52 protein-coding genes (1 of these 52 running past the window's edge) are annotated in these 57,671 nt (G+C 45.9%); 32 read left to right on the top strand and 20 right to left on the bottom strand.

The window, feature by feature from the left end; all coding sequences use genetic code 11:
- Positions 1-746: the 3' portion of a hypothetical protein gene (locus E4T80_RS07315; RefSeq protein ID WP_135056732.1), read on the top strand. 292 nt of this gene lie to the left of the window's left edge; 746 of the gene's 1,038 nt are visible here — the last part of the coding sequence; its start codon lies beyond the left edge, outside the window; its stop codon occupies positions 744-746.
- Positions 747-814: 68 nt separating this feature from the next.
- Positions 815-1,501, top strand: a complete 687-nt coding sequence (locus E4T80_RS07310) for a hypothetical protein (RefSeq protein ID WP_135056730.1) — start codon at positions 815-817, stop codon at positions 1,499-1,501.
- A 79-nt stretch (positions 1,502-1,580) separates the two neighbouring features.
- On the opposite strand, the gene E4T80_RS07305 is transcribed toward E4T80_RS07310, so the two are convergent.
- On the bottom strand, positions 1,581-2,120 hold the full coding sequence (locus E4T80_RS07305) for a KdsC family phosphatase (protein ID WP_135056727.1): 540 nt from the start codon (positions 2,118-2,120) through the stop codon (positions 1,581-1,583).
- A 67-nt stretch (positions 2,121-2,187) separates the two neighbouring features.
- Between E4T80_RS07305 and E4T80_RS07300 the strand changes: the two genes are divergently transcribed.
- The 7 genes from E4T80_RS07300 to E4T80_RS07270 all read left to right on the top strand — a co-directional run bounded on the left by E4T80_RS07300 (position 2,188) and on the right by E4T80_RS07270 (position 12,147).
- A complete protein-coding gene (locus E4T80_RS07300) occupies positions 2,188-2,868 on the top strand; it encodes a YggS family pyridoxal phosphate-dependent enzyme (protein ID WP_135056724.1) in 681 nt (226 codons plus the stop codon).
- Between the two features lie 196 nt (positions 2,869-3,064).
- The gene (gene pepN, locus E4T80_RS07295) at positions 3,065-5,674 is read left to right on the top strand and encodes an aminopeptidase N (RefSeq protein ID WP_135056721.1); all 2,610 of its coding nucleotides are present in this window, start codon (positions 3,065-3,067) and stop codon (positions 5,672-5,674) included.
- A gap of 50 nt (positions 5,675-5,724) precedes the next feature.
- Positions 5,725-6,576 carry a hypothetical protein gene (locus tag E4T80_RS07290; RefSeq protein ID WP_135056718.1) on the top strand — a complete coding sequence of 284 codons (852 nt, stop codon included), beginning with the start codon at positions 5,725-5,727 and terminating at the stop codon, positions 6,574-6,576.
- A 2-nt stretch (positions 6,577-6,578) separates the two neighbouring features.
- Entirely contained in the window at positions 6,579-7,574 is a 996-nt protein-coding gene (locus tag E4T80_RS07285; RefSeq protein WP_135056715.1) for a DNA adenine methylase, read from the top strand.
- The gene (locus tag E4T80_RS07280) at positions 7,574-7,990 is read left to right on the top strand and encodes a DUF805 domain-containing protein (protein WP_135056712.1); all 417 of its coding nucleotides are present in this window, start codon (positions 7,574-7,576) and stop codon (positions 7,988-7,990) included. The genes E4T80_RS07285 and E4T80_RS07280 overlap by 1 nt, the downstream gene beginning before the upstream one ends.
- Before the next feature lie 6 nt (positions 7,991-7,996).
- The gene (gene yihA / locus E4T80_RS07275; RefSeq protein WP_135056709.1) at positions 7,997-8,614 is read left to right on the top strand and encodes a ribosome biogenesis GTP-binding protein YihA/YsxC; all 618 of its coding nucleotides are present in this window, start codon (positions 7,997-7,999) and stop codon (positions 8,612-8,614) included.
- Positions 8,615-8,694: 80 nt separating this feature from the next.
- Positions 8,695-12,147, top strand: coding sequence for an acyl-[ACP]--phospholipid O-acyltransferase (locus E4T80_RS07270; protein WP_135056706.1), 3,453 nt, complete (start codon positions 8,695-8,697; stop codon positions 12,145-12,147).
- Between the two features lie 53 nt (positions 12,148-12,200).
- Here the strand turns inward: E4T80_RS07270 and E4T80_RS07265 are convergent, their stop codons facing one another.
- Positions 12,201-13,115, bottom strand: coding sequence for a cupin domain-containing protein (locus E4T80_RS07265; RefSeq protein ID WP_135056703.1), 915 nt, complete (start codon positions 13,113-13,115; stop codon positions 12,201-12,203).
- A 101-nt stretch (positions 13,116-13,216) separates the two neighbouring features.
- On the opposite strand from E4T80_RS07265, the gene E4T80_RS07260 reads away from it, so the two are divergent.
- Together E4T80_RS07260 and tal are read left to right on the top strand one after the other, a co-directional pair.
- Positions 13,217-13,555, top strand: coding sequence for a carboxymuconolactone decarboxylase family protein (locus E4T80_RS07260; RefSeq protein ID WP_047975772.1), 339 nt, complete (start codon positions 13,217-13,219; stop codon positions 13,553-13,555).
- Between the two features lie 153 nt (positions 13,556-13,708).
- Complete coding sequence (gene tal / locus E4T80_RS07255) at positions 13,709-14,659, top strand: transaldolase (protein ID WP_135056700.1); 951 nt, start codon at positions 13,709-13,711, stop codon at positions 14,657-14,659.
- 154 nt (positions 14,660-14,813) lie between these two features.
- On the opposite strand, the gene lipA is transcribed toward tal, so the two are convergent.
- Together lipA and lipB are read right to left on the bottom strand one after the other, a co-directional pair.
- Positions 14,814-15,776: a lipoyl synthase gene (gene lipA, locus E4T80_RS07250; protein ID WP_135056697.1), complete on the bottom strand. Its 963-nt coding sequence runs from the start codon at positions 15,774-15,776 to the stop codon at positions 14,814-14,816.
- Between the two features lie 9 nt (positions 15,777-15,785).
- Complete coding sequence (gene lipB / locus E4T80_RS07245) at positions 15,786-16,439, bottom strand: lipoyl(octanoyl) transferase LipB (RefSeq protein WP_135056694.1); 654 nt, start codon at positions 16,437-16,439, stop codon at positions 15,786-15,788.
- 141 nt (positions 16,440-16,580) lie between these two features.
- Here lipB and menD point away from each other — a divergent pair, with 141 nt between their 5' ends.
- The 3 genes from menD to E4T80_RS07230 are packed head-to-tail and all read left to right on the top strand — an operon-like array spanning position 16,581 to position 19,293.
- Positions 16,581-18,290 (top strand): 2-succinyl-5-enolpyruvyl-6-hydroxy-3-cyclohexene-1-carboxylic-acid synthase, encoded by a 1,710-nt coding sequence (gene menD / locus E4T80_RS07240; RefSeq protein ID WP_135056691.1) that lies wholly within the window; start codon positions 16,581-16,583, stop codon positions 18,288-18,290.
- Positions 18,290-19,051 carry a 2-succinyl-6-hydroxy-2,4-cyclohexadiene-1-carboxylate synthase gene (menH, locus tag E4T80_RS07235; RefSeq protein ID WP_135056688.1) on the top strand — a complete coding sequence of 254 codons (762 nt, stop codon included), beginning with the start codon at positions 18,290-18,292 and terminating at the stop codon, positions 19,049-19,051. Before menD ends, menH begins: the two co-directional genes overlap by 1 nt.
- Positions 19,052-19,059: 8 nt before the next feature.
- On the top strand, positions 19,060-19,293 hold the full coding sequence (locus E4T80_RS07230) for a zinc ribbon domain-containing protein (protein WP_135056685.1): 234 nt from the start codon (positions 19,060-19,062) through the stop codon (positions 19,291-19,293).
- Here E4T80_RS07230 and E4T80_RS07225 read toward each other — a convergent pair.
- From E4T80_RS07225 to E4T80_RS07195, 7 genes are all read right to left on the bottom strand, one after another.
- Positions 19,287-20,078, bottom strand: coding sequence for a phosphodiester glycosidase family protein (locus E4T80_RS07225; protein WP_135056682.1), 792 nt, complete (start codon positions 20,076-20,078; stop codon positions 19,287-19,289). The two genes, E4T80_RS07230 and E4T80_RS07225, sit on opposite strands and share 7 nt — an antisense overlap.
- Before the next feature lie 55 nt (positions 20,079-20,133).
- Entirely contained in the window at positions 20,134-20,814 is a 681-nt protein-coding gene (locus E4T80_RS07220) for a ComEA family DNA-binding protein (protein ID WP_135056679.1), read from the bottom strand.
- A gap of 139 nt (positions 20,815-20,953) precedes the next feature.
- Positions 20,954-21,298 (bottom strand): fumarate reductase subunit FrdD, encoded by a 345-nt coding sequence (frdD, locus tag E4T80_RS07215; protein ID WP_047975764.1) that lies wholly within the window; start codon positions 21,296-21,298, stop codon positions 20,954-20,956.
- A gap of 10 nt (positions 21,299-21,308) precedes the next feature.
- Positions 21,309-21,701, bottom strand: a complete 393-nt coding sequence (frdC, locus tag E4T80_RS07210) for a fumarate reductase subunit FrdC (RefSeq protein ID WP_047975763.1) — start codon at positions 21,699-21,701, stop codon at positions 21,309-21,311.
- Positions 21,702-21,713: 12 nt separating this feature from the next.
- A complete protein-coding gene (locus tag E4T80_RS07205) occupies positions 21,714-22,484 on the bottom strand; it encodes a succinate dehydrogenase/fumarate reductase iron-sulfur subunit (protein WP_047975762.1) in 771 nt (256 codons plus the stop codon).
- A 6-nt stretch (positions 22,485-22,490) separates the two neighbouring features.
- Complete coding sequence (gene frdA, locus E4T80_RS07200; RefSeq protein WP_135056676.1) at positions 22,491-24,272, bottom strand: fumarate reductase (quinol) flavoprotein subunit; 1,782 nt, start codon at positions 24,270-24,272, stop codon at positions 22,491-22,493.
- Between the two features lie 441 nt (positions 24,273-24,713).
- Entirely contained in the window at positions 24,714-25,919 is a 1,206-nt protein-coding gene (locus tag E4T80_RS07195) for a ribosomal protein uL16 3-hydroxylase (RefSeq protein ID WP_135056672.1), read from the bottom strand.
- A 311-nt stretch (positions 25,920-26,230) separates the two neighbouring features.
- Here E4T80_RS07195 and E4T80_RS07190 point away from each other — a divergent pair, with 311 nt between their 5' ends.
- Positions 26,231-26,464, top strand: coding sequence for a PTS transporter subunit EIIB (locus E4T80_RS07190; protein WP_053067685.1), 234 nt, complete (start codon positions 26,231-26,233; stop codon positions 26,462-26,464).
- A 33-nt stretch (positions 26,465-26,497) separates the two neighbouring features.
- On the opposite strand, the gene E4T80_RS07185 is transcribed toward E4T80_RS07190, so the two are convergent.
- Together E4T80_RS07185 and E4T80_RS07180 are read right to left on the bottom strand one after the other, a co-directional pair.
- Positions 26,498-27,325 (bottom strand): MurR/RpiR family transcriptional regulator, encoded by an 828-nt coding sequence (locus E4T80_RS07185; protein ID WP_135056669.1) that lies wholly within the window; start codon positions 27,323-27,325, stop codon positions 26,498-26,500.
- 282 nt (positions 27,326-27,607) lie between these two features.
- A complete protein-coding gene (locus tag E4T80_RS07180; RefSeq protein WP_135056666.1) occupies positions 27,608-29,524 on the bottom strand; it encodes a bifunctional 5-dehydro-2-deoxygluconokinase/5-dehydro-2-deoxyphosphogluconate aldolase in 1,917 nt (638 codons plus the stop codon).
- A 263-nt stretch (positions 29,525-29,787) separates the two neighbouring features.
- Here E4T80_RS07180 and iolD point away from each other — a divergent pair, with 263 nt between their 5' ends.
- The 3 genes from iolD to iolG all read left to right on the top strand — a co-directional run bounded on the left by iolD (position 29,788) and on the right by iolG (position 33,779).
- The gene (iolD, locus tag E4T80_RS07175) at positions 29,788-31,722 is read left to right on the top strand and encodes a 3D-(3,5/4)-trihydroxycyclohexane-1,2-dione acylhydrolase (decyclizing) (protein ID WP_135056663.1); all 1,935 of its coding nucleotides are present in this window, start codon (positions 29,788-29,790) and stop codon (positions 31,720-31,722) included.
- A 148-nt stretch (positions 31,723-31,870) separates the two neighbouring features.
- Positions 31,871-32,767 (top strand): myo-inosose-2 dehydratase, encoded by an 897-nt coding sequence (gene iolE, locus E4T80_RS07170; RefSeq protein WP_135056659.1) that lies wholly within the window; start codon positions 31,871-31,873, stop codon positions 32,765-32,767.
- A 1-nt stretch (position 32,768) separates the two neighbouring features.
- Positions 32,769-33,779 (top strand): inositol 2-dehydrogenase, encoded by a 1,011-nt coding sequence (gene iolG / locus E4T80_RS07165; RefSeq protein WP_135056656.1) that lies wholly within the window; start codon positions 32,769-32,771, stop codon positions 33,777-33,779.
- A gap of 236 nt (positions 33,780-34,015) precedes the next feature.
- On the opposite strand, the gene E4T80_RS07160 is transcribed toward iolG, so the two are convergent.
- The 5 genes from E4T80_RS07160 to E4T80_RS07140 form a co-directional block, all read right to left on the bottom strand.
- The gene (locus E4T80_RS07160; protein ID WP_135056653.1) at positions 34,016-35,155 is read right to left on the bottom strand and encodes a Gfo/Idh/MocA family protein; all 1,140 of its coding nucleotides are present in this window, start codon (positions 35,153-35,155) and stop codon (positions 34,016-34,018) included.
- A 268-nt stretch (positions 35,156-35,423) separates the two neighbouring features.
- Positions 35,424-36,452 carry an ABC transporter permease gene (locus tag E4T80_RS07155; protein ID WP_135056650.1) on the bottom strand — a complete coding sequence of 343 codons (1,029 nt, stop codon included), beginning with the start codon at positions 36,450-36,452 and terminating at the stop codon, positions 35,424-35,426.
- An 11-nt stretch (positions 36,453-36,463) separates the two neighbouring features.
- Positions 36,464-38,008, bottom strand: a complete 1,545-nt coding sequence (locus tag E4T80_RS07150; RefSeq protein WP_135056647.1) for a sugar ABC transporter ATP-binding protein — start codon at positions 38,006-38,008, stop codon at positions 36,464-36,466.
- Between the two features lie 54 nt (positions 38,009-38,062).
- Positions 38,063-39,001 carry a sugar ABC transporter substrate-binding protein gene (locus tag E4T80_RS07145; RefSeq protein ID WP_047975750.1) on the bottom strand — a complete coding sequence of 313 codons (939 nt, stop codon included), beginning with the start codon at positions 38,999-39,001 and terminating at the stop codon, positions 38,063-38,065.
- A gap of 382 nt (positions 39,002-39,383) precedes the next feature.
- Positions 39,384-40,895 carry a CoA-acylating methylmalonate-semialdehyde dehydrogenase gene (locus tag E4T80_RS07140; protein ID WP_135056644.1) on the bottom strand — a complete coding sequence of 504 codons (1,512 nt, stop codon included), beginning with the start codon at positions 40,893-40,895 and terminating at the stop codon, positions 39,384-39,386.
- 207 nt (positions 40,896-41,102) lie between these two features.
- Here E4T80_RS07140 and iolB point away from each other — a divergent pair, with 207 nt between their 5' ends.
- The 10 genes from iolB to E4T80_RS07090 all read left to right on the top strand — a co-directional run bounded on the left by iolB (position 41,103) and on the right by E4T80_RS07090 (position 50,896).
- Positions 41,103-41,927 (top strand): 5-deoxy-glucuronate isomerase, encoded by an 825-nt coding sequence (gene iolB / locus E4T80_RS07135; RefSeq protein WP_135056641.1) that lies wholly within the window; start codon positions 41,103-41,105, stop codon positions 41,925-41,927.
- Positions 41,928-42,088: 161 nt separating this feature from the next.
- Positions 42,089-42,997, top strand: coding sequence for a glycine--tRNA ligase subunit alpha (glyQ, locus tag E4T80_RS07130; protein WP_135056637.1), 909 nt, complete (start codon positions 42,089-42,091; stop codon positions 42,995-42,997).
- A gap of 50 nt (positions 42,998-43,047) precedes the next feature.
- A complete protein-coding gene (locus tag E4T80_RS07125; protein ID WP_135056634.1) occupies positions 43,048-43,344 on the top strand; it encodes a hypothetical protein in 297 nt (98 codons plus the stop codon).
- Positions 43,286-44,539 carry a hypothetical protein gene (locus tag E4T80_RS07120; RefSeq protein WP_194186391.1) on the top strand — a complete coding sequence of 418 codons (1,254 nt, stop codon included), beginning with the start codon at positions 43,286-43,288 and terminating at the stop codon, positions 44,537-44,539. The genes E4T80_RS07125 and E4T80_RS07120 overlap by 59 nt, the downstream gene beginning before the upstream one ends.
- Positions 44,540-44,592: 53 nt before the next feature.
- Positions 44,593-46,659: a glycine--tRNA ligase subunit beta gene (gene glyS, locus E4T80_RS07115; protein ID WP_135056628.1), complete on the top strand. Its 2,067-nt coding sequence runs from the start codon at positions 44,593-44,595 to the stop codon at positions 46,657-46,659.
- 50 nt (positions 46,660-46,709) lie between these two features.
- Positions 46,710-47,402, top strand: coding sequence for a glycosyltransferase family 25 protein (locus tag E4T80_RS07110; RefSeq protein ID WP_135056624.1), 693 nt, complete (start codon positions 46,710-46,712; stop codon positions 47,400-47,402).
- Positions 47,403-47,411: 9 nt separating this feature from the next.
- The gene (locus E4T80_RS07105) at positions 47,412-47,702 is read left to right on the top strand and encodes a DUF5377 domain-containing protein (protein ID WP_135056621.1); all 291 of its coding nucleotides are present in this window, start codon (positions 47,412-47,414) and stop codon (positions 47,700-47,702) included.
- Between the two features lie 6 nt (positions 47,703-47,708).
- Positions 47,709-48,614 carry a tyrosine recombinase XerC gene (gene xerC, locus E4T80_RS07100; RefSeq protein ID WP_135056618.1) on the top strand — a complete coding sequence of 302 codons (906 nt, stop codon included), beginning with the start codon at positions 47,709-47,711 and terminating at the stop codon, positions 48,612-48,614.
- Positions 48,615-48,735: 121 nt separating this feature from the next.
- On the top strand, positions 48,736-50,370 hold the full coding sequence (yidC, locus tag E4T80_RS07095; protein ID WP_135056615.1) for a membrane protein insertase YidC: 1,635 nt from the start codon (positions 48,736-48,738) through the stop codon (positions 50,368-50,370).
- Positions 50,371-50,425: 55 nt separating this feature from the next.
- Positions 50,426-50,896 carry a YchJ family protein gene (locus E4T80_RS07090; protein ID WP_135056612.1) on the top strand — a complete coding sequence of 157 codons (471 nt, stop codon included), beginning with the start codon at positions 50,426-50,428 and terminating at the stop codon, positions 50,894-50,896.
- 102 nt (positions 50,897-50,998) lie between these two features.
- Here the strand turns inward: E4T80_RS07090 and E4T80_RS07085 are convergent, their stop codons facing one another.
- Positions 50,999-52,903: a site-specific recombinase gene (locus tag E4T80_RS07085; RefSeq protein ID WP_228064893.1), complete on the bottom strand. Its 1,905-nt coding sequence runs from the start codon at positions 52,901-52,903 to the stop codon at positions 50,999-51,001.
- Between the two features lie 259 nt (positions 52,904-53,162).
- Positions 53,163-54,122 (bottom strand): ferrochelatase, encoded by a 960-nt coding sequence (hemH, locus tag E4T80_RS07080; RefSeq protein WP_135056606.1) that lies wholly within the window; start codon positions 54,120-54,122, stop codon positions 53,163-53,165.
- A gap of 196 nt (positions 54,123-54,318) precedes the next feature.
- Here hemH and rpsL point away from each other — a divergent pair, with 196 nt between their 5' ends.
- From rpsL to E4T80_RS07060, 4 genes are all read left to right on the top strand, one after another.
- Complete coding sequence (gene rpsL / locus E4T80_RS07075) at positions 54,319-54,693, top strand: 30S ribosomal protein S12 (protein ID WP_005543325.1); 375 nt, start codon at positions 54,319-54,321, stop codon at positions 54,691-54,693.
- 126 nt (positions 54,694-54,819) lie between these two features.
- Entirely contained in the window at positions 54,820-55,290 is a 471-nt protein-coding gene (gene rpsG / locus E4T80_RS07070; RefSeq protein ID WP_047977446.1) for a 30S ribosomal protein S7, read from the top strand.
- 83 nt (positions 55,291-55,373) lie between these two features.
- Entirely contained in the window at positions 55,374-57,476 is a 2,103-nt protein-coding gene (gene fusA, locus E4T80_RS07065; protein WP_047977445.1) for an elongation factor G, read from the top strand.
- Between the two features lie 69 nt (positions 57,477-57,545).
- On the top strand, positions 57,546-57,671 hold a 126-nt coding region (locus E4T80_RS07060; RefSeq protein ID WP_228074258.1), incomplete at its 3' end, for a GTP-binding protein.

Below are 57,671 nucleotides of genomic sequence, written 5' to 3'. Positions count from 1 at the left end.
ACGCAAAACAAGCGGCAACCAATGCGAAAGACGCAGTAGCTGAAAAAGCCACTGAAATGAAAGATGCGGCAGCAGCAAAAGTTGAAGAAGTAAAACAAGCGGCAACTGATGCGAAAGATGCAGTAGCTGACAAAGCAACTGAAATGAAAGATGCGGCGGCAGCGAAAGTGGAAGACGCAAAACAAGCGGCAACCAATGCGAAAGACGCAGTAGCTGAAAAAGCCACTGAAATGAAAGATGCGGCAGCAGCAAAAGTTGAAGAAGTAAAACAAGCGGCAACTGATGCGAAAGATGCAGTAGCTGACAAAGCCACTGAAATGAAAGATGCGGCGGCAGCGAAAATGGAAGAAGTAAAACAAGCGGCAACCAATGCGAAAGACGCAGCGGCTGAAAAAGCTACTGAAATGAAAGAGGCGGCAGCAGCAAAAGTTGAAGAAGTAAAACAAGCGGCAACCAATGCGAAAGACGCAGTAGCTGACAAAGTAACTGAAATGAAAGAGGCGGCAGCAACGAAAGTAGAAGACGCAAAACAAGCGGCAACTAATGCGAAAGACGCAGTAGCTGAAAAAACCACTGAAATGAAAGATGCGGCAGCAGCGAAAATGGAAGACGCAAAACAAGTGGCAGCTGATGTCAAAAATGCGGTTGTTGAAAAAGCAACGGAAGCGAAAGATGCTGCTAAAGAAGCGATGAAAGCAATCGGTGATAAAGCAGAAGAAGCAAAATCAGCGATAGAAAATAAATAATTCTAAAATAAAAGAGAGGCACAGAGGAGACTGTGCCTCTTTTCAATATCAATTAAGTGGGGTATTAAATGAAAAAATCACTATTATCACTTATCATTTTGGCGGCATTTGGGGTGAGTGCTTGCGATAACGGTAAGGCAAAATTAGAAGCGGATCTGAAAGCGGCACAAGCGAAGATCGTGGAAGTACAAAAAGCGGCGGAGTTACAAGTCGCACAAGCGGAACAAAATGCCGATGCTAAAATCGCTGAAGTGAGCGCTTTTGCTGAAACGCAGATCCTTGAATTACAAAAAGCCAGTGAAGCGAAAATTACCGCGATTCAGAAAGCGTCAGATGAAAAAGTTGCTCAAGTTACGCAGGCTGCCGAGGCAAAAATTGCCGAAGTTGAAAAATCGTTAGAAAGCCGCATTGCGGAAGCGAAAAAAGTAAGTGAAGCAAAATGGAACGAAATGCGTCAGGCTTTGGAACAGAAATTAGCTGAGCCAAATGCGAAGAAAGAAGATGATAATAAAGCGGATTCGGTAGATAAAAAAGGCAAATTTGTCGAAACTTTAAAGGATGTAAAAGAGAGTATCGGGCATTCTGTAACCGAAGCAAAAGCGGTCATCGCCGAAAAAATGGGGGCGTTTGGTAAAGTGATTCAAGACGCTGCCGCAGATTTAAAAGCAGATGCAAAAGAGGCGGTTGAAGCCGTGAAAGAGACTGTTGCAGAAGGGAAAGATAAGGTCGCTGACGAAGCGAAAAAAGCGGAGTAATCAGCTTATTTCCCTTATAAAAATAGAATATTGCGTTAAAGCTGGAGAACCGGCTTTAACGCATTTTTTATAGGCCGCATCATTGCGCCATTTTATCAACGACTTCCAAAAACCCTTCCGCAGTGGCATAAACGGCTTCTTTGCCCTGTGCTTTTAAGATCTGATCCGATAATTCACGAAATGCCGCTTGCCCACCGGCTCGGTTTAACACTATATCCGCTTTGGCTTTAATATAATCAAAGGTATCGCCGACTGCGACGGCTAAGCCACAGGTTTCAAAGGCGGGGAGATCGAGGGTATCATCGCCGATGAAGACGGTTTGTTCGGCACTTACCCCCGCTTGTTGCATTAACTCAAGGCAGCCTTGCCGTTTAGACATTTTGCCCAGTTGAAAGAGGGTAATGCCCAAATGTTGAATGCGGCGGCGTAAAATCGGCGTGTCGCCGCCGGAGAGTACTGCCACTTGAATGCCGCACGCCAGTAGCATTTTTATGCCCAAGCCGTCTTTGACATTAAAATATTTCACGGCTTCGCCCTGCCCATCGTAATAGAGGCTGCCATCGGTCAGCACGCCGTCCACATCGGTAATCACTAATTTAATTTTTGCCAGTCTCTCCATTGGGTGTCCTTGATTTTCGAAAAGTTGGGTTTTATTATGCTGCCATTATAGCCTTTTGGAGTTCATTATGTCGATTTCTCAGCAATTAGCGACCATTTCACAACAAATTCAGCAATATAGCCGACAAGCGGACCGTCCGATTGAGGCGGTAAAATTATTGGCGGTCAGCAAAACCAAGCCGGTATCGGCAATTCAGGAGGCGATTGCCGCAGGGCAGCGCTGTTTTGGGGAGAACTATGTGCAGGAAGGGGTAGAGAAAATCCGGCATTTTGCCGATCCGAATTTAGAATGGCATTTTATCGGTTTGTTACAGTCCAATAAAACCCGTGTGGTCGCCGAGCATTTTGATTGGGTACAAACGGTGGATCGGGTGAAAATCGCACAGCGTTTGAATGAGCAACGCCCCGACCATTTGCCGCCGCTGAATGTGCTGATTCAAATCAACATCAGTGATGAAGCCTCAAAATCAGGGATTACGCCTGCGCAAATGTTTGAGCTAGCCGAGCAAATTCAGCAATGTCCCCGCCTGACATTACGCGGTTTAATGGCTATTCCGAAGCCGGAAAGCGAGCCGGCTCGTCAAAAGATCGCCTTAGCGGCAATGCAGGCGTTATTTACGCAGTTGCAGGCTCGCTATGTGGAAGTGGATACGCTATCGATGGGAATGTCGGACGATATGCAGGCGGCGATTGAGTGCGGCTCGACAATGGTGCGTATCGGCACGGCGATTTTCGGAGCGAGAAGTTAATCGCAAGCGGGCGGTTTATCGCCTTTTTCTGCAAACGTATCAACGGGTGAAAAATTCTCCGTTATGCTTAACAATGACTTTCCGTCTAAAGTGCAATATACTTATGCCTTATGGTCTAAGTGGTGAAAGTTTGTCGCATCGCGGCGAAATATTGTGAGAGCCATTGTGTTTCAATGCAAATACCTAAGGAATGTCTATGCAACCTAAAGCTAAATTTAGAAAAGATTACCGTCAGCCTGATTTTACCGTGAGCGAGATTTATCTTGATTTTCAGCTTGATCCTGAGCAAACGTTGGTTACTTCCACTTTGACGGTGGAGCGTCAAAATGCCGAAGCCACACAATTGCGTTTAGACGGGCATAGCTTTGAGTTTCAAGGGGTGAAATTCAACGGGCAGCCGTTTAGCCGCTATCAACAAGATGCGGAATCTTTGACCTTAGATTTAGCCGATTTGGCAGCAGATCGATTCCAACTGGAAATTCAAACTTTACTGCGCCCGTCGCAAAATACCTCGTTGCAGGGGCTGTATCAATCGGGTGAAGGCATTTGCACACAGTGCGAGGCGGAAGGGTTTCGCCAAATTACCTATATGCTGGATCGTCCCGATGTACTGGCAAAATATCGCACCAAACTGACCGCTTGCAAAACTAAATACCCTTATTTACTCTCCAACGGCAACCGCATTGCACAGGGCGAATTGGCGGACGGTCGCCACTGGGTCGAGTGGGACGATCCGTTTTTCAAACCAAGCTATCTGTTTGCGGTTGTGGCGGGGGATTTTGATCTGCTCAAAGATACGTTCACCACAATGAGCGGGCGGGTGGTTGATCTCGAAATTTATGTAGATAGAGGCAATTTAGCCCGTGCCGGCTGGGCGATGGAGAGCTTGAAGCGGGCGATGAAATGGGACGAGCAACGTTTCGGCTTGGAATACGATTTAGATATTTATATGATCGTTGCCGTCGATTTCTTCAATATGGGGGCAATGGAGAACAAGGGGCTGAATATCTTTAACGCCAAATTTGTGTTGGCAAATCCGCAAACGGCGACCGATGAAGATTATATGGGCGTGGAGAGTGTGATCGCTCACGAATATTTTCATAACTGGACGGGCAACCGCATTACCTGCCGAGATTGGTTTCAGCTCAGTTTGAAAGAAGGGCTGACGGTGTTCCGTGACCAAGAATTTACCTCGGATTTATGGTCGAGAGCGGCGAAGCGGATCGAAGATGTGCGTTTCTTGCGGGCTTTCCAATTTGCCGAAGATGCCGGCCCGATGGCGCACCCGATTCGTCCGGACAAAGTGATTGAAATGAATAATTTCTACACGGTTACTGTGTATGAGAAAGGGGCAGAAGTCATCAGAATGATCCACACTCTATTAGGCGAGGCGAAATTCCAAAAAGGTATGCAGCTTTATATTGCCGAAAATGACGGCAAAGCGGCAACGTGCGAGGATTTTGTCTCTGCGATGGAACGTGCGTCCGGTGTGGATTTAACCCAATTCCGCCGTTGGTATAGCCAGTCCGGCACGCCGGAATTGACCGTCAGCGATGAATATGATGAAAAACGTCAAGCCTACCGCTTAACGATTTCACAATTAACCCGCCCGACCGCCGACCAAGTGGAAAAAGTGAATTTGCATATTCCGCTCAAGGTGGCGTTGTACGGTCAAGACGGCAAAAAAATCAAACTTCAATATGAAATTGCCAGCGTCAGTGATGTGTTGGATATTACTAACGAGCATCAAACCTTTGAATTTCACAATGTGCCGCAACGCCCCGTGCCGGCGTTGTTGTGCGATTTCTCCGCACCGGTGCGTTTGGATTATAACTATACCACCGAGCAACTGATAACGTTATTAAGCTATGCGGAGAATGAATTTATCCGCTGGGACGCGGCACAGACCCTCTTTACCAATGAACTAAAAACGAACCTCAACCGTTATCAGCAGGGCGAAGAAATGCTGTTTTCGGACGGCTTGCTGTCCGCACTGACTATTGTGCTGGACAACGCTCATCAAGATCCCGAATTGGCGGCTTTAACCCTCACGCTGCCGAAAGAGACGGAATTTGCGGAGAGCTTCAACATTATTGATCCGCAGGGGATCGCCGTGGTGCGTCATTTTATGCAGACGGCGATTGCCGAGGCACTTAAGGACCGCTTAATTGTCGCCTATAACCAGCATAAGTTGCCGGAATATCGAGTTGTGGCGGACGATATGGCGAAACGGGCGTTCCGTAACGTGTGCTTGTCTTACCTCGCTTTCACCGATTTAGGCAATAATCTCGTCTATAAACATTATCATCAAGCGGATAATATGACTGATACATTGGCAGCGCTGAATGCAGCAACAAAAGCGCAGCTTGCTTGCCGAGACAGCCTGTTAGCCGATTTTGAACAAAAATGGCAACACGACGGCTTGGTAATGGACAAATGGTTCGCCCTGCAAGCGACCCGTCCGGATCAGAATGTGCTGGAGGTCGTAAAACACTTGCTCGGGCACCCAAGTTTTAACTTTAAAAATCCGAACCGTGTGCGTGCATTAGTGGGCGCATTTGCCGCTCAAAATCCAAGGGCATTCCACGCTATTGACGGCTCAGGCTACCGCTTCCTCGTGGATATTCTGATTCAGCTTAACAGCAGTAACCCGCAGGTCGCTTCCCGCTTGATTGAACCACTGATTAAACTTTCCCGTTATGATAATCAGCGTCAAACCCTAATGCGCCGTGGTTTAGAGCGTTTGAAAGGGCTGGATAATCTCGCACGGGATCTGTTTGAAAAAATTGAAAAGGCGTTGCAGTAATATATTGATCCCTAATTTATTACGCAATTGTTCAGATAAAAGGAGTAAAAATGAGTGCTATTGATATTAGAAAAAGAATTGATCAAGATCTTGTTAAGAAGATCTTTGGGAATCAAAGAAATGCAATTGATTTCTTAAGGTTATTGGGTATTAACGAAAAAGTAGAAAAAGCTAATGATGCTTATGAATTGATTGTTAAACATTGGGAATATAACAAAGCCTATAAAGTTATTCGTCAGATTTTTGAATCAACTCCTAAATATCAAAAAGGCAAATTAGGGGAGGATAATATAAAAGTTTTATTATCTGAATGGGTTAATTTAGGTTTTGGTAATGTGGAATGGCCTTTTTCTCAAGGGCAATTTGATAATTTTGTTCAACATATAAATTCATCTACTGACTCAAGAGACATAAAAGATAGTAAAGTAAAAACAGCAGCAGTAAGGTATAGAAGAATTAAAGAAATTAATACTGAAAGAAATGATTATTTAGAAACTATGATTTTTTTAAATAATGAAAATGTTATTCCAACATTGCATCATTCAAGAGGTTTAGATTTTTTTATTGATGGTGTTCGCTTTGACCAAAAAGTATCAAAAAGCCCTACAAATGAATTTAAGCGTGATTTTGGGGAGAATTGGAGAGATATAGCAATAAACCATCCTGAAAAGGTAGCAGAATACCTTTATACCTATCAGGATGAAGGAAGATTTGGGCAAGAGCCTAGATTATTTATTGTTTATTTAGATGAAGATGTTGAACCAATAAAAATTAAGAGTATTCTTGAAAAGAATAAATTGAAGACACCTTATTCAATTACATTTAAATATTCCCATAAAGTGTTAGGTAAAAAAACATATAAAACAGAAGCATTTGTTATCTTACTTGGAAATGATTTATAATAATGAATTATATTGGTTCTAAAAATAAACTATCGCAGTTTATTATTTCAACTATAAAAGATACTGTTGGCAATTTTGATAATAAGGTATTTTGTGAGTTATTTGCAGGAACAGGAATTATTGGTTCTAGTTTAAAAACTCAAGTAAAAAAAATTATTTCAAATGATATAGAATATTATAGCTATATATTAAATCGCAATTATATTGGAAATAATAAAATAATAGATTATTTTGATTTATTTGATTTTATTGAGAGTAATAAATCTAATTTAAATACTCATTTCATATTTAATCAGTATAGTGAAAATGGTATTGCAAAGAGATTGTATTTCTCAGAATCAAATGGAAGGAAAATAGATCAAATAAGATCGAATATTAAAATGCTTTATCTAAATAAAGATATTTCTGATGATATTTATTATTTTTGTTTGGCATCTTTATTAGAAAGTGCGGATAAACATGCAAATACTGCTTCAGTATATGGAGCTTATTTAAAAAGTTTGAAACATACAGCAAAAAAAGATCTTGTATTACAACCTGCAAAATTTGATGAATCATTATGTGAAACCGAAATATATAATCAGGATAGTAATCAGTTAATTAAGAGTATTGAAGGTGATATCCTGTATTTAGATCCCCCTTATAATACTAGGCAATATGGAGCTAATTACCATTTGCTAAATACTATTGCAAAATATGATTATTTTGAACCTATTGGTAAAACAGGTTTAAGGAATTATACTCGTTCAAGGTTTTGTCAAAAGAATGAAGCTTATTTAGCTTTTAAAGAGCTTATTGAAAATGCAAATTTTAAATATATTTTTATTAGTTATAATAATGAAGGTATACTTTCTTTGAATGAAATAAGAGAGATATGTTCCTTGTATGGAAGATATGATTTCGTTGAACAAGAATATCAACGTTTTAAGGCAGATAATACAAGAAAATATAAAGATGTTAAAACGGTTGAATACTTACATATTTTGGAAAAAAATTAATGATTTGGTACAGTGCGCTCTTTTCCTTCCGCGGTCGCCTAAATCGGCAAGGATTTTGGATTGGCTTCGGCATCAATTTTCTGTTTTTATTGCTATTTGCAAATTTTATGTTTGATCCGACCGCTTTCAGTGTGTTGAGTGCCGTGCCGTTGTTGCTTTCGGCATATAGCTTAGCGGCGGTGATCATCAAACGCTTACACGACCGTAACCGCTCCGCTAAAGCATTGCTGATGTTGGTTGTGCCGCTCGTTTGCTATGGGGTATCCCTTGCGGCACAAGGCACAATGGCGTGGCTACTGGGCGTATTGATGCCGGTGTTTATCGGCACGATGCTCTTGCTGGAATGGGGTGTTTTTGCCGGCGATCCAAACCCAAATCGCTACGGCGAGCGGGGACTCTCTTTTACGTTAAATTAAACCGTTATGTCAGAGATTAAATTAAATTATCACAAAACCCACTTTTTAACTTCCGCACCGGATATTCGGCATTTGCCCGAAGACAGCGGGGTGGAAATTGCCTTTGCCGGACGCTCAAACGCCGGCAAATCCACAGCGCTAAATGCGCTGACCAACCAAAAAAACTTGGCTCGTACTTCAAAAACACCGGGACGCACGCAGCTCATCAACCTGTTTGAAGTTGAACCGAACTGTAAATTGGTCGATTTGCCGGGGTACGGCTATGCCGCAGTGCCGGAGCAGATGAAATTACAGTGGCAACGTTCCCTCGGTGAATATTTGCAAAAACGCCAATGTTTACGAGGAGTGGTGATCTTAATGGATATTCGCCACCCGCTTAAAGATCTCGATCAGCAAATGATTGAATGGGCGGTTTCCGCTGAGTTGCCGGTCTTACTGCTGCTGACGAAAGCGGATAAGCTCAGCCAAAGCGGACGCAGCAAAACGGTTAAAATGGTGCGGGAGGCGATTTTGCCTTTCCAAGGTGATGTGCAGGTGGAAGCCTATTCCGCCCAAAATAAAATCGGTATTGATAAATTAGCCGCCAAACTGGACGGTTGGTTTGCCGAAATATTAAACTCATAGTTGAGTAAGCGGTCGGATTTGGCTGGTTTTGTGCAAAAATTTGCCCTCTGCCGACCGCTTGCAGCCAATACGGAGGCAAAATGCGTTTACTCAAAATTAAAGGGTTCTTGCCCTATCTCGCCATTGCATTTTTGAACGCCAGTGTGGATTTAGCCCACAAAATCACGATTCAAAATGTCTTGCTGAAAAGTTTTACCGGCGACACGCTCGTGATACTCACCGCACTGATTAATGCAATGATTCTCCTACCGTTTATCTTCCTCTTTTCCCCTTCCGGTTTCATTAACGACAAATACCCGCAGACCAAAGTGATCCGCACTGCCAGTGTAGCGGCGATTTTTATCAGCGGTGCGGTTTTAGTCAGCTATTTGGCGGGGGCGTTTGAAATGGCATTTTTGCTGACGCTGATTTTGGCGGCGCAGAGTGCGATTTATTCACCGGCGAAGTACAGTATTATTAAGCGAATTGTCGGCACAGAAAATTTAGGGCAGGCGAACGGGGTGATCCAAGCCTTGACGATTGTGGCGATTTTGCTGAGTTCTTTCGGCTTTTCATTTATCTTTGAATCCCTGTATGTGGCAGGGAGCGATCCGGCAACAATGCTTTCCGGTATGGCAGTGATCGGGGGTTTATTGGTGGTTTTCAGCAGCTTGGAAGCCATATGTGCCTTCAGATTGCCGAATTTTGCCCAACACGAACCGCCAGCTACCGCCAGATTTGAATGGCACACTTATCTCACCTTGGGTTATCTCAAACAAAACAGTGCCTTGTTACGCCAAAATAAAAATATTTGGTTGAGTATTTTGGGGTTGAGTGTGTTTTGGGGCATTTCGCAGGTGTTGGTGGCGGCATTTCCGGCACATTATAAGGCGATGTTTAATGATGATAATGCCTTGATTATTCAAGGTATTTTAGCAATGAGCGGTGTGGGGCTAATCATTGGCTCTTACCTTGCCGGTGTGATGTCGAAACACCATATTGAACACGGCATTGTGCCGATTGGGGCGTTAGGGATTTTCGGTTCGGTCTTGTTAATGGCGTCTTCTAGTAGCAGTTGGGTGATGACGCTCTGCTCTTTCGGCTTTGGGGTATTCGGCGGGTTGTTTATCGTCCCTCTGAATGCCACGATTCAATATTTCGCCCCAGAGCAAACCAGCGGCAAAATTATGGCGGGCAATAATTTTGCGCAAAACATCGCAATGGTCGGCTTTTTGTTATTGAGTATTGCCTTTGTCTATCTCAATATTTCGACCACCGGTCTGTTACTGTTTGCCGCTTTTGTCTGCTTGATCGGGTCATTTTATGCGATTGTCCAACTTCCGCATCTTTTCACCCGCTTGCTGCTCTTGCCGATTCTGAAAACCGGTTATCGCTTTAACGTTGAAGGGCTGAAAAATTTACCGCAGAGCGGCGGCGTATTGCTGTTGGGCAACCATATTAGCTGGATTGACTGGTTGGTTTTGCAGGCGGCAAGCCCACGAGCAATTAAATTTGTGATGTACCGTGGTATTTACAATAAATGGTATCTCAAATGGTTTTTAAAATGGTTTAAAGTGATTCCGATTGGCGCAGGGTCAAGCAAAGAATCCATTGAAAAAATCCGTGAAATGCTTGCTAACGGCGAAGTAGTGGCGCTTTTTCCGGAGGGACATATCAGTTACAACGGGCAAATCAATGAATTTAAACGTGGCTTTGAACTGGCGATTAAAGAGTTGGACGAAGTGTGCGTTGTGCCGTTTTACTTACGGGGATTATGGGGTTCAAGTTTTTCCCGTGCCGATCAATATTATAAAGCATTAACCAAGCGGCGTGGCAAACGGGATATTTTAGTGGCGTTCGGTAAGCCAATCCGTACCTTTATCGATCGTGTGGCGATGAAACAGAAAGTCGTGGAACTGTCTTTTTCATCGTGGGAGGCCTTTATCCGCCGCCAGCAACCATTGATGCACGGTTGGTTGGATACCGCTAAGGCAAATTTATTCCGCCCGTGTTGTGCAGACAGCCAAGGAATGAATTTAACGCACCTCAAATTTTTGACGGCGGTTTTACTGTTTAGTCGATTATTGCGTAAAACGTTGCCGACACAAAAAAATGTGGGGGTGTTGTTGCCGAGTTCATCCATCGGGGCGATCGTCAATATGGCGTTGTTTATTAACGGTAAAGTGCCGGTAAATCTCAATTATACCTTGAGCGAGCAAAGCCTCGCCCTTGCGTTGCAAAAAGCGGGGATTGAGCGGGTCATTACGTCAGAAAAATTTCTTGAGAAATTGTCAGCAAAAGGGTTTGATTATCACGCACTGTTGGCGGATAAAGCGGTAATGGCGGAGCAACTTGGTAAAAAAGTCGGTAAAACCGCCCGCTTGCACGCGCTGTTTACCGCCTTGCTTGCACCGCAATGGTGGATTAAAGCCCGTTATTTCAAATCGGTTTCGCTGAATGATACGGCAACCATTTTGTTTAGCAGTGGTAGTGAGGGCGAGCCGAAAGGGATTGAGCTAAGCCATAAAAACCTGCTGACAAATATTAAGCAAATCAGCGAGTTGTTGAATTTTAAACGCAATGACGTGATTTTAAATTCACTGCCGATTTTTCACTCGTTCGGCTTAACGGTTACGACATTATTACCGCTGTGTGAGGGGATCAAAATGGTGAGTGTGCCGGATCCGACAGACGGCGCATTAGTCGGCAAAATGGCGGCGCGTCATAGTGCAACGATTTTGTTTGGCACATCGACCTTTTTCAGGCTTTATACCAAAAACAAAAAGCTACACCCGTTAATGTTTCAAAGCGTCCGAATGGTTGTCGCCGGGGCGGAAAAACTCAAATCGGACGTGAAAGAGGCGTTCCGTGTTAAATTTGGTTTAGAGATTTACGAGGGTTACGGTACGACGGAAACTGCGCCGGTTGCTGCGGTGAATATGCCGAATGTTTTAGAAAAAGAGAGCCTGAAAGCGCTCACGTTCAACAAAGTCGGCTCGGTCGGTATGGCATTGCCGGGTACGATTATAAAAATTGTTGACCCCGACACTCTTGCGCCATTGGCGACAAATGAAGATGGGTTAATCGTGATTGGCGGCGGGCAGGTGATGAAAGGTTATCTCAATGATGACGAGAAAACCGCCGAAGCGATCGCCGAGATTGACGGTATCCGTTATTACAAAACCGGTGATAAGGGGCATATTGATGAAAATGGCTTTGTCAGCATTGTTGATCGCTATTCCCGCTTTGCCAAAATCGGTGGTGAGATGATCAGCTTGGGCAGTGTAGAGGAATTGCTAGGTGAGGTGCTTGCCGATCACGCTGCGTTTGTGGCAGTCAATGTGCCGGATGAGAAAAAAGGCGAAGCGGTTGTATTGCTTCTGAAAAGTGAGCACTCCCTTGATGAGCTGTCAGCGAAAATCAAAGCGGCAGATATTCCGCCGTTAATGCAGCCGTCCAAACTCTTTTTGGTAGAAGAAATCCCAACGCTTGCCAGTGGCAAGGTGGATTTTAAAGGCGCTAAAAATCAAGCAATATCACTACTCAATGAATAATATGAACAAGCGGTGGGTTACCACCGCTTTTTTGCAATGTGGTGCCGTGGGAATTACTTTGAGTTGTCGCTCACCGCTTGCTTCCGGTACTGACTGGGAGTAATGCCATAGTATTTTTTAAAGGCTTTACCAAAATGCGTTTCCGACTGAAAACCGGTTGCAAGCGCTATCGTTAGCACGGAATCGGCATTTTGTTTGAGCAACATTGCGGCTTTTTGCAGCCGGATACGGTGTAAAAATACGTGGGGACTGACCGACAAATGCTGCTTAAATAGCCGAATAAGCTGAGAGCGGGATAAGTGCGCAGTTTCTATCATATTGTCGATTAGCCACGGTTTTTCCGGCTCCGCCATAATGGCATTGAGTACGCCTTTCAAACGCTTATCCTGCCAGCCTTTCAGTAGCCCCGTCGGTTGATTGTCCGATTGCGCCAAATAGGTGCGTAAAATCAACGTCAGCAGCACGTTAGACAGGGCATTGACTACGGTGCTTGAACCAATCAATTCTCGCTCGGCTTCTTGATTGAGCAACTCGACAAAGCAGGTAAAATTCTGCGGTTCGAGCCGTAAAAAAATCACATCGGGCAGGCTTTTAATCAATTCAGCGTGCGGATCGTAGTAAAAATGGGCGCAAAATAGCCCGAAATCTGCCTGCTGCCCGATTTTTTTCACCTCAAACGCCCCTTGGGTGTAAGCGGTCGGATAAGTCTCACAATTTGCACAGTGGCTGGCATAGCTTAAAATATGTTCGCTAGAACGGGGGAAAAACAGGATATCCCCCTGCTTAACAAGGCGGCTCTGGGCTTGATTGGCGAGCCTGACATAGCCGCTGCCTTGCGTAACGATATGCACAATGCCTTGTCCGGCTCGAGCGGAATGTGCAACGGCCCACTGACCGCCAAACTCACATTTTACATTGACTTTGCCGGATAATTGGGCAAGCGAAATCAGTTTATCTAAAATATCCATAACAAATTGACGAAAAAATGAAACGATTTGGCGAGAAATATACTGAAAAAGTCGCAATAATAACAGCGTTTTTCAACAATCATTTCCATAGGAGCACGACAATGGCATTTACAAATTGGCCGGAACATACCGCACACGTTAAAAAATCGTTCGGCGAGTTAGGCAAAAAACACCCGAAAATGTTGGAAGCTTATAAAGCGTTAGGACAAGCGGCTGCCGCAGAAGCATTGGATTTAAAAACCCGTGAATTAATCGCCCTTGCGGTTGCGATTACCACCCGTTGTGAAAGCTGCATCAGCGTTCACGCAGAAGAAGCGGCAAAAGCCGGTGCAACGGAAAGCGAAATCGCCGGTGCATTAGCAACAGCGATTGCATTAAATGCAGGTGCGGCTTATACCTATGCACTACGCGCATTAGAAGCAGTAGATGCACAAAAATAGTACCATACCATTCAAGCGATAAAATCGCAGCAGGCAACCCTGCGGGCTAATTTCAAAAAATGTGATCTAGTTCACAAAATTCGTTCTATTTTATGACGCAAGTTGCTGTTATTATACGGGGACTTTTTACTTCATTTTAGTTAAGGAACGATTATGAACCAACTTGATGCTTTAAGAGAAATGACCGTTGTGGTTGCCGATACCGGTGATATTGATGCGATCAAAACCTACCTGCCGGAAGATGCTACCACCAACCCTTCTCTGATTTTGAGTGCATCGGCACTGCCACAATATGCCCCTTTAATTGATGAAGCGGTCGCATACGCCAAAGCTAAAAGCGATGATAAAGCCCAGAAACTGATTGATGCGGAAGATAAATTGGCAGTCAATATCGGTTTAGAAATTTTAAAAGTGGTGAAAGGGCGAATTTCCACAGAGGTTGATGCGCGTTACTCTTACGACACGGAAAAAACCATTGCAAAAGCACGGAAATTGATTGCGCTATATAATGAAGCGGGTATTAGTAACGACCGTATCTTAATTAAGATTGCGTCCACTTGGCAGGGGATCAAAGCGGCAGAGCAGCTTGAAAAAGAGGGGATTAACTGTAACCTCACCTTACTTTTCTCCCAAGCGCAAGCCCGTGCTTGTGCTGAAGCGGGCGTTTATCTGATTTCGCCGTTTGTCGGCCGTATTTTAGATTGGTATAAAGCCAACAGTGATCAAAAAGAGTACGCACCGGCAGAAGATCCGGGGGTGGTTTCCGTTACCTCCATCTATAACTATTACAAACAGTACGGTTATAATACTGTGGTAATGGGCGCAAGTTTCCGGAATGCCGGTGAAATCACCGAGCTGGCCGGTTGCGACCGTTTAACCATTGCGCCGGCATTATTAAAAGCCTTACAAGAAAGTGATGCTCCGCTTGTGCGTAAACTCGCCTTTAACGGCGAAGTGAAAGTTCGTCCGGCACCGATGACGGAAGCGGAATTTTATTGGGAACATAACCAAGATCCAATGGCGGTCGAAAAATTAGCGGAAGGTATTCGCAAATTTGCGATCGACCAAGAGAAATTGGAGGCGATGTTGGCAGCAAAACTCTAATTAAGTACTAAAACAAGCGGGCGGATAAGCGATAAAATCAGCAAATCCGCCCGTTTCTTTTACCAAATAGTGATTTTATTTGGTCGTTTGGTTTAATTATGGGCGTACGCAGTACGCCCCTGCATTTTTTAAATAGTCGATTTTATATGCAATATTATTTGACTAACCCACCGCTTGCTTGCAGATCGGCGTGGTAAGAGGAACGGACGAACGGGCCACAGGCGGCGTGTTCAAAGCCCATTTCGTTGGCTTTTTCACGGAACATATCAAATTCCGTCGGGTGAACATAGCGGGCGACCGGCAAGTGATGGCGGCTCGGCTGCAAATATTGCCCAAGGGTGAGCATTGTTACACCGTGATCCCGCAAATCTTGCATAACGGCGAGAATTTCTTCGTTGGTTTCGCCTAGACCGACCATAATGCCCGATTTTGTCGGAATGTCGGGGAAAACCGCTTTAAATTCTTTCAATAATTTCAACGACCATTGATAATCCGCACCCGGTCGGATTTCTTTATACAAGCGTGGCACGTTTTCCAAGTTGTGATTGAACACATCCGGCGGATTTTGTTTGAGAATGTCAATCGCTTGTTCAATTCTGCCACGGAAGTCCGGCACAAGGATTTCAATTTTGATCCCCGGATTGATCGCCCGAATTTCACGCACGCACGCGACAAAATGCCCTGCGCCCCGATCGGGTAAATCGTCCCGATCCACTGAGGTGATCACCACATATTTGAGCTTCATATCTTGAATGGTTTCCGCCAACTTGCGTGGTTCGTCTTGGTCGAGAGGTAACGGCTTGCCGTGCGCCACATCGCAGAACGGACAACGGCGGGTGCAAATCGCACCCATAATCATAAAGGTTGCCGTGCCGTGATTAAAACACTCGTGTAAGTTCGGGCAAGAGGCTTCTTCACACACCGAGTGTAAGCCGTGGCGGCGCATTCCGTTTTTAATACTTTGGATTTTTGCCGAATTTGCCGGCAATTTAATTTTCATCCATTCCGGTTTTTTAAGTAATTCTTGGTCAGGATCGATATTTTTAACGGGAATAATGGACGTTTTAGCGGCATCACGATATTTAACGCCACGTTCCATTTTAAAAGGTGTACCCATTTTGTATTCCTATTTGTTAATAATTTGTTGGGCATTATAACCGAGAATTTGGGTAAAGTAATGAACCAATTTCGGGGCGACTTGCTCACATCTCGCCTGTTCGTGAGGGATAAAGTCCGCTAATTGGCACATTTCCAAACCGGCATAACCGCAGGGGTTGATATGACTAAAGGGGCTGAGATCCATTTGAATATTCAGTGCCAAGCCGTGAAAAGAGCAACCTTTGCGGATTCTTAGCCCAAGCGAGCAGATTTTTTTACCGTCCACATAGACGCCGGGCGCATCGGGTTTAGGGTAAGCCTCGATGCCGTAATCTGCTAAGGTTTTCACCACCGATTGCTCTAGGGCAGTAACGAGCTGGCGCACATTCAGATCACTGCCGTTTGCCTTATGGCGTTTGATGTCGATCAACACATACATAATTTGCTGACCCAAACCGTGATAGGTGATCTGTCCGCCACGATCCGATTGAACTACGGGGATATTGGTCGGGTTGAGCAAATGTTCCGGCTTGCCCGCCGAACCTTGCGTGAACACCGGCGGGTGTTCGACCAACCAAATTTCATCGGGCGTATCCGCGGTGCGATGATCGGTAAACTCTTGCATTTGATGCCAAACGTGTTGGTAGTCCTGCACGCCAAGTTGGCGGATAATTAGCGTCATTTTTAGCTCTCTATGCCATTTTTAATGAAAAAATCAAGCTATTATAGGTAGAAATACGTTCATTACTAGGGGCTATTGCAAATATTTGCTACAATCTGACCGCTTGTAGATGAAAACAGAACAGAATATCGGACGTTTAGAATGAAGACTATCAGTACTTTTAATCGAACTTGGGCGAAAGTCGTGCTAACGGCATTGATTCGCTACGGTGTCAAACATTTTTGTATTGCTCCCGGTTCACGTTCCACCCCGCTCACCCTTGAGGCACTCCGCCTAAAAGCACAAGGCTTGGCAGAGTGTCATAGCCATTTTGACGAGCGGGGATTAGGCTTTTTTGCGCTCGGTTTAGCGCAATCCACTCACGATCCGGTGGCGATTATTGTAACGTCCGGCACAGCGGTGGCAAATCTTTTCCCGGCGGTGATTGAGGCGAGTTTAACCCATCAGAAATTAATTGTACTGTCCGCTGACCGTCCGCCCGAGCTGATTGGCTGCGGGGCAAACCAAGCGATAGATCAGCAACGCATATTCGGCAATTATCCGGTGGCACAGCTTAACTTACCGAAGCCGAGCAAGGATTTCAGTGCCAATTGGTTAATTGCGACACTGGGGCAAGCGTGCGGCGAACAAGCGGAAAAAGGCGGCGTTTTACACTTCAATGCCCCGTTTGCCGAGCCGTTATATGAGGCGGACGAAGCGGCAATCGACACGGATAGTTGGCTCAACCCGATCCAACGTTGGCTCAATCAGCCGCAAATGAAGTGGATTGACCGCCAGCCAACCCAAAAAGATGTGTTAATGCACGAAAATTGGGACTATTGGCGCACCAAACGGGGCGTTGTGGTGGTCGGTAAGTTGCCGTTAGAGCAGGGAATGGGGCTAAAAATGTGGGCGGAAACGCTCGGTTGGTGCTTAATCAGCGATGTGCAGTCGGGCATTGATGCCAGCCTGCCGTATGCGGACGTATGGTTATCGAATAAAACCGTCGAGCAGCGTTTATTGCAGGCGGATATTGTGATTCAGTTCGGCTCGCAAATTGTCAGCAAACGGGTAAATCAATTCCTTGAGGCGTTTAAAGGGGAGTTTTGGTTGGTGGAGCAATCCCAAGACTACCTCAATCCTTACGCTCACCCGCAAACCCGTTTTGTTGCTAAAGCGCACCATTTCACCCGTGTCCACCCGCCGCTTCGCCAAAAACCGTGGCTGCTTGAACCGCTTGCGCTGTCGCAATTCTGTGCCGGCTTTATTGAGCAGCAAGTGGGGGCAAATTTAAACGAAGCCTCCCTCGCTCACCATATCGAGCATATCCTGCCGGCAAACGGCAATCTCTTTTTGGGGAACAGTCTGTTTGTACGTTTAGTGGACGCATTGTGTAAATTGCCGGAGGGCTATCCCGTTTACACTAACCGTGGAGCGAGCGGTATCGACGGCTTGATTGCGACATTGGCGGGCGTGGCAAAAGGCTCAGGCGTGCCGACTGTGGGAATCATTGGCGATATTTCGGCGTTGCACGATCTCAACTCAATGGCGTTGCTACGCCAAATCAGCCAACCGACCCTTTTATTTGTGATTAATAATAACGGCGGGGCGATTTTCGATATGTTGCCGGTTGAGCCGAAAGTGAAGGATAAGTTCTACCGTCTTTCGCATAATCTAGAATTTTCACAAATAGCGACAATGTTCGGTATCGAGTATCTGCGTCCTTACACTTGGGCGGATTTAGGTACGAAATTGAAGCAAGCCTATATCCGCAAGGGCGTAACGATTGTAGAAATCAAGGTGAACGATCACGAAGGCAGCACCCTGTATAAATCGTTGCTTGAGCAGATCTCACGAGCTTCGATCGACTAATGTTAGCCTATCAGTGGCACGGTGAAAGCGGAATGCCCGTGGTTTTTTTGCACGGGCTGCTCGGCTCACAGCAGGATTGGGCGGCGATTATCACCCGTTTGCAAACTTTCCCGCATATCCGACCGCTTACCCTAGATCTCTGTTTTCACGGCAACAGCCGTTCGGTTGAGTGTCAGGATTTTTCGAGCCTACGAGCCGAGTTGGCGACAACCTTGAACCAACTCATCGGCGATCAGCCGTTTTGGTTGGTCGGTTACTCGTTAGGCGGGCGTGCCGCGTTGGATTTATGCCTGTCCCAATCTATGCCTCACTTGTGTGGAGTGATATTAGAAGGGACGAATATCGGCTTGGAAACCGAAACGGACAAGCAAGACCGTTGGCACAATGATTGCCGCTGGGCAGCCCGTTTTGAAACGGAAGCCCTTGAAAATGTGCTGAATGATTGGTATCAACAGCCGGTATTTACCGATTTATCCCCGTGCAAGCGGGTGGAAGTTATCAAAAAACGACAAATCAATCACGGCAGATCGATCGCCAAAATGTTGCGGGCGACCAGCTTGGCAAAGCAGCCATTCTATGCCGAACAACTACAAAGCGCCGAACGACCGATCTATTTTATCGTGGGCGAGCGGGATAGCAAATTTCGCCGACTTGCCCAAAAATACAGTCTATCCTATCAGCTCATTGACAACGCAGGGCATAACGCACACCTTGATAATCCGGCGCAGTTTGTCGAGCGGCTATTGTGTCTGATTAAATAGGGTAAGCTATGGCACTACATCATTGTCCCGAATGCCGCCGGAAAATCAGCCAAACGGCGAAACTATGCCCCCACTGTGGCTTTTCCTTTCACGAAACCGATTTAGCCCGTTATCGTCAATTATTAGAACAACGCCGCCTTGCCAACCAAGAGATTAACCGTAAAAGCGTTAAATTACACTTGGTTTGGCTGACTGTTTTCGCTGCGGTGATAGGGTTGGCAAGTTGGTGGCATCATTACTGATCCCGTTTTAGTTTTACCCCAAAATGATTGGACACGGCACGCTCTTGAGTTTGCAAAAAAGGCAGATCAGATAACCGCTTGCGATCGAGTACCATTGTACTGCTGCCACCGCCGTCTAAGTTGATCGCTGCTGTGAGCGTTAAACGTTCGGCTAACTGCGCTAACTCGTCAAGGGTCATTCCTCGAAATGCCAGTTGTCGCCCTTCGACCACCACTAAATAGAGCAGTTGCCGTTTTTCGTCTAACCCGAGCATTGTGCGGGGGTGTTTGTCGAAAAAGATAGACTGTGAGCAGCCGATTTTGTCGCTGGCGGCGCATTCAAACTTTCCTGTTTTGGTGTTGTAGTAATGCCAGCCTGAAATGGCGATACGCCATTTGGGATTTATTTTAGCGACCTGATTTTTCGGTTCAATCATACAATGGTTTTGGTCATCGCAGGCGAAAACCACCCGAGCACGCACATCGCCATATTTTGAGATTTTTTTGTAGTCGGTAATCACCAGTCCGATAGGGGTAAAATCTTTCCAATAAAAATTGGCATTGATTGCGATATTGGTTTGATATTTGGCGGCGAAAGCGGAAACGGTTGTGCCTTTATCCACCGATTGTGAGCCGATCAATTCAAGCTGCGGGCAGCGTAAATCGATTTTTGCAATGTGAATATAGCGGTCTTGGGTCGTCGTTTGGATACATTGTGTGTGGTTTTGCGCAGAAGCAGGCGGGTTAAAACTGCAATATACGCAAGCCGCGATGATGAAATGGCGTAGTATTCGGTTAAAAAACATTGTGTTTAAAATTAAAACGGCAACCTGAAGTTGCCGTCATTAAATGCAAGGGAGATTAGAAGCTGATAGAAGATTTAATTTTCTCTAATGTCGCTTCACCGATACCGGATACTTTTGAAAGTTCGGTTAAGTTTTTGATTTTACCGTGTTTAGCACGGTAATCAATAATCGCTTGTGCCTTTGTCTCGCCAATACCGGTTAAATTTTGTAAGGTTTTGGCATCGGCTTTGTTGATGTTAATTTTGCCTGTACGACCGATTGCCGACTTCGCTGCCTCCACTTTTTCCGTGGCGGTGTTTTTGGCGGAGCTGACTGCATTTTTTGCTTTCGCTTTGGCATCATTCGCTTTTTCAACAGTGGCTTTTTGAGCTGAAGCCATTGTTTTTTCCGCTTTTGCTTTCGTTGCGGACATTTTTTCGCTCAAACCGTTTTGGGTGTGATTGGCTTGTGTCATTGCATCGGATTTCATCTTTGTCGCTTTCTCTTTTGCAACATTTTTAACGGATTGTACCGCTTGCGTTGCGTCAGATTTAGCGGAGGCGGCTTTGTTCATCACCCCGCTTTTCATATCGGAAACGGTATCCGTCATCATTGTTTTCGCCGCCGCTTTTGTTTCGCTGACGGTATTCATCATACTGTCTTTCGCTTGCGTTAAAGGGGCAGCCGTTTCGGCAACCGCACTAAGCGATAAGGTAGTGGCAAGGCTAACGGCAAAGAGAGATTTAAGTAATTTCATTTTGAGATCCTCATAGAAAATATTGATAACATTGTTACCATTGGTTGCCTAATCTGACTGGCGATTAAATGATAAGTTCAGCATAAATGAAAAAAGGCTATTTTCCGCTGGAGAAAATAGCCTTTTGGTAAGCGGTTAATTATAGGTTAATGACCGCAAAAATCACTAATACGCTATAAAGAGCGGATAGTCCGTAGAAAATCCATCCTCCTGCCGGCACGTGAATTTTGAAATCGTGCAAACCTAAGTGTACACGGTGCATACCACACCACATAGGGAAAATAAGTAGAGCGAGGATAGCTAATTTGCCGATCCACGTTTGTGAAAAGGCAATAATGTTATCCGGTGTTACCAAGCCAAACGGCAGTAAAAAGCCCAAGATTAACACTAAAACAGGGAAAAATACGGCACTGATCGCACCGCCTGCGCCGAAGAGTAGCCAAACGGCAGGTTCGTTTGAACGGGCTGGGTTTTGTTTATCCATTGTTTGCTCCCTATACTAAAATTAATGCTAGCAGGCTGACGAATGCGGTGATGCCCCAAAAGATACGAGACACTAATTGAACATCAATACGTTCGTTTTTAACGATCACATTCATCATTTTAGGCGCCATACCAAAGAAGGTAAAACTGTTGAGTAACATCGCTCCTAAGGTGATAATGTTTAAGATGATCACTAACGGATTTTGTAAAAAGCCGACAAAGGTCGTGCCGAAATTGCCGTTACCCAAACAGACTAAACCGTAGAACAGTACCAGACAGAACCAGATAGTCGGTACGGCGGTACTCTCACGCAGCACATAGAACTTGTAAAAATCTAACTTTTTCCACCAAGTCGGTTTGACTTCACGCACATATTTTTTGCGTTTACTTGCTACTGTTGTCATTTTACTTTCTCCTTATTTCTGCAATTTGAGCATTGCAAAAACATAATCTTTTGCACTTTCGATCTTACCTTGGTTTACCGCAGAAGCCGGCCCAACGTGTTTCGGACAGACTTCGGAACAGTAGCCGACAAAGGTACAGCTCCATACGCCGTTTTTACCGTTGATGATCTTCATTCGCTCTGCTTTACCGTTATCACGGTTATCCAAATTGTAGCGGTGAGCAAGGGTAAGCGCAGCCGGGCCGACAAATTCCGGATTTAAGCCGAATTGCGGACAGGCAGCGTAGCACAAGCCGCAGTTGATACACATTGAGAAGGTACGGTATTTTTCCAACTGTGCAGGCGTTTGTTTGGTTCGACTTTTCGCCAGTTCGGCAGACGGATGCGGGTTGCCGTCAAGCTCAGGGGCTTTGTTATCAATAATATAAGGTTTGATGGACTCAAGGCTTTCGATAAAGTGGCTTAAGTCCACCACCAAATCCCGCTCAATCGGGAAGTTGGCAAGCGGTTCAATACGCATATAGCCACTGTAATCCCGCAAGAACGTTTTACACGCCAATTTCGGCTTACCGTTTACCATCATTCCGCAAGAGCCGCAGATCGCCATACGGCAAGACCAGCGATAAGACAGTTCGGGTTCTAATTCATCTTTAATATAGCCAAGGGCATCTAAGAGCGAGGTTTGGCTATCGTAAGGAACTTCATATTTGGTTAAGAACGGTTCGTTATCTTGTTCAGGATTATAACGAAGCACTTCCACCGTCATTTTATTTTGGTTTGTCATCGTCTGTTACTCCTTTGCTGCTTTTTCTTGTGCTTCGGCTTCCGCACCATATACCCGTTTTGCCGGTTGCGATTTGGTGATTTTCACATCGCTGTATTTAATGGTTGGCGCACCGTCCGCATTATAGTAAGCAAGGGTGTGTTTTAAATAGTTTACGTCATCACGTTCCACATAGTCTAAACGTTGGTGAGCCCCACGGGACTCCTTACGATCAAGGGCAGAGGACGAGATGGATTGTGCAACATCAAGGATATAGCCCAATTCAATTTTGTAGAGTAAATCGGTATTAAAGACGCTGGAACTGTCTTTCACACGGATACGTTTGTAACGCTCTTTTAACTCGGCAATTTTTGCCACGGTTTTTTCCATACTCTCTTGGGTACGGTAAATACCGCAACCTTCTTCCATTGAGTCGCCCATTTCGTTACGAATTTCAGACCAAGATTCTTCACCTTCCTGACGGGCTAACGCATAGACACGGTTTAACACATCTTGTGCTTGAGCATCAATCACCGCTTGGTTGCGAGGTGCGGCTTCTAAGGCACGCTGTGCCGCCATTTCACCGGCGACTTTACCGAATACCACTAATTCTGCTAATGAGTTAGATCCTAAACGGTTTGCACCGTGTAAACCTGAAGAAGCACATTCACCGACCGCAAACAGACCTTTGATATTGGTTTCCGCTTTTTGATCGACTTCAATCCCGCCCATTGTATAGTGAACGACCGGACGCACAGGAATTGGTGCTTTTGCCGGATCAACCCCTTCATACGCTTTGGCTAACTCGCAAATAAACGGTAAACGCTCGTGCAGATATTTTTCACCTAAATGACGCAGATCAAGATGCACAACATCCACACCTTTTGCGGTTTTTAGGGTATTGCCTTTACGCCACTCTTGCCAGAACGCTTGAGACACTTTATCACGAGGGCCTAATTCCATATATTTGTTTTCCGGCTTGCCGATTGGCGTTTCCGGTCCTAAACCGTAGTCTTGCAGGTAACGATAGCCGTCTTTGTTCACCAAAATACCACCTTCACCGCGACAACCTTCGGTCATCAAAATGCCCGTGTTTGGTAAGCCGGTCGGGTGGTATTGCACAAATTCCATATCACGCAGAGGCACACCGTGGCGATACGCCATTGATAAACCATCGCCGGTAACAATGCCGCCGTTAGTGTTGAAACGATAAGCACGGCAACCGCCGCCGGTTGCAATGACTACCGCATTGGCATTGATCTGCACGAAAGTACCTTCCATCATATTCATTGCCACACAACCACGAGCTTGACCTTCATCGACTAAAATATCGACCACGAAATGTTCGTCAAAACGGATAATTTGCGGGTATTTGATCGAGGTTTGGAAGAGCGTGTGCAATAAGTGGAAACCGGTTTTATCGGCGGCGAACCACGTCCGCTCAATCTTCATTCCTCCGAAACGGCGTACGTTCACATCACCGTCATCTTTACGGCTCCACGGGCAGCCCCAACGCTCAAGTTGCGTCATCTCAACCGGCGAATGCTCAACAAAATATTCCACCACATCTTGTTCGCACAGCCAGTCGCCGCCGCCAACGGTATCGTGGAAGTGTTTATCATAAGAATCCGTATCTTTGATGACTGCTGCTGCGCCGCCTTCTGCGGCAACCGTATGGCTACGCATCGGGTAAACTTTTGAAATTAAAGCAATTTTTAAATTAGGATTAGCTTCCGCTGCCGCAATCGCAGCCCGTAAACCGCCGCCACCGGCGCCCATAATTGCAACATCAACATTGACAGTTTGCACGATTTCCTCCTCGGGAAAGAAAAATGTATCACTTAAAAGTGCGACTATTTTGCCACTATTTCCGCCACTTTATAATCGTTTTTTACAAATTATTAACATAAAAAATTTCATTTTGTGATCTACCTCAAAAAATTTTTCGGCTAATACAAGGGTAGTGAGAATTAATCTTATTAAGTCAGTGATTTTTAAGTAAATTTCGAATACAAGCGGTGGGTTTTCAGGATTTTTTTGTAAAAAGGTATGGCGGATAATTAGACCGTTAGCTATGCTAGAGGAATACGCAAAAATTGGTACTGCCCAAGCATATCGGATATTAAAACACCATTCCCAAGAGCAGTATTTAAGCGGTTAAATCAGGCACTGCGACAGCGCCTGACGGTATATTATTGTTTTTTGCAGAATAAAGGGGGAAACAGACCGCTTGCGGATAGCAAGTCGGATTTATTCCGCTTCTTCTAAGATCAGCCAGCCGTTATCCAGCCAATCGCACAGGCTGTCGAGCAGTAGTTCGAGTTGATCCTGATTTTCCGCTTGGGCAGCCAATTTATTCCACGAAATCGCATCGCCATTGGCTATTCTAATCAATAATGTCGCTTCGGCTTCGTTAAGTTCGTCAATCCACTCGCCGTTGACATACACCCGCTGCGGATTGTCCGTATAGACAATTTTGACGTTGGCATCTTGCTGAATCCAGCCGCCCGCTTCCAGTATTTCTTGCACCTCGTCCGGATAGAACGCATTGTCCTCCGTTAGTTGTTCGTAGCGGCGGGCGCTGACGGCGGTGGCAACGCTGTGGGTAAAGAGCGCATCAAATTGTTCGGCGTGTTGTAATAACGCAATGAGTTGCTGTTTGAGGCGTGCAACCATTTGCGGATCGAGCAAGCCGTTCGACTGCTCGGCAGGTGAAAGCCGAAATGGTAGGGTGAATTGTGAGGTCGGTAAACTCTCGCTTTGATGCTCAAGGGTTTTACATAGGTTTTCCAGTAAGTCCGCGGCATTTGGAAAACGTAAGCCGAATGAGAAAGTGAGGCAGTCGTCCTGTGCCACGCCATAGTGCGACAGGCGGGACGGCACATACAGCACATCGCCTGGCGCAAGCACTTCATCAAAAATCAGCTCTCCCATATCGTCAAAAATACGGATTGGCTGGTTGGGCTTGAACTCGGTGCTGGGATCACACCACTTGCCTAATTGCCAGCGGCGATGACCGTAACCCTGCACTAAGAACACGTCATATTCATCATAATGGCGACCGACCGAACCGCCTTTCGGTGCATAAGACACCATAATATCGTCCCGTTGCCATTGCGGAATATAGCCGAAGGCTTGCCACAATGCCCCTAATTCCGGAGACCATTGTTCCAGATTTTGCACGAGAACAGACCATTGTGCCGGCAAGTTTTGGAAATCGCTGTCGCTTAGCGGGCTGCGTTTGAGCGACCATTTTTCGCCGTTTTCGCCTATATCGGTGCGGATCAGGCGGGCGGTAACGTCCTCTTGTTGTGCTAGCTCGATAATATCCGCCGGTTCAAATAAACCGACAATTTGCGGTAAGCCGTTGCGGATCACAAGCGGTTGTTTCTGCCAATAATCTTGCAAAAAAATTTCGGGGGTAATATTTTCGGGTAAGCAAAATGGAATGTTCATCGTGAGAGTCCTTTGCAATCAAAGAGAGTGGTTTATTTTAACAGTAACTTTTTCTTTTTACCAATGGGCGATTTATGGCTGAATGATTATTTTAAAAATAGAGGTAATTTAAGTACGCAATCAATTTATTTTTGCGGCGTCATTTATATCGGGAGATTTAAAACAAACGTTATTTTTCATCAGATTATGCTATAAATATCAAGTGTCTAATAGCTTGTTGCGGTGATTTGATTAGGTGTAAAATAGTGAGGTGAATTTGGGATAAATAGCGGTTATCGTCATTGTGATATTGGTGGAATAAAGGAGGCAAAATGGCTGTTATCAATAATATTTTAGCTGCATTAGGTCATATAGAGAATATTCAAAATGTGGAAGCCTGTTTGACCCGTTTAAGAGTGGTACTGCATAATGATCGCCTTTTAGATAAAGCCGCTTTGAAAAAATTGGGGGCGGTCGATGTCGTGAAAGTCGGCAATATGCAGCAAATTATTTTTGGGGTGAAATCGGCGCAATATTGCGATGAAATTCAAGCGTTAATGGCGTAATTAGAGAGACCTGCGTTTTGGCAGGTCTATTCATTATGCCTTTCTTAATGCAAGGGAAACGGCAATGGTTTGTACCAGCGTCATTGTCGCACATTGGGAGCGGAATCCGCTCAGTTGCGCTTCTTTAATGATAAAGGAGACATCGCTGAACGCCAGTAACGGGCTGAGTTGGCTGTCGGTAATGGCGATATGTTTAACGCCGGGTCTGGCGGTGGCGGTAACCACATTCACCGTTTCGTTAGCGTAGGGGGAAAAGCTGATGGCAATCAGCGCATCGCCTTCAGTAATGCGATTAAGTTGTTCATCAAACATACCGCCTGAACCGTCAATCATAAAGACATCATAATCTAAATGATGCAGGGCATAGTTGAGATAGTTGGCGATACTGAATGAGCGTTTTAAGCCGACAATAAAAATGCGTTTGGCATCATTTAAAATAGTTACCACTTGCTCCAGTTGCTCGTTGCTGACTTTTTTTGCCAGCTGTTGCAGGGCTTGCGTATTACCTTGTGCGAACACATTCAGAACCTGACTCAAATCACTGCTTTGCCCGTCAATATCAGGTTCAATTTGGCGGAACAGTTGTACCCGTTCGGTATAGCGTGATGTGCCTTCCATCATATCTTGACGGAAAAGCTGCTTCACTTCGTTAAAGCCGCTAAAGCCAAAGGCGTTGGCAAAACGAATAAGGGTGGAAGGCGGCACACCGGCACGTTCGGCAATGGTCGATACCGTATCAAATACCACGCTGTTACCGTTATCCAACACATATTGTGCCACCTGTTTTAATCGTTTGCTCAAACCGTCATATTGCTTACGAATTTCCTCCTGAAAATGAGCAAGTTGGGTAGGTTCATTCATTTCAATGTATTCTCTTGTTGAATTTTTGTTTCATTATACCTACTTTCGTTATTAAATAGGATTATTTTCGCTGATGATGAAATGAATATGAGCGAATATTTTATTGTTTCTATTTAGCCGATATTATCTTTTTTTATAGATATTTGGTGATTTCGTGTATTAACAAGCGGTCTGTTATACCTGATTTTTTGCAGAGCTATATAGCTGCTGTACAAATTGGACTGCGAGCAATGATAGAAGGACGCCACGCCGGCGTCCTTTTGATAATAGGTAAAGGGAGAATTAACGTTGCTGCCAAAATTCAATCAATGTGCGGTATTTTTGGGAGACGGCATTGATTAAGCCTTGATCGTCAAGTTGATTGGCAAGCCATTTTTCGGCAGGTTCGCCGAAAATAGTACGCCCGACCGCAAACCCTTTCACTTTGTGGCAGCCTTTGGCTTGTGCAAAGATCTCCTTAAAGCTATCAAGGGGGGCATCTAGCCCTAAAATCAGAATACCGCGACAGTCCGGATCGTTTGCTTCAATCGTGTCGGCAATCGCTTGCCATTGTGGTGTGGAAAGACTGGGCAGCTTCCACCATTCCGGTTTGATACCGAGCTGATAAAAATCGGAGATCGCTTTTTGGTAAAAGCCTTCATCTTGCGGCATATCTGCCGGGAGAATAATCTCAAGTAGCAATTCGTGTCCTGTACGGCAGCAGGCTTGGTAGATCTCTTTTAATTTACGATCCTGGTTTGCCTTTAACTCGGCATCATCGTGAGGGTGGTAGAATGCTAAGCATTTAATCACGTGATCCCGAGGGAATGTGGCTAACTGTGTGCCTAAATCGCCGTATTCTAATGAGAGTGGGCGTGAGGACGGCGCTTCAATCGGGCGGGCGATCCAGTAATCTTTACCGGTAATCGCATTTAGCGCATCTTGACCGAACGTCGTGTCGGCGAGAATACCCGCCTGATTGTGCGGTAAGCCCGCTTGCTCGGCAGCTTGTTCCATTGCTTTAAGCAACAGTTGTTTCAGTTTCGGTAAGCGAGCGGTGTCGGCACTGACTTTATCTGCCATATCAACTAACTGCTTGCGGTGATCAAAGGCAAAAATACAGAGATTTTCCCACTGTTTTTTGCGGGTGGTAACACGGTGAAGGTGATTGAGCCGCTCATCTAAATCAGGGCGAGGCACGGATTCCGCTCGGGTTAAATAGTCGTCCAGCTCCCGTTTGGTCGGCATTGCCGGCGAGCAACCGTGGCGGGAAACCACTAACGCCCCGCACGCATTGGCATAGCGACACGCTTGCGCCCAGCCTTCATTATTCAAATAGCCACGCATTAAGCCTGACATAAAGGCATCGCCAGCCCCCAGCACATTTAGCACTTCGACCTGTACGCCGTACACGTTTAAACCGCCGTCCAAATCCGCCGGCAATGCGCCCTCGAATACGGAGCAACCTAGTGCGCCCCGTTTACACACAAGCACGGCATCGGAGACGTTTCGCACATTTTTTAAGGCGGTGAGCGTATCCGTTGAGCCGCCGGCGATATGAAATTCTTCTTCTGTGCCGACAATCAGATCAAAATGGTGCAACACGGCTTGCAGGGATTTCGTTACTTCCGCATTGTCGATATAGCGGGTTTCGCCGTCTCCCAATGAGGTAAGCCCCCACAGTACCGGACGGTAATCAATATCCAACGCACGTTTTACCTCATTTCTGCCGGCATATTCCAGTGCCGTCAGCACAGCTTCACGGGTTTTCGGGTGGGAAAGATGCGTACCGGTAATGGCTAAAGCACGGCTGGAGGCAATGTAGGCTTCACTGAAATCATCTTTGGTGAGCGCCATATCGGCACAATTATCCCGATAGAAAATCAACGGAAAGGTTTCTTTGTCTTTAATGCCTAAGATGACGAGTGCGGTGAGATGATCTTTGTCAGTGATTAAATGGCTGGTATCAACGCCGACACTGTCCAACTCTTCCCGCAAAAAACGCCCCATATGTTCATCGCCTACCCGTGCCAACATTGAGGAACGCAGCCCTTGCACCGCCGCGCCGTAAGCGACATTGCCGGAAGAACCGCCCAAATATTTGGCAAAGGTCGTCATATCTTCCAAGCGTGATCCGATTTGTTGTCCATAGAGATCGACAGCTACCCGCCCCAAGCAGATCAAATCCAGCGGGCGATCTTGATGATTTACAGTCGCCATAGCGCACTCCTTTTAACGAAAATGTGTTGATGTAAGGCATTATACAAAGTGAAATATTTATTTCAAATTTATTCTATTTTAAATTATCATTTCTGTGATTAAGTTCTCATATTGCGGATAAAAGTGAGAATTTTGCCGAAATGTGAACTGGTTCACATCTTTTTTCCCTATTGCCTGCTATTATAAATGAAATAAAATTTTCATTTTGCAAAAATGGGTAGCAAACAGACCGCTTGTCTCGGCGGTGAACCCAAGGGGGCGTTATGCAGACAACACGTTTAACCGTGGCACAGGCACTGGTTCGTTTTTTGGATAATCAATATTTGGACGTTGACGGTCAAGAAATCAAATTTGTCCACGGTATCGCAGCGATTTTCGGACACGGCAACGTGCTGGGTATTGGGCAGGCGTTAGCGCAAGATGCGGGGGAGCTGACCCTTTATCAAGGGCGGAACGAACAGGGAATGGCGCATTTGGCGATAGGCTTTGCTAAGCAAAATTTGAGGCAAAAAATCATTGCCTGTACTTCATCAGTCGGACCGGGGGCGGCAAATATGGTTACTGCTGCGGCAACCGCCACGGCGAACCGTATTCCGCTATTACTGCTGCCCGGCGATGTGTTTGCCTCCCGCCAGCCGGATCCGGTATTACAACAGATTGAGCAACCCTATGATTTGAGCATCAGCACGAACGATGCGTTTCGAGCGGTAAGTAAATATTGGGACAGAGTGCAACGCCCCGAACAGTTAATGAGTGCCTGTATCAATGCGTTTCGGGTGCTGACCGATCCGGCGGAAACCGGTGCGGTAACGATTGCGTTGCCGCAAGACGTGCAGGCGGAAAGTTTTGACTTCCCAAACAGTTTCTTACAGAAAAGGGTGCATCGTTTAGAACGCACGCCGCCAACGGCGGCAGCCCTTGAGCAAGCGATAGCGTTGTTGATGAGCAAGCAGAAGCCGTTGATCATTTGCGGCGGGGGCGTGCGTTACTCGCAAGCGGGTCGAATGTTGCAACAATTTGCAACCCGGTTTGGGATTCCGTTTGCCGAAACTCAAGCGGGCAGAAGTGCGGTGATCTCTGACGATCCACTCAATGTCGGCGGCGTAGGGGAAACGGGTTGCTTGGCAGCCAACCGTTTGGCAAAAGAGGCGGATTTAATCATCGGGATTGGTACACGCTATACCGATTTCACCACCTCATCAAAATGGTTATTCCAGCAGCCCGACGTGCAATTTTTGAATATCAATATCGCCCGTTTTGATGCCTATAAACTTGATGGCGTACAACTGGTGGCGGATGCGAAAACCGCACTGGAGGCACTTCGCCTAGCTTTGCCGAGGGATTACAAAACGCAATGGGGCGATGCGATTAAGCACGCTAAAGCCGATTTTGCCGAAGAAATTCAGCGGTTGCGCAATGTGCGTTATCGCCCTGATTTTACCCCCGAAATCAACGATGAGCTGGATCATCAAGTGGTGCATCGGGAATTTATCGGCTTAACCGGCTCACAACTGACCCAGTCGCAAGTGCTGGGGATTGTGAACGAGACGATTGATCACGATGCGATTATTGTTGCCGCTGCCGGCAGTTTACCCGGCGATTTACAGCGTAGTTGGCTCTGCAAAGGCGAAGGGACTTACCACCTTGAGTACGGCTATTCCTGTATGGGCTATGAGGTCAGCGCAGCGGTGGGGGTGAAAATTGCCGAACCGGCGCGGGAAGTATATGCGCTGCTCGGCGACGGCTCTTATCTGATGGCACACTCCGAATTGGTAACTTCAATCCAAGAAGGCAAGAAAATCAATGTGGTGCTGTTTGATAATATGGCGAACGGTTGCATTAATAACCTGCAAATCGGCAACGGAATGGACAGTTTCGGCACGGAGTTTCGTTTCCGCAACCACGATACAAATCGGTTGAACGGTGGCTTAGTGCCGATCGATTTTGCCAAAAATGCGCAAGCCTACGGTTGCAAAACTTACCGTGTTACGAATGAAGCCGAGTTGCGAGCTGCCCTTGTTGATGCGAAGCGGCAAAGGGTTTCGACCTTGATCGATGTGAAAGTGCTGCCGAAAACAATGGCGCACGGCTATGGTTGCTGGTGGCACGTTGGGGTGGCGGAAGTTGCCGACAGTGAGCGGGTTCAACAGGCGAGAGCAAGATCCGTTGCACAGTTAGCGAAAGCGAGAAAATATTGATCCGATGATGCTCCCTTGATTGAAGGATCGATACAAGCGGTTGTTTGCGGGCGTTAATTTGCAAAGCACCAAGCTGATGTTGCAAATATTGTGCAACATCTTGCCGCTTGTTTATTCAGTTTATCTCTAAACCAAACGAGGTTTTTCTATGAAAGCAGAAAATATTCAACTCGGCATTGCGCCGATTGGCTGGACGAATGATGATTTGCCCGACTTGGGGGCGGAAAACAGCTTCGAGCAATGTATCAGCGAGATGGCGTTAGCGGGCTATACGGGCTGCGAGGTGGGAAATAAGTATCCACGCGATGTGGCGGTGCTGAAGCACAAGCTAAACCTGCGGGGAATGCAAATCTGTAATGCGTGGTTCAGCACCTTTTTTGTGGACGGCAAGCGGGAAGAAACCCTCGCCGCCTTTATCAAACACCGTGATTTTCTGCACGCAATGGGGGCAAAAGTGATCGGTTGTTCCGAGCAAAGCCGCAGCATTCAAGGCACAACCAAAGCCGTTTTCAAAGACAAGCCGATTTTTAACGATGAAGATTGGGCGAAAATGGCACAAGGCTATAACGAACTGGCAAAGCTGGCGGCGGAAAAGGGAATGAAAGTGTGTCTGCATCATCATATGGGGACGGGGATTCAAACCCCTGAAGAAGTGGATCGCTATATGGCAGCGGTGAATGATGACGTCTATTTGCTGTTTGATTCAGGGCATTTGTACTATTCCGAAGGAAGCCAACAAGCAATGTTGGGCGTGTTGGAAAAGTATATTGATCGCATTATCCACGTGCATTTAAAAGATGTGCGTGATGAAGTGGTGGCACAGGTAAAAGCCAACGACTTGAGTTTCTTGGAAGGGGTCAAAAAAGGCACTTTTACCGTACCGGGTGATGGCGTGATCGATTTCAAACCGATTTTCGATATTCTCGACCAACACAATTATCAAGGTTGGATGGTGGTAGAAGCCGAACAAGATCCGGCAATTGCCAACCCATTTGAATATGCCCTCAAAGGCAGACAGTATATTCGTGATGTTGCAGGAGTTTAATATGTTAAAAATAGGCATTATCGGCGCAGGGCGTATCGGGCGGGTACACGCCGAGAGTATCGGCAAATATGTGAAAGGGGTGGACATTAAAGCGATTTCCGATGTAAAAATCAGTGATGAACTGACCGCTTGGGCAGCATCAATGGGTATTCCGAACGTTTATAGCGATTATAAAAACATCTTGCAAGATCCTGAGATCGATGCTGTTCTGGTGTGTTCTTCGACTAACACCCACGCCCCGATTTCGATTGAAGCCGCCCAAGCGGGTAAACACGTTTTCTGTGAAAAACCGGTGGACGCCGATCCGGCAAATATTCGGGCGGTATTGGCAGCGGTAGATAAAGCCGGCGTGAAATTTCAAGTCGGGTTTAACCGCCGCTTTGATCATAATTTTAAAGCGATTAAAGATCGGATTGTGGCAGGGGATATCGGTGAACCGCATATTATTCGAGTAACATCTCGTGATCCGGAAGCCCCGCCGATTGAGTATGTGAAAGTCTCCGGCGGTATGTTTTTTGATATGACCATTCACGATTTCGATATGATCCGCTACCTCTCAGGCAGCGAAGTGGAGGAGGTGTTTGCGGTTGGTACGGTTTTGGTTGATGCGGCAATCGGCGCGGCGGGAGATATTGACACGGCGGTCATCACCTTAAAATTGGCAAACGGCGCAATCGGGGTGATTGATAACAGCCGTAAAGCCGCCTATGGCTACGATCAGCGTGCGGAAGTGTTTGGCTCAAAAGGGGCGGTTCACATCACCAACGATACCGGCTCAACGGCAGTGTTTTCCGGAGAAAACGGCGTGATCGCCGAAAAACCGAAATATTTCTTCTTGGAGCGTTATATGCAATCTTTCGCCGATGAAATCCGTTGTTTTGTGGATTCGGTCGTGAATGACAAACCGACCCTCGTCAATGGTAATGACGGCTTACAGCCCGTGTTAATCGCATTGGCAGCCCAAAAATCCCTTGCGGAAAACCGTCCGGTGAAATTGAGTGAAATCGCATAATCTATTGCGATGACAAGCGGTCGGGTTAGTCGGTTTTTTTGCGATATCCGACCAACACATCAGACGGAGAGTGTAATATCCACTGACATTCATTGAAGTTAAATCGTGTTAATGTGTGATAAAACGGACGCCAGCGTGGCGCACCGATATGATGAGCGAAGTTTCGATTGCGCCATAAATGACGATAAAATCACAACGCTGTGTCTTTATTGACACGGCGTTTTTCTTTCTCGGTTTTAGGTGGAAATCTCGCTGACGTCCACCCAGCGTTTTTCCTGTGCCGATTTTGCGATCGCTTCTAACACACACGAAACGCGGTAGCCCTCTTCAAAATCGGGAAACATCGGATCACCGGCGGCAATGCCGTTGATCAAATCACGGATTTCTACGCTTTTTTGGTCATTAAAGCCGATGCCGTGTCCGGCACTGACGCAGAACGCGGCATAATCGGGGTGTTCGGGGCCGACCAAAATGGTTTTGAAACCTTGGCGGGAAATTGCGTCATCGTGGCGGTAGAGTTTCAGTTCTGCCATTCGTTCTTGGGTGTAGCTGAGTGTGCCTTTGGTGCCGGTTACGACATAGGTCAGCCCCATTTTACGTCCGCAGGCAATGCGTGAGCTTTCAATCGTCCCCATTACGCCATTGGCAAAGCGCACTAAAGCACTTGCCTGATCTTCATTTTCCACGTTGATTTTTTCCGCTAAATTGTACGGATTCGGGCGTTCGCTAATCACCGTTTGCATATCGCCAATCACGCTCACAATCTGCTTGCCGACCAAATAGTGCGCCATATTGACGATGTGTGCGGCTAAATCGCCGAGCGTGCCTAGCCCTGCTTTATCTTTATAGCAGTGCCAGTCGATCGGGGTAGCGGGATTTGCGAGATAGTCTTCGTGATGAGTGCCGTAAAAATGGACGACCTCGCCGATTTCGCCGTTTTGGATAATTTGACGGGCAAGCTGTGTGGTCGGGTTTTTAATGTAGTTAAAGCCGACTAAGGTTTTGACGCCGGCTTGGCGGGCGGCTTCGACCATCTCTTTCGCATCGGCTGCCGTGAGCGCCAGCGGTTTTTCCGAGTAAACGTGCTTGCCGTGTTTGATCGCTTCTAATGCAATCTCTTTATGCAGGAAATTCGGTGTGCAAATATCCACGACATCGACATTCGGATCGGCAACTAATTTTCGCCAATCGTCAGTCGCACGGGCAAAGCCAAATTCTTGCGCCTTTTGTTCGGCGAGTGCTTGGTTGATTTCAGCCAAATAGGCGAGTCGGATTTTGCCTTTCAGCGGAAAGAGTGTCGGGGTTTGTGCATAAGCAATGGCGTGGCAACGTCCGATATAGCCGGTGCCGACCAAGCCGATATTTACGGTTTTCATAATCTGATCCTTGTTGAAACAAGCGGTGAGTTTTGGGGTGTTTTTTGCAACATTACAATATTATGTCGCAGTTGCACAAAGTTGTTTTTTGTTCCCTTGTAGGGACACACTGCGTGTGTCCGGGTTTTAACTATTGAAATAATTTAATTTTTACAAAGGACACACGCAGTGTGTCCCTACAATAAGATTGAAATCATTATGTTGTGCGTTGGCGGCATAATGCCGATTTAGCTCAAAAGAGAGCGAACAAGGGTTCGCTCTTTGAGGGTTAGATTGCGCCGCGTCTGCTCTTGGCGTAGGTGTCGAAAGCCACGGCAAGAATAATGATAACGCCCATAATAATTTGCTGGTAATAGGCGGACACATCCATTAGCACTAAGCCGTTGATTAGCACGCCCATAATGATAGATCCGATAATTGTGCCGGTAATGCGTCCGTAGCCGCCCATTAGTGAGGTGCCGCCGATGACGACCGAGGCAATCACCCGTAGCTCAAAGGAGACGCCGGCAACTGATTCGGCACTGCCAAGCCGAGCGGAGAGGATAAAGCCCGCTAATCCGGCTAATGCACCGATCACCACATAGACGCTCACTAAGGTGCGGTTGATATTAACACCGGCAAGGCGGGCGGCTTCGGGATTGCCGCCGACAGAATATACATAACGTCCCCAGCGGGTTTTGTGTAAGGCGAAATAGCCGATAATGGCAACGACGGCAAAGATGATGACCGGTACGGGGACACCGAGCAGATCGCCACGTCCCCACCAGCGATAGCCTTCATCAAAACCGGCGATTGGCGAGCCGTTGTTCAGCACAAGGGTTAAGCCCCGCCAAATTGTCATTCCGCCGAGGGTGATGATAAACGGCGGCAGTTTGAGTTTGGTCACGCCCAAGCCGTGTAGCCAGCCGATGAGCGTGCCTAATCCTAAACAGACGGATAAGCCGATCAGCCAGCTCATTCCGCCCCACGCACCGGCTTCCACTGTTACGGTATTTTCTCCCTTAATAATGTACGCAGCGAACATTGCCGTAACGGCAAGAATTGAGCCGACCGAGAGATCGATGCCGGCAGTTAAGATCACAAAGGTCATTCCAACCGCCATAATGCCGAAAATGGAGACTTCGGTTAAGACGTTATAAATATTGCGTTGTGAGAGAAAGGCACTGTTTTGTGATGTGAAGAAGATGATAAGTAAGATTAGGAAAATGAGGACGCCGAAGCGTTCAAAGAATGCAATAAAATCAATGTTGCCCTGATCGTCAATCATTCCCAGATTTTTTAAAAATTGTGTTGTCATATAAACCTCTCTTAAGCGGCTTGGTCTCGCTGAACACCGATAGCCATCATTGACATAAGTTTTTCTTCCGTTGCCTCATCGCCGTGAATTTCACCGGTTACCCGCCCTTCGGAAAGGGTGATGATGCGGTCTGAAATCGCCATAATTTCCGGCAGATCCGAGGAAATAACCAATACCGCCACCCCTTGTTTTGCCATATCGAACAAGACTTGATGCACTTCGGATTTTGCACCGACATCAATGCCTCTGGTCGGCTCATCAACAATCAGCACTTTGGGATTGAGCGCCATACAACGTGCCAAAATCACTTTTTGCTGGTTGCCGCCGGAGAGCTTGCGGGCTTCCAACGTGCTGCTTGCCATTTTGATGCGTAAGGCTTGGCGGTAGGTTTCAATCAGATCATCTTCTTTTTTATTATCGACAAAGAGGTTGCCTTTGAGTAATTTGTCTAAAATCGGCAAGGTCATATTGGTTTTAATCGGTAGACCTAACACTAACCCCTCTTTTTTGCGATCTTCCGGCACTAATGCCACGCCTTTTTCTAACGCATCTAACGGGGAGGCGGCAGTGTAGGGGCTACCGTCTAAGCTAATTTCATCGGCGGTATAACTTTCTACGCCGAATAAACAGCGTGCAATTTCGGTACGACCTGCGCCGACAAGCCCTGCAATGCCCAGTATCTCGCCTTCGTGAATATTGAACGAGACGCCGTGTAAAGCGATACCGTGCGGATCGAGTACCGGTTTTTCTCGACAGAGATTTTTGACCGCCAAACGCACGGGGCGGTGGGTGTGGTGAGTGTCGGACGCAGGTCTGCGGGTGAAAGAGACTTCCCGCCCGACCATCATTTTGATGATCTGATCGACATTTACGTTTTGGACATTGCCCTCGCCAGAATAACGCCCATCTTGAAAGACGGTGAAGCGGTCGCACAGGGCAAATACTTCGTTTAAGCGGTGGGTAACATAAATAACGCTGATGCCGCGGCGTTTAAGATCCCGCACGATTTGGTGGAGTGTTTCGACCTCTTTGTCGCTGAGGGCGGCGGACGGCTCATCCATAATAATCAGTTTGGCATTTAAGGTCATCGCACGGGCGATTTCCACCATTTGTTGTTGGGCAACACTTAAACGGGATACTTGTGTGTCGGGTTTGATATGCAGGCCGAGATTATCCAGTACAATCTGAGCTTCCGCATTGACCGCTTTTTCATTGACAAACAGCCCGTTTACCGGCTCTCTGCCGAGAAAGAAATTTTCTGCTACCGTCATATTAGGCAATAAGTTAAATTCTTGGTAAATGGTAACAATGCCTTTAAGCTGGCGGTCGAAGGGGGAATCGTTCGGGCTTAATGTTTCACCGTTAAAGATGATATCGCCGCTGGTTTGCGGTTGTGCGCCAGAAAGCGCCTTTAAAAGTGTCGATTTACCCGCACCGTTTTCGCCCAGTAAAGCGTGAACTTCGCCTTTGGCAACGCTGAGTTTGACCCCGTCCAATGCCATAATGCCGGAAAAACTTTTGGTGAGGTGTTTAACTTCGAGTAAAGGAGTGGACATATAGCCTCCGTAAGAAAATGCCTTTCTGCAAGGGAGAGCAGAAAGGCTGATAAATTATTCGCTGACTTCTGCAAAACGTTCGGCTTCTTGCAGGTTATCTTTGAGAATAATTTTCGGCGGGTAGTTTGTGCCGGTTACAGGCTTTTTATCACGAATATTGCCGACAATTTGTTCTAACGCACTGCTGACGGCAAAACCCGGGCGTTGATCGGCGGTTAAGAATAGCCAGCCGTCTTTAACACGGGCGAGTGCTTCCGGCGTGGCATCAAAGCCGGTTACTAGGATCTCGCCGGCTTTTAAGCCTTGGCTGCGTAACGCCTCGATAGCCCCTAATGCCATATCATCGTTAGCGGAAATAATCACATCCGGCTTGTCTTTTAAGGTTGGCAATACACTTTCGATAATACGCAGCCCTTCGGAACGCAGCCAGTTACCCGTTTGGTTAATCACGATTTGGTATTGGCTACCACCGGCTGCCAGCTCATCACGAATACCTTGGGTTCGCTCAATATTAGACGTTGAACCGGGCTGACCGGTTAAGAGGATAATTTTGGCACCGTTAGGGTATTTCGCTTTGACCGCCTTCGCCACCGCTTGCCCGCCAGTGTAGTTGTTTGCACCAAAGTGCGGTACAGGCTTGCTGCTTTCGACCTTGCGATCTAAGGTTGCCGCCGGAATATTTTCTTGGGTGATCTCCTCGACCGCCGCTGAAATCGCATTCACATCATTGGGTGAGATGATGATCCCTTTCGCACCTCGTGTAATGGCATTTTCTAGATCGGAAGCCTGCTTGGTGGAAGAGCTTTGACCGTCCAAAACCTGTAACTTCACCTCCAGTTTTTTCCCCGTTTCAACAGCCACTTTTTGAAGTTGAACTTCAAACGGGCTAGATAAGTTCGGCAAACTGAATACGACTAATTCATCCTTAGCAAAACTGTTCATTGCTAAACCGAGTGTTAATGCACTCAATACAAACTTAACACGCATTTTCATTACAAACTCCTCTTTTTAAGGTGGGAATGGGCGGCAAACTTGCCGGCAGTCTTTCCATAACCTCATATTTCTAGGAAATGGAATTTATTTCAAAAATAAATCAAATGAAATAATTTTTTCAAAGTGAAATATAACATTCTAAAAATTTCAAACCAAATGCTTTGTTTAAAATATGTTAAACAGATCACATTTTTTGTACGGCAAGGGTTGCACATTGTTTTGCAAAAAATAGCGGAGAACAGACCGCTTGTTGTGTTTCGATTTGCATAATCGAACCTTTAAAGTGATCTTTTAGCGATTGAGGTGAACAATTTCCAGGAAAGGCGATAAAAAAAGCGGTGAGACTTCACCGCTGAATAGGTCGAAAATAGGCTGGGCGATTTTATAAGGTCGGGAAGTTAAACGCCGCTTGAGTGCGTACGGTACTGTCCGGCCAACGTGTTGTGATGGTTTTCATTCGAGTATAGAAGCGTACGCCATCGCTGCCATAGACGTTGAGCGGCCCGAAAATAGAGGCTTTCCAACCGCCGAAGCAGTGGAATGCCATCGGCACTGGAATCGGAATATTGATGCCGACCATTCCGGCTTGCACATCTTGGCTGAATTGGCGGGCGGCATCGCCATCACGGGTGAAAATGGCGCTGCCGTTTCCGTATTGGTGGCTGTTGATGACAGCCATTCCTTCCGTATAATCTTTCACCCGTACGATGGAAAGTACCGGCCCAAAAATTTCGTCTTGCCAAATGGTCATTTCAGGGGTAACGCGATCAAACAGTGTACCGCCGACAAAATAACCGCTCTCAAAGCCTGCTACGGTATAGTTACGCCCGTCCACGCAGAGGGTTGCTCCTTGTACGACTCCTTGTGCAATATAGTCCTCAATTTTCGCTTTATGCGCTTGGGAAATGACCGGTCCCATATCGTTTTCAGCCACACCTTCCGGCAGTAGCCCCGCACCGACTTTCAGTGCTTTTACTTTTGGAATAAGATTTTCGATGATTTTATCTGCCAGTTCATCGCCGACAATCACCGCAACGGATAATGCCATACAACGCTCGCCGGCCGCACCAAATGCCGCACCGAGCAAGGCATTGACCGTTGCCGGAATATCCGCATCGGGCATTATGAGGGCGTGGTTTTTCGCACCGCCTAGGGCTTGCACCCGTTTGCCGTGTGCCGAGCCTGTTTCATAGATATATTGGGCGATTGCAGTCGAACCGACAAAACTGACCGCTTGAATACGCGGGTCGGTTAATAGAATATCGACCGCCTCTTTATCGCCTTGTACAACGTTAAATACGCCGTCCGGTAAGCCGGCTTCTTTAAGCAGTTCCGCTAAACGAATCGAAACGGACGGATCTTTTTCAGACGGTTTTAGGACAAAGGTATTGCCGCAGGCAAGGGCTATTGGGAACATCCACATTGGCACCATTGCCGGAAAATTAAACGGAGTAATGCCGGCAACCACGCCGAGCGGTTGTTGTATAGAGTGAATATCGATACCACGTCCCGCATTGGCGGAGAACTCGCCTTTTTGTAGGTGCGGAATACCCGTTGCAAACTCGACGACTTCTAAGCCTCGGGTCAGCTCGCCCACTGCATCGGAGTAGATTTTACCGTGCTCGGTACTGATTAAGCGGGCTAATTCATCGAAATGGGCTTCAAGTAATGCTTTGAAATTAAATAGAATTCTGGCTCGGCGTAGGGGGGATTGCTGCGACCAGCTTTTAAAGGCTTGGTCTGCGGCGGCAATGGCGGCATCGACTTCGTCCGCTGTGCTTAATTTCACTTTTTTGATCTCTTCACCCGTGGCAGGGTTAAAGACAGGAAGCATACGTTGGCTTTGACTTTCTAACGCAACGCCGTTAATAAAATTAGGGACAAATTGGGTCATTTAGGCACTCCTTATCAGGTCGTTAAAGGGCAAAATATAGACAATAAGCTACCGCTAAAAATGGAAAATATCAATATATATCATTTAAAAATGAAAAATTTATTTCATTTTTGTGATCTGGTTAGCAAGTTTGCACATTGCTGGTATTCAATTTGAGAAAGCCGGCGTATAGTTTTCCTACCTGACTATTTAGATAAAGAGGTTGTTATGTCTAGTCCACTTCTCTCGAAACCGAATGTGCAGCAAGCCGACGGTTTAATTCAACAGATCACGCCCGAAAATGCGGCTTGGGAGTATGTTGGGTTTGAGGTTTATCAGCTCAAGCAACAGCAAATCACCCTTGAAAGTGATCACAATGAATTATGCTTGGTGTTTGTTACCGGCTTTGGCTCGGTGTATGTCGATGATTATGCGTTTGAAAATATCGGTAATCGCATTACACCGTTTGAGAAAATCCCTCCCTACGCTGTTTATATTCCGCCGCATAAACAGGTGCAGGTAACTACGGAGCTGACGTTAGAATTAGCCGTATGCAAAGCACCTGCTAAAGGTAACTATCCGGTTCGGCTGATTAGCCCGAACCATATCGGCATAGAGAAACGGGGCTTTGGGCGTAATCAACGTCTGGTGCACAATATTTTGCCGGAAACCGAACCCGCAGACAGTTTATTAGTGGTCGAAGTGTTTACCGATGAAGGCAATACCAGCTCTTATCCGAGCCATAAACACGATGATAAAAATGCGGATAATGAAACCTATCTGGAAGAAACCTATTATCATCGGTTCGATCCGCCACAAGGCTTTGCAATGCAGCGGGTTTATACCGAGGATAGAACATTAGATGAATGTATGGCGGTATATGATAAAGATGTGGTTAAAGTGCCGAGAGGCTATCACCCCGTTGCAACCATTGCCGGCTACAATAATTATTATCTCAATGTGATGGCAGGGCCGATACGGAAATGGCAATTTAGCTGGGAGCAAGATCATCTTTGGGTGAACGGCGAGTGTTATCAAGATAAGCATAAATAGTGAAAACGGTCAGCAAATTGCTGACCGTTCTGTTTTCAATCAAGGCGAAATCAACATTTGATATTTTTACGACTTGATGGGCGATCTTACTATCAATACTGGGATCGGGGTCGGTTTTTGAGTATAATGCTCAATTATTTTGCATATTGAAAAGAGTATTTATGAATCCGAAATTTAACGTCAAAACGTTTCAAGGTATGATTCTTGCCCTGCAAGACTATTGGGCAAGCCAAGGGTGTACCGTTGTGCAGCCGTTTGATATGGAAGTTGGCGCAGGGACATCTCACCCGATGACCTGCTTGCGTGCTTTAGGCCCTGAACCAATGGCATTTGCTTATGTTCAACCTTCCCGCCGTCCGACAGACGGTCGCTACGGTGAAAACCCGAACCGCTTACAGCACTATTACCAATTCCAAGTGGTGATTAAACCCTCACCCGACAACATTCAAGAACTTTACCTCGACAGCCTCAAAATGCTCGGCTTCGACCCAACTCAAAATGATATTCGCTTTGTCGAAGATAACTGGGAAAACCCGACGTTAGGAGCGTGGGGCTTAGGCTGGGAAGTATGGCTTAACGGAATGGAAGTTACCCAATTCACCTACTTCCAACAAGTTGGCGGCTTGGAGTGTAAACCTGTTACGGGCGAAATTACCTACGGCTTAGAACGTTTGGCGATGTATATTCAAGGCGTGGACAGCGTGTATGATCTGGTGTGGTCGGACGGTCCGCTCGGTAAAACCACCTACGGCGATGTGTTCCACCAAAATGAAGTGGAACAATCCACCTACAATTTTGAATATGCTGATGTAGATTTCTTATTCCAATGCTTTGAACAGTACGAAAAAGAAGCGCAAGCATTGCTTGGCTTAGAAAAACCGCTCCCATTACCGGCGTACGAACGTATTTTAAAAGCGGCACACAGTTTTAACTTACTTGATGCCCGCAAAGCGATTTCGGTAACCGAACGCCAACGCTATATTCTGCGTATCCGTGCTTTAACCAAAGGCGTTGCCGAAGCCTACTACGCCAGCCGTGAAGCCTTGGGATTTCCGGGGTGTAAAAAATAATATTTCCCTAGCCCCTCTTTTCCAAAGAGGGGAAGTTGAACGAGGTCAAAATGACAAAACCGATTTTATATTTTGCCCATTGGTGTCCGGATACTGCGCCGTTTATTGCTGAGCTTAATCGTTTAGGAATTGATTACGAACCCTGCGACATTACCGAAAGCGGTGCAAACTTTAAACCGTTTTTAAGACTGCGGGATCGTCATTCTGCCTTTAATAATGCAAAAGAAAATGGCTATATCGGTATTCCGGCGTTAGTGTTGGAGAATGGCGAGGTGGTTTTGGATTTGAATGCGTTACTGGGGATATTATGGCAGAGAGCTAGAGATAATAAAAATGAAGAAAATTAGCGATGAGCTAATCGAAAGCGCTTTACAAAGCAAAATTTTACAGGCGGACGGGTGTTGGCTATGGAATGGTAGCTTCTCTCGTGGTTCACCAATGCACACATTCCGTATTGATGGTGAGCGGGTATCTATCTCGCCACGCCGTTATTATGCTGAACAAGTTGGGTTAATGAATAACAAAGAGATTTATACTACTTGCGGTAACGAACACTGTGTGAACCCGTTGCATTTAAAAGCAGGGCATCATATTAACAACCGTAAGACAGTGAAAATCGCACGGGTTATTCACGCATACAAGAAAGCAAAGTCTGATAAAGCTGATTATGGCACGCAACTTGTAAATCATATAGCAACTGAACACGGTATAGCGGTTTCTACGCTGTATGGGTACATTAAGTTATATAAAGACAATCCTAAATTTTGGGAGGAGATATGGCAGAAATTGTCTTTGCCGACGACGGGATTAGAAGGTTTAGCTACCTCTCGTCCAGAAATTGAAAAAAGAATAATTATCGAAAAGCAGAAAAGAGAAATTGCTGAATTGCAAAGACAGTTAATAGAAAAGCAGCGAGCGATTGAAGCAGAACAACGTTGCCGTCAGGAAGAATGGGAAGCTGAACAAAGAAGACAAAAGGAAGCAGAGAAGAAAAGGCTTGCAGAAGAACAAGAAATTCAAAGAAAAAGGCAACAAGCAATACTGGATAGACAGGCATATGAAAAAAGGCTAATTATCGAAAAAAAACAAAAAGAGGAAGCGGAAAAAGAGAGAATAAGATTACAGGAACAAGAAATTCAAAGAAAAAGACAAGAAGCTATACTAGCTAGACAAGAAAGAGAAAGAGTCGAAAAAGAAAGAATTAGATTACAAGAGTTAGAAAAAGTGAAACAACAGGAAATTGCTGAGTTAGAAAGATTGAAGAAAATTGAAATAGATAATATATATAAAATACGTAATACACCTAAATTTATATTTGGAACGATACTTGAAGCGATTATTTTAATGATAATACTCGTTAGCGGTTTTGGTGTTATTACTTCTCGAGGAGATGAGAATATTTTATTGGGATTATTTCTTATTATATTTTCAACATGGTGGTTTTTTTATTCTAAGAATAGGATAAAGCAAGAAGAAAAATATCTGATAGATAACATTAATCGTGAATTTAATATGAAAATTAGTAAAGTAAAAGAGAAATAATCTATTTAAAACCCATTTATATAGAAAATTTACATTTTTTAGAGAAAACAAAAATGACAACCAAAACCTTCCTTGCCGAGATCGGCACAGAGGAGCTGCCGCCGAAGGCACTCAAAAAATTAGGGACTGCGTTTGCAGAGAATGTAGAACAGGCGTTAAACCAAGCTGGTTTGGCGTTTGACAAGGTGGAATGGTTTGCCAGCCCACGCCGTTTAGCCGTGAAAGTGCTGGGCTTGGCGGAAAGCCAGCCGAGCAAGCAGGTGGAAAAACGCGGGCCGGCGGTGTCGGCGGCGTTTGATGCCGAAGGTAAACCGACCAAAGCGGCGGAAGGCTGGGCGAGAGGCTGTGGTATCAGCGTTGAGCAGGCGGAACGTATTGCCACCGATAAAGGCGAATGGCTGGTTCACCGTGCCACCGTTGAGGGTCAGCCGACCAAAAATTTGATGGCGGAGATAATCAGCCAGTCCCTCGCTAAGTTGCCGATTCCGAAAACAATGCGTTGGGGCGATAAAACCGAACAATTCGTCCGCCCGGTGCATACCGCCACATTGTTATTTGGCGATGAGTTGATCGAAGGTGAAATTCTTGGCGTAGCCATTGGTCGCACTCTTCGTGGACACCGTTTCCTCGGCGAACGCCAATTTGAGATTGAGAATGCCGACCAATACCCACAGCTTTTGAAAGAAAAAGGCTCGGTGATTGCCGATTTCAACGAACGCCGTGCGCTGATTTTTGCAAAATCCCAAGAGAAAGCGACCGCTTTAGGCGGTGTGGCGGACATTGAGGACGACTTGCTTGACGAAGTTACCTCGCTGGTCGAGTACCCGAATGTGTTAGCGGCAACCTTTGAGGAGCGTTTCCTCGCTGTGCCGGCGGAAGCCTTAGTTTACACAATGAAAGGCGACCAAAAATACTTCCCGATTTATGATAAAGACGGCAAATTGTTACCGCACTTTATCTTCGTATCTAATATCAATCCTGATGATCCGACAGCGATTATTGAAGGGAATGAAAAAGTGGTACGCCCACGTTTGACCGATGCGGAATTTTTCTTCAAAACTGACTTGAAACAACGTTTGGAAGATTTACTTCCTCGCCTTGAAACCGTGTTGTTCCAACAGCAGCTTGGCACACTGCGGGATAAAACGGCTCGCATTGAGCAGTTGGCGGGTGAAATTGCGAAACAAATTGGCGCAGACGAGACGAAAGCCAAGCGTGCAGGCTTGTTGTCTAAATGCGATTTAATGACCAATATGGTGTTTGAATTTACCGATACCCAAGGGGTAATGGGAATGCACTACGCCCGCCACGACGGTGAAGACGAAGAGGTTGCCGTCGCGTTGAACGAGCAGTATATGCCGCGTTTTGCCGGCGATGCATTGCCGAACTCATTGGTGGCGTGTGCGGTGGCATTGGCGGACAAACTCGACACGCTCACCGGTATTTTCGGCATTGGTCAGCACCCGAAAGGCGATAAAGATCCGTTTGCGCTGCGCCGTGCCGCCCTTGGCGTGTTACGCATTATCGTTGAGAAAAAATTACCGCTGGATTTGGCGGATTTGGTCGAAAAATCGGCGGTACTGTTCGGCGATAAACTCACCAATAGCAATGTGGTTGCCGATGTGGTGGACTTTATGCTCGGGCGTTTCCGTGCGTGGTATCAAGACGAGGGTATTGCCGTTGATGTGATTCAAGCGGTGCTAGCTCGCCGCCCGACCAAACCGGCGGATTTTGATGCCCGTGTGCGTGCCGTGTCTCATTTCCGCACCCTTGAGAGTGCTGAAGCCTTAGCGGCAGCGAATAAGCGTGTGAGCAATATTTTGGCGAAGGCGGACGTTGCAATTAAAGCGATTGATCTGACCGCTTGTGTTGAAGCGACGGAGAAAACCCTTGCCGAAGCGGTGTTAGCGTTACAACAAGAGGTACAGCCGTTGATTGAACAAGGCGATTATACGGCGGTGTTAGATAAGCTGGCAGGCTTGCGTCAGCCGGTGGATAATTTCTTCGACAGCGTAATGGTGAATGCCGATGATCCGGCACTCCGCCAAAACCGCTTGGCGATTTTAAACACCCTTCAGCAGTTATTCTTGCAGGTGGCGGATATTTCGCTTTTGCAATAATTTAGGCTTAACAGACCGCTTGCAAGCGGTCTCTTTTTTGAGAGAATCGAATGTTTCAGGGCTATGTCATCAATTTGGATCGCCGCACGGATCGGCTCAGTCAATTCTATCAGCAGCAAGAAGCTCACAGCTTTCAGCGGGTGGCGGCGGTCGATAAGGAGTTTTTAGCTTTGATTGGCGATGGGCGCGAGGTGTTTAATACGGCGTTTTTCTGTCAATCTATTCAGCGACCGATCACATTGGGCGAAATTGGGTGTACACTTTCGCATATTAAAACGTGGCGATTGATTGCCGAAAATAATCAATTAGCCGATGATGATTTTGCGATTGTGGCGGAAGATGATGTGAAATTGATTGCAAATTTTTCGCAATATCTCACCGCTTGTTTAGCACATTTTAAGTCCACTCAAGCCGATATAGTTCTGTTGCAAAAATTAGAATTGGCGAAAGGCGGTAATGTCGCACTTTTTAGCGGCGGGGATCTGAATTATTTTGTGCCGAAAAGTGCGGTCGAATGCGATAATTACGGATCTTCTCTCTATTTAATCCGTAAATCTAAGGCGGTTTCATTGCTCAAACGATTAGAAGCGGAAAAGCCGGCTTGGCTTGCCGATCAATTTAGTCTGTTTTGTGAATTAGATAAGATGATTATCTTATCGCAACTGTTTGGTTATGTGCCGCCGGAAACAGAATCCGATTTAGAAAATGAGCGAAATCTTGCTCGTCAACAACCCCATAAATAAGAGGATATTATGCAAACTAAAACTGAAATTTTATTTAGTAATCAATGGGATGTACGCATTAGCGATCCCGGTTTGGAAGGGGCGATGAGCCACTATTTTGAAACGGTTTATCTCAATTTGGTTGCCCATATTGACGGTGAAAAAGTCTCTTACGAATTTACCCGTAAGGTTGAAAAAGAGGTGCAAACGCACTGTATTTTCCACCAAATTGATGAACTGTTTAAGTTTTTAGCCGATTATCTTGGGCCGGTGGCACTCGGTAATATCGGGGTAAAAATCGGTAAATTAGGCTTGGCGTAATTGGTGATGACCTTCCTTTACGCCGCTACGCAGCCCTACTGGGATTTTCTGCGGATTGAACGCCAAGCCAGCCCGCATACGTTGGCAAATTATCAGCGTCAGTTGAAAGCTGTGTGCGAACTGCTTACTCAAGCTGGCGTTGAGCAGTGGCAGGCTGTCGAGCCGACCACGGTGCGTTGGCTGCTGACGCAAAGTCATAAGCAGGGGTTGGGGGCGAAAAGCATCGGCTTACGCTTAGTCGCCTTGCGCCAATTTCTCGCTTTTTTAGTGCGGCGGGGCGAATTGGCGGTGAATGCGGCGGTGGGGATTAAATCACCAAAGGTGAGCAAACATTTGCCGAAGAATATGGAGGCGGAGCAAGTCGCACAACTGCTGAATGTGGATAGCGATCAGCCTCGGGATTTACGGGATTTGGCAATGATGGAGCTGACATACAGTGCCGGCTTGCGTTTATCGGAGCTGCAAGGTTTGGATCTTGCCGATTTGGATTTGAACGAGCGGGAAGTGAAAGTGCTGGGCAAGGGCAGTAAAGAGCGGATTGTGCCGATCGGCTCAAAAGCGGTACTGGCGGTGCAAAAGTGGCTGGCTGTTCGGTCGCAGTTCAAACCTTGTGAGAATGCGTTATTTCTTAACCAACGGGGCAAACGTTTATCGCAACGCAGTATTCAGCTTATAATGCAAAAGTGGGGTAAAAAGCAGGCGCTGGACAGCCACCTTCATCCCCATAAGCTACGCCACTCTTTTGCTACCCATATGTTGGAAGCCAGCCAAGATCTGCGGGCGGTGCAAGAATTGTTGGGGCATAGTAACTTGGCAACCACGCAAATTTATACTCATTTGGATTTTCAGCACCTTGCCAAAATTTATGATGCGGCGCATCCAAGGGCAAGGCGTAAGAAGGAAGAATTGTGATAACACGCAAGGTTTTGCTAAATTTCCCGACAAATAAATTGTTCAACCCTGTTGCCTATATTAGAATATGGGCTTTTCTATTTGGGATTTTCCCTTTCACTTTAACCACAGAGAACCTAAAATGAACTCAAACCGTAGTTTACTGATTATGGGTTTGCTACTTGTGTCATTCCTGATTTTTACGCAATGGCAACAAGATTTTGACCCTGAAATTCAGGCGCAAAAGCAAGCGGCAGCGCAAACGCAAGTTGCAAATCAATCGGGTGATGTACCCGCTTCCTCAAATCAATCTTCGCCTATTCTCGAACAATCCGCAAAGGGCAAAACGATTACCCTTGAAACCGATGTATTACGTTTAACAGTGGATACCCTCGGCGGTGATGTAATTGACTCTGATTTGTTAAAACACAATGCCGAGTTGAATTCGGATACCCCGTTTGAATTATTGCAGGATAACGGTAAAGTCTTATACGTTGCCCAAAGCGGTTTGGTGGGGAAAAACGGGATCGATACTAACGCCGGTCGCCCGCAATATCAGACAACAGCGGAGCGTTTTAGCTTAGCTGACGGGCAAGACGAGCTAGTTGTGCCGCTCGTATTTGAAAAAGAGGGCGTAACCTACACCAAAACATTCACCCTCAAACGCGGCAGCTATAATGTGGCGGTGGATTTTCACATTGATAACCGCACGGTAGACACCATCGAAGTGCAACCTTACGGTCAGCTAAAACACTCATTGGTGGAAAGCTCCGGTAATTTCGCAATGCCGACCTATACCGGTGGTGCTTATTCTTCTGCTGAAACCAACTACAAAAAATATAGCTTCGACGATATGGCGAAAGCCAATCTTTCCGTTGATACCAAAGCCGGCTGGGCAGCAATCTTGCAACACTATTTTGTGTCGGCGTGGATTCCCAACCAAGATGCCGAGAATAATCTCTACACCCGTACGGCAAACGGCGTAGGCACAATCGGTTATCGTGGGCCAATCACCCAAGTGGCAGCGAACAGCCAAGCAACAATCACCAGCCATTTATGGACAGGCCCGAAAGATCAGGCGGCAATGGCTGACGCGGCGAATAACTTTGATTTAACCGTCGATTACGGCTGGGCGTGGTTTATTGCAAAACCGTTATTCTGGTTGCTGACGCAAATCCAAAAATTAGTGGTGAACTGGGGCTTAGCGATTATCTGCGTAACGATTGTGGTCAAAACCATTCTATACCCGCTTACCAAAGCACAATACACCTCAATGGCAAAAATGCGTATGTTGCAACCGAAAATCCAAGAAATGCGTGAGCGTTTCGGTGATGACCGTCAGCGTATGAGCCAAGAGATGATGAAGCTCTATAAAGAAGAAAAAGTCAATCCAATGGGCGGTTGCTTACCAATTCTCTTACAGATGCCGATTTTCATCGCATTGTATTGGACATTTATGGAAGCGGTTGAACTGCGCCATGCGCCATTCTTCGGCTGGATTCAAGACCTCTCGGCGCAAGATCCGTACTACATTTTGCCGTTATTGATGGGTGGATCAATGTTCTTGTTGCAAAAAATGTCGCCGACGCCGGTTGCCGATCCTATGCAGCAGAAAGTAATGACTTTTATGCCGGTGATTTTCACGGTCTTCTTCCTATGGTTCCCGTCAGGCCTAGTGCTTTACTGGCTAACCTCTAACTTAATTACGATTACACAACAATGGTTTATCTATCGTAATTTAGAGAAAAAAGGCTTACACAGCCGTGTGAAGAAATAAGCCTTTATTGAGTAAAACCTGCGTGAAAACGCGGGTTTTCTTTTGGGAGATAAAAATGAACGAAGCCCTTTGCCCTTGCCAATCAACAATGCCCTATGCCCAGTGTTGCCGCCCTTTTCATACCGGTGAGCAATTGCCCCAAACCGCAGAGCAATTAATGCGCTCTCGTTATACGGCATACACTCGGCAAGATATTGATTATATTGTAAATACTACCGTGCCGAGCCAACAGCCCTTGTTGGATCGCAAGGCAATGCAGCAATGGGCGGCAACGACCCGATGGGCAGGTTTGACGATTGTTGCTCATCAACCACAGTTGGGCAAGCTGCATAGCAGCGTAGAATTTCACGCATTTTTTGACACGGAAAACGGGCGGCAAAGTCATCACGAACGTTCCTTATTTGTTCGGATTGACGGACGATGGTACTTTGTTGATCCCACTGTGCCGCTCCCAACCCAAAAAGCCCGGTGCCTGTGTGGTTCGGGTAAAAAATTCAAACATTGTTGCGGCACATTCGATTTCTGAAGCATAAACACGCGGTTGGTTTTTCTGCGATCTTTGCAAAAAGGACGCCATTGGTGTCCTTTTCGTTTGTAAAATCCGTGTTAAATCTAACCGCTTGTTGCGTTACGATTTATGCTCAAGTTGTAAGGGAAAAATTAAACTGAGCGGGCGTTGTTGTAAAATTCTACCCACGCAACGAATAATTTCCCGCCAGCTCTCGACTTCCGCATTCAGTGAACGCAGAGCAAGCGAGAGCGTGAGTGAGAAGCTGACGATTAAATTCACCGCACCGATGAGCAGCACGAAAGCAAGGCTTTGCCAGAAAATAGCCCAACCTAGTTCACCACTGATGATCGCATAGCCAATGTTGGCTGATGAGAAAGCGATGTGGCGGATATCAAGGGGTAAATCCAGCCAGTAGCCGACGACAGAGGTTAAACCCAACAGCATACCAAAGCAGAAATTCCCCATAATCGAACCGTAATTTTGATGCATATACTCGGCAAACCGCTCACGCAATGTCGTTGGCATTAGCCGTTTGAGCAGGGGGTGTTCTTGTAGCCGCATTCTCATATTTAGGTAATGGCAGCGGTTGTCGAAAAAGCCGGAGATAATGCCGGAGCAGAACAGCCATAGACCGGCAATAGCGGCAAACCATAGTGTGCCTTGGGTTGGATCGATACTGTGGAGTTGGTAGTGGATTTGATCGGCATTGAGCAGTGCTTGCCCTTGGGCATAGCGATAGCCCCACGCAATTAAAGCGGCAATGCCTACGGCAACCAGTACATTGCCGGCAACGGCGGCGGCTTGAGAGCGAAATACATCTACCAGTAATTGCGCCAATTTCATATTCACCGCTCGCCCTTGCGGGTTTTTACCCACCGCATCGGCAAAACGAGCGGCGGTCATTGCCGGTTGTTTAGTGGCAACGGTGAAGTGCAACATAAAAATCAGTGTAAAACCAATACCATAATTTAACCCTTCGGCAACGCCTTTCCAGACTTTGTCTTCTATTACGCCACCAAGATAAATTTTGAATAATGCCATCAAGGCAATCAGCACACCGCCTCCCGCTGCGGAGTAGAACATTGTCAAATATTCACGCTTGGAGCGGGTAATGTAATGTTCGCCGTGGTCGCTGGTGTTTTGTGTAATACTGCGGGAGAGCATATTAACGCTTTGTTTCCAGAGTTTTGACATACTGTGCTTGTCTGCTGAGGCAGAGGCAAGGTTAGCGGTCAGTAGCAATATACGGCGGGGTAGAAAACGGTTAGAGCCGAATACCTCCATTAACGCAGCTAAACGGTCGAGGGTTTGCTCCAAACGTTCGAGTAGATAGGCGACCCCAAGGGACGACCCCATTGTTGCCCCTTTCTTTTTAAGCCGTTCGATGAGTGCTTGGCTTTGATCGAACATTACCTGTAAATGGGCATCATCAAAGGCTTGATTAGTGCGGCGTGCATCAATCCAGTGCATTACTTCTCTCTGTAAGGCGACAAACGGGCTGTCGGCGTCAAATAAGCCTGGATCAAGGCGCATTAACTCCGGTTCCATTTCTTCTGCGGCTAACCAAATTGAGAGCATTTTTATGGCGAATAGACCTTCGTAGCGTAGGTGATTGTTCAGTGTCTCCCGATCGTGTGCCGAGGTATAGCGGTGTAGTACTTTTAACAGACTGCTCCAAGCCTGTAACGGCACGTTATTAAGCCATTGGCTATCATTCTTGTTATTGAATAAGAGGAAGAAAATATCACGCAGATCATTAACATCTTTGAAGGACGGATTGATTTTTTCATAAAAGCGAGCGCGCAGTTCCCGTCCAAAGCCCTCACGTCCTAAAATACCATTGCTGATGAGCAATGGGTATAGCCGCATACCGCAAAGCCAGCGACACAGTTGGGCGGCAAGATTTTCAGTTAAGGTTTTATGTTGTTTTAAATATTTGACCAACTGATAAAGGGCTTGCCCCCGCATTCCGTCTTCGCTGTTACGTAGCCATTGACAGAAGTGATTCAGTAGGGCAAACATATCGTTATCATTTAGTTTTTGTTCAATCAATGTAGTTAAATTGTCGTGATTGAGTAGGATTTTTGTCGTCAAAAAACACTCCTTATCGTATTGTTTTACAAATCTATTATCACTGTAACAAGCGGTCTTATACGACATAAAGTTTGCAAAACTAAGAGATTAAAAATAAATCTGCCCCTTGGCGAATGGGGCAGTGAGTTAGGTATTATATAGCTAGGATTGTTGTTTAATATAAAAACAACAAGACTGATAGGATAAATTATAGGTGCTTTTCAATGAGTTTTACAAGTACATCAATATGCTCGGCATTAGCATTGAGTGCAGGGATATAACGGTAACTTTCGCCACCGGCGTGTTCAAAATTCTCTCGGTTTTCTTCGGCGATTTCTTCGATGGTTTCAAGGCAATCTGCGGAAAAGCCGGGACAGATGACAGCCACTTTTTTCACGCCTTTTTGAGGGAAAGCGGATAGGGTTTCATCGGTATAAGGTTGTAGCCACTCTTCATCACCGAAACGGGATTGGAAAGAAACCTGCCATTGATTGTCGTTTAACCCAAGTTGCTCTGCGACAAGACGAGCGGTTTCCCGACAGTGTTGGGCGTAATAGTCGCCTTCCGTTTCGTAGCGTTTGGGAATGCCGTGGAAAGAGAAGAGCAACAATTCCTCTTCGGCGAGGGATACGGTATTAGATAACGTCTTGATATACAATGGATTATCGTGATAGCTGTGGATAAATTCAAAGGGGACTATCCCTTTGTGAGCGGCTAAACCACGTGCAAAAGCATCAAAGACGGAAGCGGTTGTGGTCGAACTATATTGCGGATAAAGCGGTAGTACGATGATTTTTTTAACTTGTTGGTTCAGTAACTTTCCTACGGCACTTTCAATACTTGGGTTGCCGTAACTCATTCCCAGTTCAACCACCACATTTTGACCCTGTTCGTCAAAGTAGCGTTGTACAGCTTGTTGTTGCTGGCGAGAGATGGAAAGAAGCGGTGAGCCTGCGTCTGTCCAGATAGATTGGTAAGCGGTGGCGACTTTGGGCGCTCTTTTCGGTAAAACCATACAATTCAGAATAAATTGCCATTTGAGTTTGGGTAAGTCAATGACGCGGGGGTCGCTTAAAAATTGTTTTAGGTAGCGTTTTACGGCGGGTGTTGTGGGTTCATCCGGTGTGCCTAGGTTGGCAAGTAGAATGCCGATTTTTTGAATTGACATAAAAATTCCTTAATTGTGATTTTATTTATGGCTATTATAGAAAATTCGTACCTTTTAGGCTATTTATCAAAGCAAGAGGTAAGGGCGGTAAAATGAAATGATCTTGACATTGATTGATTATCGTACTAGAATTTGCCGTCCTTCCTTTAAGGGTGGATTTTTTTATTGTTTTTTTATTTTAACTGGAGCTTAATTAATGGCAACTATCAACCAGCTAGTACGCAAACCGCGTGTGAAAAAGGTTGTAAAAAGCAACGTTCCTGCATTAGAGGCTTGCCCGCAGAAACGTGGTGTATGTACTCGTGTATATACTACAACTCCGAAAAAACCTAACTCAGCGTTACGTAAAGTATGCCGTATTCGCTTAACAAACGGTTTTGAAGTAACTTCTTATATCGGCGGTGAAGGCCACAACCTTCAAGAGCACAGTGTTGTGCTTATCCGTGGTGGTCGTGTTAAAGACTTACCGGGTGTGCGTTATCACACCGTACGTGGTGCATTAGACTGCGCCGGCGTTAAAGATCGTAAACAAGGTCGTTCTAAATACGGCGTTAAACGTCCTAAAGCTTAATGGTTCTCCGTTAAGTAAGGCCAAACGTCTAAATTAAATATTTAAACCTAAACTCCAGTGAATGTAGGCTTTGCCTCAACAAAGAGTTTTGGATAATCCTGAAGATTAAAAAACGGAGAATTTACAATGCCACGTCGTCGTAGTATTGAACCTCGCAAAATCCTTCCAGATCCGAAGTTCGGTTCAGAGTTACTTGCGAAATTTATTAATGTATTAATGGTAGATGGTAAAAAATCTATCGCAGAATCAATTGTGTATAGTGCATTAGATACTTTATCACAACGTTCCGGTAAAGAAGCGTTGGAAGCATTTGAAATCGCACTAGAGAATGTTCGCCCAACAGTTGAGGTAAAATCTCGTCGTGTAGGTGGTTCAACATATCAAGTACCTGTTGAAGTACGTCCTACCCGCCGTAACGCATTAGCAATGCGTTGGATTGTTGAAGCAGCACGTAAACGTGGTGATAAATCAATGGCGTTACGTTTAGCGAATGAACTTTCCGATGCAGCGGATAATAAAGGTTCAGCCGTTAAGAAACGTGAAGATGTTCACCGTATGGCTGAAGCTAACAAAGCGTTTGCTCACTTCCGTTGGTAATAAGTTTGTAGGCTTCATCTCGAATTTTGTGATGAAGCCTATTACTATATAAATAATTTACATTAGATTACAAGGTAATAATAATGGCTCGTGTAACCCCTATTGAGCGCTATCGTAATATCGGTATCAGTGCTCACATCGACGCAGGTAAAACTACTACCTCAGAGCGTATCCTTTTCTATACAGGCGTAAGCCATAAAATCGGTGAAGTTCACGATGGTGCTGCGACAATGGACTGGATGGAACAAGAACAAGAACGTGGTATCACAATCACGTCTGCGGCAACAACCGCATTCTGGTCCGGTATGTCTCAACAGTATCCGCAACACCGCATCAACGTAATCGATACTCCGGGACACGTTGACTTTACTATCGAAGTAGAGCGTTCAATGCGTGTACTTGACGGTGCGGTAATGGTTTACTGTGCAGTAGGTGGCGTTCAACCACAATCTGAGACTGTATGGCGTCAAGCAAATAAATATGCAGTACCTCGTATTGCATTTGTGAATAAAATGGACCGTACAGGTGCTAACTTCTTACGTGTTGTTGAGCAAATCAAAACACGTTTAGGCGGTAACTCTGTTCCGCTTCAATTACCAATCGGTGCAGAAGATAACTTCAAAGGTGTTATTGACCTGATTAAGATGAAAGCGATCAACTGGAATGAAGCTGATCAAGGTATGACTTTCACCTATGAAGATGTACCGGCTGATATGCTTGCTGAATGTGAAGAATGGCGTAACAACTTAGTTGAAGCAGCAGCGGAAGCCTCTGAAGAGTTAATGGAAAAATTCTTTGCCGGTGAAGAATTAACCGAAGAAGAAATCAAAACCGCATTACGCCAACGCGTATTAGCCGGTGAAGTAATTCCTGTTTGCTGTGGTTCTGCATTTAAAAACAAAGGTGTTCAAGCAATGCTTGATGCGGTAATTGATTACTTGCCGGCACCGACAGATATTCCGGCAATTAAAGGTATCAATTTAGATGAAACTGAAGGTGAGCGTCACGCAAGTGATGATGAACCGTTCTCATCATTAGCTTTCAAAATTGCAACTGACCCGTTTGTTGGTAACTTAACCTTCTTCCGTGTTTATTCAGGTGTGATTAATTCCGGCGATACAGTGATGAACTCCGTGAAACAAAAACGTGAGCGTTTTGGTCGTATCGTTCAAATGCACGCTAATAAACGTGAAGAAATCAAAGAAGTTCGTGCGGGTGATATCGCTGCAGCTATCGGCTTGAAAGATGTTGGTACGGGTGATACGTTATGTGCGATTGATGCACCAATCATTCTTGAGCGGATGGAATTCCCAGAACCAGTAATTTCTGTTGCGGTAGAACCAAAAACAAAAGCTGACCAAGAGAAAATGGGCTTAGCATTAGGTCGTCTTGCACAAGAAGACCCTTCATTCCGTGTTCATACTGATGAAGAATCCGGTGAAACTATTATCTCCGGTATGGGTGAGTTACACTTAGATATCATCGTTGACCGTATGAAACGTGAATTTAAAGTGGAAGCTAATATCGGTAAACCGCAAGTATCTTACCGTGAGACTATCCGTACTCGTGTTAACGATGTCGAAGGTAAACACGCAAAACAATCAGGTGGTCGTGGTCAGTATGGGCACGTTGTGATTGATTTGTATCCTTTAGATCCGGAAGGCCCTGGCTATGAGTTTGTTAACGAAATCAAAGGCGGTGTAATCCCTGGTGAGTACATTCCTGCGGTTGATAAAGGTATTCAAGAGCAGCTTAAATCCGGTCCATTAGCGGGCTATCCGGTAGTAGATTTAGGTGTGCGTTTACATTTCGGTTCATACCACGATGTTGACTCCTCTGAGCTTGCGTTCAAACTTGCTGCATCTTTAGCATTTAAAGCCGCATTCGCAAAAGCAAGCCCGGTATTACTTGAGCCAATTATGAAAGTGGAAGTTGAAACTCCACCGGATTATGTTGGTGATGTAATTGGTGATTTAAGCCGTCGTCGTGCAATGGTTAATGGTCAAGAAGCAAATGAATTTGTAGTTAAAATCAATGCTGAAGTACCACTTTCAGAGATGTTTGGTTATGCAACAGACTTACGTTCACAAACTCAAGGTCGTGCATCCTACTCAATGGAGCCGTTAAAATATGCTGAAGCACCGACAAGCGTTGCAGCAGCAGTTATTGAAGCGCGTAAAAAATAATCTTTTTGTCAAAACACCGTAGCACCTTAGTTTAGGTGCTACGGAATGTAAATTAAGGAAACATTAGCAATGTCTAAAGAAAAATTTGAACGTACAAAACCGCACGTTAACGTGGGTACAATCGGCCACGTTGACCACGGTAAAACAACTTTAACAGCAGCAATCACGACTGTACTTGCAAAACACTTCGGTGGT

Source organism: Muribacter muris (genome assembly GCF_004569585.1).
Lineage (GTDB): Bacteria > Pseudomonadota > Gammaproteobacteria > Enterobacterales > Pasteurellaceae > Muribacter > Muribacter muris.
The sequence above is the reverse complement of the archived record's forward strand: the minus strand, read 5'-3'. Positions and strand labels throughout refer to the sequence as shown.

Bases quoted from the DNA above. Each gene is read 5' to 3' on its own strand.
- E4T80_RS07310 (WP_135056730.1), top strand. From the start codon at position 815: ATGAAAAAATCACTATTATCACTTATCATTTTGGCGGCATTTGGGGTG.
- E4T80_RS07305 (WP_135056727.1), bottom strand. From the start codon at position 2,120: ATGGAGAGACTGGCAAAAATTAAATTAGTGATTACCGATGTGGACGGC.
- E4T80_RS07300 (WP_135056724.1), top strand. From the start codon at position 2,188: ATGTCGATTTCTCAGCAATTAGCGACCATTTCACAACAAATTCAGCAA.
- pepN (WP_135056721.1), top strand. From the start codon at position 3,065: ATGCAACCTAAAGCTAAATTTAGAAAAGATTACCGTCAGCCTGATTTT.
- E4T80_RS07290 (WP_135056718.1), top strand. From the start codon at position 5,725: ATGAGTGCTATTGATATTAGAAAAAGAATTGATCAAGATCTTGTTAAG.
- E4T80_RS07285 (WP_135056715.1), top strand. From the start codon at position 6,579: ATGAATTATATTGGTTCTAAAAATAAACTATCGCAGTTTATTATTTCA.
- E4T80_RS07280 (WP_135056712.1), top strand. From the start codon at position 7,574: ATGATTTGGTACAGTGCGCTCTTTTCCTTCCGCGGTCGCCTAAATCGG.
- yihA (WP_135056709.1), top strand. From the start codon at position 7,997: ATGTCAGAGATTAAATTAAATTATCACAAAACCCACTTTTTAACTTCC.
- E4T80_RS07270 (WP_135056706.1), top strand. From the start codon at position 8,695: ATGCGTTTACTCAAAATTAAAGGGTTCTTGCCCTATCTCGCCATTGCA.
- E4T80_RS07265 (WP_135056703.1), bottom strand. From the start codon at position 13,115: ATGGATATTTTAGATAAACTGATTTCGCTTGCCCAATTATCCGGCAAA.
- E4T80_RS07260 (WP_047975772.1), top strand. From the start codon at position 13,217: ATGGCATTTACAAATTGGCCGGAACATACCGCACACGTTAAAAAATCG.
- tal (WP_135056700.1), top strand. From the start codon at position 13,709: ATGAACCAACTTGATGCTTTAAGAGAAATGACCGTTGTGGTTGCCGAT.
- lipA (WP_135056697.1), bottom strand. From the start codon at position 15,776: ATGGGTACACCTTTTAAAATGGAACGTGGCGTTAAATATCGTGATGCC.
- lipB (WP_135056694.1), bottom strand. From the start codon at position 16,439: ATGACGCTAATTATCCGCCAACTTGGCGTGCAGGACTACCAACACGTT.
- menD (WP_135056691.1), top strand. From the start codon at position 16,581: ATGAAGACTATCAGTACTTTTAATCGAACTTGGGCGAAAGTCGTGCTA.
- menH (WP_135056688.1), top strand. From the start codon at position 18,290: ATGTTAGCCTATCAGTGGCACGGTGAAAGCGGAATGCCCGTGGTTTTT.
- E4T80_RS07230 (WP_135056685.1), top strand. From the start codon at position 19,060: ATGGCACTACATCATTGTCCCGAATGCCGCCGGAAAATCAGCCAAACG.
- E4T80_RS07225 (WP_135056682.1), bottom strand. From the start codon at position 20,078: ATGTTTTTTAACCGAATACTACGCCATTTCATCATCGCGGCTTGCGTA.
- E4T80_RS07220 (WP_135056679.1), bottom strand. From the start codon at position 20,814: ATGAAATTACTTAAATCTCTCTTTGCCGTTAGCCTTGCCACTACCTTA.
- frdD (WP_047975764.1), bottom strand. From the start codon at position 21,298: ATGGATAAACAAAACCCAGCCCGTTCAAACGAACCTGCCGTTTGGCTA.
- frdC (WP_047975763.1), bottom strand. From the start codon at position 21,701: ATGACAACAGTAGCAAGTAAACGCAAAAAATATGTGCGTGAAGTCAAA.
- E4T80_RS07205 (WP_047975762.1), bottom strand. From the start codon at position 22,484: ATGACAAACCAAAATAAAATGACGGTGGAAGTGCTTCGTTATAATCCT.
- E4T80_RS07195 (WP_135056672.1), bottom strand. From the start codon at position 25,919: ATGAACATTCCATTTTGCTTACCCGAAAATATTACCCCCGAAATTTTT.
- E4T80_RS07190 (WP_053067685.1), top strand. From the start codon at position 26,231: ATGGCTGTTATCAATAATATTTTAGCTGCATTAGGTCATATAGAGAAT.
- E4T80_RS07185 (WP_135056669.1), bottom strand. From the start codon at position 27,325: ATGAATGAACCTACCCAACTTGCTCATTTTCAGGAGGAAATTCGTAAG.
- E4T80_RS07180 (WP_135056666.1), bottom strand. From the start codon at position 29,524: ATGGCGACTGTAAATCATCAAGATCGCCCGCTGGATTTGATCTGCTTG.
- iolD (WP_135056663.1), top strand. From the start codon at position 29,788: ATGCAGACAACACGTTTAACCGTGGCACAGGCACTGGTTCGTTTTTTG.
- iolE (WP_135056659.1), top strand. From the start codon at position 31,871: ATGAAAGCAGAAAATATTCAACTCGGCATTGCGCCGATTGGCTGGACG.
- iolG (WP_135056656.1), top strand. From the start codon at position 32,769: ATGTTAAAAATAGGCATTATCGGCGCAGGGCGTATCGGGCGGGTACAC.
- E4T80_RS07160 (WP_135056653.1), bottom strand. From the start codon at position 35,155: ATGAAAACCGTAAATATCGGCTTGGTCGGCACCGGCTATATCGGACGT.
- E4T80_RS07155 (WP_135056650.1), bottom strand. From the start codon at position 36,452: ATGACAACACAATTTTTAAAAAATCTGGGAATGATTGACGATCAGGGC.
- E4T80_RS07150 (WP_135056647.1), bottom strand. From the start codon at position 38,008: ATGTCCACTCCTTTACTCGAAGTTAAACACCTCACCAAAAGTTTTTCC.
- E4T80_RS07145 (WP_047975750.1), bottom strand. From the start codon at position 39,001: ATGAAAATGCGTGTTAAGTTTGTATTGAGTGCATTAACACTCGGTTTA.
- E4T80_RS07140 (WP_135056644.1), bottom strand. From the start codon at position 40,895: ATGACCCAATTTGTCCCTAATTTTATTAACGGCGTTGCGTTAGAAAGT.
- iolB (WP_135056641.1), top strand. From the start codon at position 41,103: ATGTCTAGTCCACTTCTCTCGAAACCGAATGTGCAGCAAGCCGACGGT.
- glyQ (WP_135056637.1), top strand. From the start codon at position 42,089: ATGAATCCGAAATTTAACGTCAAAACGTTTCAAGGTATGATTCTTGCC.
- E4T80_RS07125 (WP_135056634.1), top strand. From the start codon at position 43,048: ATGACAAAACCGATTTTATATTTTGCCCATTGGTGTCCGGATACTGCG.
- E4T80_RS07120 (WP_194186391.1), top strand. From the start codon at position 43,286: ATGCGTTACTGGGGATATTATGGCAGAGAGCTAGAGATAATAAAAATG.
- glyS (WP_135056628.1), top strand. From the start codon at position 44,593: ATGACAACCAAAACCTTCCTTGCCGAGATCGGCACAGAGGAGCTGCCG.
- E4T80_RS07110 (WP_135056624.1), top strand. From the start codon at position 46,710: ATGTTTCAGGGCTATGTCATCAATTTGGATCGCCGCACGGATCGGCTC.
- E4T80_RS07105 (WP_135056621.1), top strand. From the start codon at position 47,412: ATGCAAACTAAAACTGAAATTTTATTTAGTAATCAATGGGATGTACGC.
- xerC (WP_135056618.1), top strand. From the start codon at position 47,709: ATGACCTTCCTTTACGCCGCTACGCAGCCCTACTGGGATTTTCTGCGG.
- yidC (WP_135056615.1), top strand. From the start codon at position 48,736: ATGAACTCAAACCGTAGTTTACTGATTATGGGTTTGCTACTTGTGTCA.
- E4T80_RS07090 (WP_135056612.1), top strand. From the start codon at position 50,426: ATGAACGAAGCCCTTTGCCCTTGCCAATCAACAATGCCCTATGCCCAG.
- E4T80_RS07085 (WP_228064893.1), bottom strand. From the start codon at position 52,903: ATGTTTGCCCTACTGAATCACTTCTGTCAATGGCTACGTAACAGCGAA.
- hemH (WP_135056606.1), bottom strand. From the start codon at position 54,122: ATGTCAATTCAAAAAATCGGCATTCTACTTGCCAACCTAGGCACACCG.
- rpsL (WP_005543325.1), top strand. From the start codon at position 54,319: ATGGCAACTATCAACCAGCTAGTACGCAAACCGCGTGTGAAAAAGGTT.
- rpsG (WP_047977446.1), top strand. From the start codon at position 54,820: ATGCCACGTCGTCGTAGTATTGAACCTCGCAAAATCCTTCCAGATCCG.
- fusA (WP_047977445.1), top strand. From the start codon at position 55,374: ATGGCTCGTGTAACCCCTATTGAGCGCTATCGTAATATCGGTATCAGT.